General features: G+C 51.9%; 53 protein-coding genes and 12 pseudogenes (1 of these 65 cut by a window edge). 40 read left to right on the plus strand and 25 right to left on the minus strand.

All coding sequences use genetic code 11. The features are described from left to right. A protein-coding gene (locus ACGS9J_RS08905; RefSeq protein ID WP_442230570.1) for a hemagglutinin repeat-containing protein crosses the window boundary here: on the plus strand, positions 1-2,660 show its final stretch. Its footprint begins 7,288 nt before the window's first position; the window shows 2,660 of its 9,948 coding nt (coding positions 7,289-9,948); its start codon lies off the left edge, out of view; its stop codon occupies positions 2,658-2,660. Further along, positions 2,657-3,025 carry a DUF596 domain-containing protein gene (locus ACGS9J_RS08910; protein ID WP_442230571.1) on the plus strand — a complete coding sequence of 123 codons (369 nt, stop codon included), beginning with the start codon at positions 2,657-2,659 and terminating at the stop codon, positions 3,023-3,025. Before ACGS9J_RS08905 ends, ACGS9J_RS08910 begins: the two co-directional genes overlap by 4 nt. A gap of 40 nt (positions 3,026-3,065) precedes the next feature. Here ACGS9J_RS08910 and ACGS9J_RS08915 read toward each other — a convergent pair whose 3' ends face one another. Next, positions 3,066-3,266, minus strand: a complete 201-nt coding sequence (locus ACGS9J_RS08915) for a hypothetical protein (protein WP_442230572.1) — start codon at positions 3,264-3,266, stop codon at positions 3,066-3,068. Here ACGS9J_RS08915 and ACGS9J_RS08920 point away from each other — a divergent pair. The 9 genes and pseudogenes from ACGS9J_RS08920 to ACGS9J_RS08960 all read left to right on the plus strand — a co-directional run. Beyond that, positions 3,238-4,542, plus strand: a pseudogene (locus ACGS9J_RS08920) (VENN motif pre-toxin domain-containing protein); the annotation flags it as partial. The gene ACGS9J_RS08915 and the pseudogene ACGS9J_RS08920 sit on opposite strands and share 29 nt — an antisense overlap. 96 nt (positions 4,543-4,638) lie before the next feature. Next, positions 4,639-4,872 carry a hypothetical protein gene (locus ACGS9J_RS08925; protein ID WP_442230573.1) on the plus strand — a complete coding sequence of 78 codons (234 nt, stop codon included), beginning with the start codon at positions 4,639-4,641 and terminating at the stop codon, positions 4,870-4,872. A gap of 1 nt (position 4,873) precedes the next feature. Further along, entirely contained in the window at positions 4,874-5,128 is a 255-nt protein-coding gene (locus ACGS9J_RS08930; RefSeq protein ID WP_442230574.1) for a hypothetical protein, read from the plus strand. Positions 5,129-5,134: 6 nt separating this feature from the next. After that, positions 5,135-6,076: a VENN motif pre-toxin domain-containing protein gene (locus ACGS9J_RS08935; protein ID WP_442230575.1), complete on the plus strand. Its 942-nt coding sequence runs from the start codon at positions 5,135-5,137 to the stop codon at positions 6,074-6,076. A 949-nt stretch (positions 6,077-7,025) separates the two neighbouring features. Beyond that, positions 7,026-7,175, plus strand: a complete 150-nt coding sequence (locus ACGS9J_RS08940) for a DNA/RNA non-specific endonuclease (protein WP_442230576.1) — start codon at positions 7,026-7,028, stop codon at positions 7,173-7,175. After that, a complete protein-coding gene (locus ACGS9J_RS08945) occupies positions 7,172-7,504 on the plus strand; it encodes a hypothetical protein (protein ID WP_442230577.1) in 333 nt (110 codons plus the stop codon). The genes ACGS9J_RS08940 and ACGS9J_RS08945 overlap by 4 nt, the downstream gene beginning before the upstream one ends. 68 nt (positions 7,505-7,572) lie before the next feature. Beyond that, positions 7,573-7,668, plus strand: a complete 96-nt coding sequence (locus ACGS9J_RS08950; RefSeq protein WP_262033155.1) for an HNH/ENDO VII family nuclease — start codon at positions 7,573-7,575, stop codon at positions 7,666-7,668. A 139-nt stretch (positions 7,669-7,807) separates the two neighbouring features. Continuing rightward, positions 7,808-8,056 (plus strand): annotated as a pseudogene (locus tag ACGS9J_RS08955) (hypothetical protein); the annotation flags it as partial. 372 nt (positions 8,057-8,428) lie between these two features. Next, entirely contained in the window at positions 8,429-8,812 is a 384-nt protein-coding gene (locus tag ACGS9J_RS08960; protein WP_149574141.1) for a hypothetical protein, read from the plus strand. A 61-nt stretch (positions 8,813-8,873) separates the two neighbouring features. Here the strand turns inward: ACGS9J_RS08960 and ACGS9J_RS08965 are convergent, their stop codons facing one another. The 3 genes from ACGS9J_RS08965 to ACGS9J_RS08975 all read right to left on the minus strand — a co-directional run bounded on the left by ACGS9J_RS08965 (position 8,874) and on the right by ACGS9J_RS08975 (position 9,871). Beyond that, a complete protein-coding gene (locus ACGS9J_RS08965) occupies positions 8,874-9,218 on the minus strand; it encodes a hypothetical protein (RefSeq protein WP_442230578.1) in 345 nt (114 codons plus the stop codon). Then, positions 9,215-9,439 carry a SymE family type I addiction module toxin gene (locus ACGS9J_RS08970; RefSeq protein WP_442230579.1) on the minus strand — a complete coding sequence of 75 codons (225 nt, stop codon included), beginning with the start codon at positions 9,437-9,439 and terminating at the stop codon, positions 9,215-9,217. Before ACGS9J_RS08970 ends, ACGS9J_RS08965 begins: the two co-directional genes overlap by 4 nt. A gap of 75 nt (positions 9,440-9,514) precedes the next feature. After that, positions 9,515-9,871 (minus strand): helix-turn-helix domain-containing protein, encoded by a 357-nt coding sequence (locus ACGS9J_RS08975; protein WP_261110033.1) that lies wholly within the window; start codon positions 9,869-9,871, stop codon positions 9,515-9,517. A gap of 255 nt (positions 9,872-10,126) precedes the next feature. On the opposite strand from ACGS9J_RS08975, the gene ACGS9J_RS08980 reads away from it, so the two are divergent. The 4 genes from ACGS9J_RS08980 to ACGS9J_RS08995 all read left to right on the plus strand — a co-directional run bounded on the left by ACGS9J_RS08980 (position 10,127) and on the right by ACGS9J_RS08995 (position 12,827). Next, positions 10,127-11,143: a VENN motif pre-toxin domain-containing protein gene (locus ACGS9J_RS08980; protein ID WP_442230580.1), complete on the plus strand. Its 1,017-nt coding sequence runs from the start codon at positions 10,127-10,129 to the stop codon at positions 11,141-11,143. Beyond that, on the plus strand, positions 11,133-11,405 hold the full coding sequence (locus tag ACGS9J_RS08985; protein ID WP_442230581.1) for a hypothetical protein: 273 nt from the start codon (positions 11,133-11,135) through the stop codon (positions 11,403-11,405). The genes ACGS9J_RS08980 and ACGS9J_RS08985 overlap by 11 nt, the downstream gene beginning before the upstream one ends. A 100-nt stretch (positions 11,406-11,505) precedes the next feature. After that, complete coding sequence (locus tag ACGS9J_RS08990; RefSeq protein WP_442230582.1) at positions 11,506-12,072, plus strand: hypothetical protein; 567 nt, start codon at positions 11,506-11,508, stop codon at positions 12,070-12,072. A 179-nt stretch (positions 12,073-12,251) separates the two neighbouring features. Beyond that, entirely contained in the window at positions 12,252-12,827 is a 576-nt protein-coding gene (locus ACGS9J_RS08995) for an Ail/Lom family outer membrane beta-barrel protein (RefSeq protein WP_442230583.1), read from the plus strand. A gap of 45 nt (positions 12,828-12,872) precedes the next feature. Here the strand turns inward: ACGS9J_RS08995 and abgT are convergent, their stop codons facing one another. The 3 genes from abgT to ACGS9J_RS09010 all read right to left on the minus strand — a co-directional run bounded on the left by abgT (position 12,873) and on the right by ACGS9J_RS09010 (position 17,266). Further along, positions 12,873-14,399: a p-aminobenzoyl-glutamate transporter gene (gene abgT, locus ACGS9J_RS09000; RefSeq protein ID WP_442230584.1), complete on the minus strand. Its 1,527-nt coding sequence runs from the start codon at positions 14,397-14,399 to the stop codon at positions 12,873-12,875. Between the two features lie 102 nt (positions 14,400-14,501). Continuing rightward, positions 14,502-15,953 (minus strand): M20 family metallopeptidase, encoded by a 1,452-nt coding sequence (locus ACGS9J_RS09005; RefSeq protein WP_442230585.1) that lies wholly within the window; start codon positions 15,951-15,953, stop codon positions 14,502-14,504. Continuing rightward, on the minus strand, positions 15,950-17,266 hold the full coding sequence (locus ACGS9J_RS09010; RefSeq protein WP_442230586.1) for a M20 family metallo-hydrolase: 1,317 nt from the start codon (positions 17,264-17,266) through the stop codon (positions 15,950-15,952). Before ACGS9J_RS09010 ends, ACGS9J_RS09005 begins: the two co-directional genes overlap by 4 nt. A 274-nt stretch (positions 17,267-17,540) precedes the next feature. Between ACGS9J_RS09010 and ACGS9J_RS09015 the strand changes: the two genes are divergently transcribed. After that, on the plus strand, positions 17,541-18,437 hold the full coding sequence (locus ACGS9J_RS09015) for a LysR family transcriptional regulator (RefSeq protein WP_442230587.1): 897 nt from the start codon (positions 17,541-17,543) through the stop codon (positions 18,435-18,437). Positions 18,438-18,467: 30 nt separating this feature from the next. Here ACGS9J_RS09015 and ACGS9J_RS09020 read toward each other — a convergent pair whose 3' ends face one another. The 11 genes from ACGS9J_RS09020 to ACGS9J_RS09070 form a co-directional block, all read right to left on the minus strand. Then, a complete protein-coding gene (locus tag ACGS9J_RS09020) occupies positions 18,468-20,597 on the minus strand; it encodes a TonB-dependent receptor family protein (RefSeq protein WP_442230588.1) in 2,130 nt (709 codons plus the stop codon). A gap of 161 nt (positions 20,598-20,758) precedes the next feature. Beyond that, complete coding sequence (locus ACGS9J_RS09025) at positions 20,759-21,838, minus strand: ABC transporter substrate-binding protein (RefSeq protein ID WP_442230627.1); 1,080 nt, start codon at positions 21,836-21,838, stop codon at positions 20,759-20,761. A 143-nt stretch (positions 21,839-21,981) separates the two neighbouring features. After that, complete coding sequence (locus ACGS9J_RS09030; protein ID WP_442230589.1) at positions 21,982-24,129, minus strand: phosphocholine-specific phospholipase C; 2,148 nt, start codon at positions 24,127-24,129, stop codon at positions 21,982-21,984. Positions 24,130-24,446: 317 nt separating this feature from the next. Then, positions 24,447-25,289, minus strand: a complete 843-nt coding sequence (gene queF, locus ACGS9J_RS09035; protein ID WP_442230590.1) for an NADPH-dependent 7-cyano-7-deazaguanine reductase QueF — start codon at positions 25,287-25,289, stop codon at positions 24,447-24,449. Beyond that, positions 25,267-26,163, minus strand: coding sequence for a queuosine precursor transporter (locus ACGS9J_RS09040; RefSeq protein WP_442230591.1), 897 nt, complete (start codon positions 26,161-26,163; stop codon positions 25,267-25,269). Before ACGS9J_RS09040 ends, queF begins: the two co-directional genes overlap by 23 nt. Next, entirely contained in the window at positions 26,164-26,778 is a 615-nt protein-coding gene (locus tag ACGS9J_RS09045; RefSeq protein ID WP_442230592.1) for a helix-turn-helix domain-containing protein, read from the minus strand. 609 nt (positions 26,779-27,387) lie between these two features. Beyond that, complete coding sequence (locus tag ACGS9J_RS09050) at positions 27,388-28,683, minus strand: cytosine permease (RefSeq protein WP_442230593.1); 1,296 nt, start codon at positions 28,681-28,683, stop codon at positions 27,388-27,390. A gap of 20 nt (positions 28,684-28,703) precedes the next feature. Further along, positions 28,704-29,393: a helix-turn-helix transcriptional regulator gene (locus ACGS9J_RS09055; RefSeq protein ID WP_442230594.1), complete on the minus strand. Its 690-nt coding sequence runs from the start codon at positions 29,391-29,393 to the stop codon at positions 28,704-28,706. A gap of 25 nt (positions 29,394-29,418) precedes the next feature. Continuing rightward, entirely contained in the window at positions 29,419-29,829 is a 411-nt protein-coding gene (locus ACGS9J_RS09060; protein ID WP_442230595.1) for a GNAT family N-acetyltransferase, read from the minus strand. Between the two features lie 345 nt (positions 29,830-30,174). Continuing rightward, positions 30,175-31,098 (minus strand): alpha/beta hydrolase-fold protein, encoded by a 924-nt coding sequence (locus tag ACGS9J_RS09065; protein ID WP_442230596.1) that lies wholly within the window; start codon positions 31,096-31,098, stop codon positions 30,175-30,177. A 207-nt stretch (positions 31,099-31,305) separates the two neighbouring features. Then, positions 31,306-34,143, minus strand: coding sequence for an autotransporter outer membrane beta-barrel domain-containing protein (locus ACGS9J_RS09070; protein ID WP_442230597.1), 2,838 nt, complete (start codon positions 34,141-34,143; stop codon positions 31,306-31,308). A 780-nt stretch (positions 34,144-34,923) separates the two neighbouring features. Between ACGS9J_RS09070 and ACGS9J_RS09075 the strand changes: the two are divergent. Next, positions 34,924-35,094, plus strand: a pseudogene (locus ACGS9J_RS09075) (IS4 family transposase); the annotation flags it as partial. Between the two features lie 44 nt (positions 35,095-35,138). Here ACGS9J_RS09075 and ompC read toward each other — a convergent pair. Further along, positions 35,139-36,296: a porin OmpC gene (ompC, locus tag ACGS9J_RS09080; RefSeq protein ID WP_442230598.1), complete on the minus strand. Its 1,158-nt coding sequence runs from the start codon at positions 36,294-36,296 to the stop codon at positions 35,139-35,141. A gap of 460 nt (positions 36,297-36,756) precedes the next feature. Here ompC and ACGS9J_RS09085 point away from each other — a divergent pair, with 460 nt between their 5' ends. From ACGS9J_RS09085 to ACGS9J_RS09115, 7 genes and pseudogenes are all read left to right on the plus strand, one after another. After that, positions 36,757-36,906, plus strand: coding sequence for a hypothetical protein (locus ACGS9J_RS09085; protein WP_442230599.1), 150 nt, complete (start codon positions 36,757-36,759; stop codon positions 36,904-36,906). 16 nt (positions 36,907-36,922) lie between these two features. Beyond that, positions 36,923-37,174 (plus strand): hypothetical protein, encoded by a 252-nt coding sequence (locus ACGS9J_RS09090; RefSeq protein ID WP_442230600.1) that lies wholly within the window; start codon positions 36,923-36,925, stop codon positions 37,172-37,174. A 113-nt stretch (positions 37,175-37,287) separates the two neighbouring features. Next, positions 37,288-37,531, plus strand: a pseudogene (locus ACGS9J_RS09095) (TIGR03757 family integrating conjugative element protein); the annotation flags it as partial. Further along, a pseudogene (locus ACGS9J_RS09100) lies at positions 37,531-37,629 on the plus strand (site-specific integrase); the annotation flags it as partial. The pseudogenes ACGS9J_RS09095 and ACGS9J_RS09100, both read left to right, overlap by 1 nt. A gap of 116 nt (positions 37,630-37,745) precedes the next feature. Next, entirely contained in the window at positions 37,746-38,177 is a 432-nt protein-coding gene (locus ACGS9J_RS09105) for a DcrB-related protein (RefSeq protein WP_442230601.1), read from the plus strand. A gap of 32 nt (positions 38,178-38,209) precedes the next feature. Continuing rightward, entirely contained in the window at positions 38,210-42,436 is a 4,227-nt protein-coding gene (locus ACGS9J_RS09110; protein ID WP_442230602.1) for an RHS repeat-associated core domain-containing protein, read from the plus strand. Position 42,437: 1 nt separating this feature from the next. Next, positions 42,438-42,686 (plus strand): DUF7660 family protein, encoded by a 249-nt coding sequence (locus ACGS9J_RS09115; protein ID WP_442230603.1) that lies wholly within the window; start codon positions 42,438-42,440, stop codon positions 42,684-42,686. 53 nt (positions 42,687-42,739) lie between these two features. Here ACGS9J_RS09115 and ACGS9J_RS09120 read toward each other — a convergent pair whose 3' ends face one another. Continuing rightward, positions 42,740-42,952 carry a SymE family type I addiction module toxin gene (locus tag ACGS9J_RS09120; protein WP_442230604.1) on the minus strand — a complete coding sequence of 71 codons (213 nt, stop codon included), beginning with the start codon at positions 42,950-42,952 and terminating at the stop codon, positions 42,740-42,742. A gap of 20 nt (positions 42,953-42,972) precedes the next feature. On the opposite strand from ACGS9J_RS09120, the pseudogene ACGS9J_RS09125 reads away from it, so the two are divergent. Further along, a pseudogene (locus ACGS9J_RS09125) lies at positions 42,973-43,104 on the plus strand (RHS repeat-associated core domain-containing protein); the annotation flags it as partial. Between the two features lie 382 nt (positions 43,105-43,486). Next, on the plus strand, positions 43,487-43,954 hold the full coding sequence (locus ACGS9J_RS09130; RefSeq protein ID WP_442230605.1) for a hypothetical protein: 468 nt from the start codon (positions 43,487-43,489) through the stop codon (positions 43,952-43,954). A gap of 118 nt (positions 43,955-44,072) precedes the next feature. Here the strand turns inward: ACGS9J_RS09130 and ACGS9J_RS09135 are convergent, their stop codons facing one another. Further along, a complete protein-coding gene (locus tag ACGS9J_RS09135; protein WP_442230606.1) occupies positions 44,073-44,189 on the minus strand; it encodes a SymE family type I addiction module toxin in 117 nt (38 codons plus the stop codon). Between the two features lie 21 nt (positions 44,190-44,210). Here ACGS9J_RS09135 and ACGS9J_RS09140 point away from each other — a divergent pair. The 13 genes and pseudogenes from ACGS9J_RS09140 to ACGS9J_RS09200 form a co-directional block, all read left to right on the plus strand. Further along, positions 44,211-44,398, plus strand: a pseudogene (locus ACGS9J_RS09140) (RHS repeat-associated core domain-containing protein); the annotation flags it as partial. A gap of 230 nt (positions 44,399-44,628) precedes the next feature. Then, the gene (locus ACGS9J_RS09145; RefSeq protein ID WP_442230628.1) at positions 44,629-44,709 is read left to right on the plus strand and encodes a hypothetical protein; all 81 of its coding nucleotides are present in this window, start codon (positions 44,629-44,631) and stop codon (positions 44,707-44,709) included. Positions 44,710-44,799: 90 nt separating this feature from the next. Then, positions 44,800-45,207 (plus strand): SMI1/KNR4 family protein, encoded by a 408-nt coding sequence (locus tag ACGS9J_RS09150; RefSeq protein WP_442230607.1) that lies wholly within the window; start codon positions 44,800-44,802, stop codon positions 45,205-45,207. Between the two features lie 264 nt (positions 45,208-45,471). After that, a pseudogene (locus tag ACGS9J_RS09155) lies at positions 45,472-46,230 on the plus strand (RHS repeat-associated core domain-containing protein); the annotation flags it as partial. A gap of 8 nt (positions 46,231-46,238) precedes the next feature. Then, a complete protein-coding gene (locus tag ACGS9J_RS09160) occupies positions 46,239-46,628 on the plus strand; it encodes a hypothetical protein (RefSeq protein ID WP_442230608.1) in 390 nt (129 codons plus the stop codon). 92 nt (positions 46,629-46,720) lie between these two features. Beyond that, positions 46,721-47,068 carry a hypothetical protein gene (locus ACGS9J_RS09165; RefSeq protein ID WP_442230609.1) on the plus strand — a complete coding sequence of 116 codons (348 nt, stop codon included), beginning with the start codon at positions 46,721-46,723 and terminating at the stop codon, positions 47,066-47,068. A gap of 20 nt (positions 47,069-47,088) precedes the next feature. After that, complete coding sequence (locus ACGS9J_RS09170) at positions 47,089-47,466, plus strand: hypothetical protein (RefSeq protein WP_442230610.1); 378 nt, start codon at positions 47,089-47,091, stop codon at positions 47,464-47,466. A 188-nt stretch (positions 47,467-47,654) separates the two neighbouring features. Then, positions 47,655-47,960, plus strand: a complete 306-nt coding sequence (locus tag ACGS9J_RS09175; protein WP_442230611.1) for a DUF7716 domain-containing protein — start codon at positions 47,655-47,657, stop codon at positions 47,958-47,960. A gap of 100 nt (positions 47,961-48,060) precedes the next feature. Beyond that, positions 48,061-48,324, plus strand: a pseudogene (locus tag ACGS9J_RS09180) (DUF1525 domain-containing protein); the annotation flags it as partial. A gap of 20 nt (positions 48,325-48,344) precedes the next feature. Then, positions 48,345-49,265, plus strand: a pseudogene (locus ACGS9J_RS09185) (RHS repeat-associated core domain-containing protein); the annotation flags it as partial. A gap of 10 nt (positions 49,266-49,275) precedes the next feature. Then, positions 49,276-49,581: a DUF7716 domain-containing protein gene (locus tag ACGS9J_RS09190; protein ID WP_442230612.1), complete on the plus strand. Its 306-nt coding sequence runs from the start codon at positions 49,276-49,278 to the stop codon at positions 49,579-49,581. A gap of 85 nt (positions 49,582-49,666) precedes the next feature. Then, positions 49,667-49,845: pseudogene (locus ACGS9J_RS09195) on the plus strand (TIGR03757 family integrating conjugative element protein); the annotation flags it as partial. Beyond that, positions 49,841-49,959: pseudogene (locus ACGS9J_RS09200) on the plus strand (IS3 family transposase); the annotation flags it as partial. The pseudogenes ACGS9J_RS09195 and ACGS9J_RS09200, both read left to right, overlap by 5 nt. 287 nt (positions 49,960-50,246) lie before the next feature. Here ACGS9J_RS09200 and ACGS9J_RS09205 read toward each other — a convergent pair. The 4 genes from ACGS9J_RS09205 to ACGS9J_RS09220 form a co-directional block, all read right to left on the minus strand. Continuing rightward, positions 50,247-51,020, minus strand: coding sequence for an FCD domain-containing protein (locus tag ACGS9J_RS09205; RefSeq protein ID WP_442230613.1), 774 nt, complete (start codon positions 51,018-51,020; stop codon positions 50,247-50,249). A 128-nt stretch (positions 51,021-51,148) separates the two neighbouring features. Further along, positions 51,149-51,466: a PTS sugar transporter subunit IIB gene (locus tag ACGS9J_RS09210; RefSeq protein WP_442230614.1), complete on the minus strand. Its 318-nt coding sequence runs from the start codon at positions 51,464-51,466 to the stop codon at positions 51,149-51,151. A 10-nt stretch (positions 51,467-51,476) separates the two neighbouring features. Next, positions 51,477-52,904, minus strand: a complete 1,428-nt coding sequence (locus ACGS9J_RS09215) for a glycoside hydrolase family 1 protein (protein ID WP_442230615.1) — start codon at positions 52,902-52,904, stop codon at positions 51,477-51,479. Positions 52,905-52,912: 8 nt separating this feature from the next. Continuing rightward, positions 52,913-54,235 (minus strand): PTS sugar transporter subunit IIC, encoded by a 1,323-nt coding sequence (locus ACGS9J_RS09220; RefSeq protein WP_442230616.1) that lies wholly within the window; start codon positions 54,233-54,235, stop codon positions 52,913-52,915. A gap of 181 nt (positions 54,236-54,416) precedes the next feature. Between ACGS9J_RS09220 and ACGS9J_RS09225 the strand changes: the two genes are divergently transcribed. Beyond that, the gene (locus ACGS9J_RS09225) at positions 54,417-54,740 is read left to right on the plus strand and encodes a PTS lactose/cellobiose transporter subunit IIA (protein ID WP_442230617.1); all 324 of its coding nucleotides are present in this window, start codon (positions 54,417-54,419) and stop codon (positions 54,738-54,740) included. Positions 54,741-55,463: the final 723 nt, after the last annotated feature.

The raw sequence follows: 55,463 nt of genomic DNA on the forward strand, positions 1-55,463 counted from the left end.
AGAGCACGGCGCAGGGCAGCAGCCTGACGGCGGGCAACAACCTGAGCATCACCGCCAGTGGCAACGGCGTGAAGGGCCAGGACGGCGATATCCTGGTGCAGGGCAGCCAGTTGCAGGCGGGCAAGGACGTCACCCTGGATGCCAACCGTGACGTGAATCTGCTTTCCGCCGAGAACACCCAGTATCTGGACGGTAAAAACGAGAGCCAGGGCGGCACGCTGGGCGTGGGTATCGGTGTCGGTTCCGGCGGTATTGGGCTGAGCGTTTCCGCCAGCGTCAACAAAGGCAAGGGTAACGAGAAAGGCAACGGCACCAGCCACACCGAAACCACGGTTAACGCCGGTAATCAGGTCAAGATTACCAGCGGGCGCGATACCAACCTGATTGGCGCACAGGTCACCGGCGAATCGGTCAAGGCCGACGTGGGCCGCAACCTGCTGCTGGAAAGCCAGCAGGACAGCGATCGTTACGATTCCAAACAGCAGAACGCCAGCGCGGGCGGCAGCTTCACCTTCGGCTCCATGACCGGTTCTGGCAGCATCAGCCTGAGCAAAGACAAGATGCACAGCAACTACGACAGCGTGCAGGAGCAGACGGGCATCTTCGCCGGCAAGGGCGGCTTTGACCTGACGGTGGGCGAACATACCCAGCTTAACGGCGCGGTGATCGGCAGCACCGCTACGGCGGACAAAAACCAGCTCGATACCGGCACGCTGGGCTTTAAGGACATCCACAATCAGGCTGATTTCGAAGTGGAGCACCAGAGCGTAGGCATCAGCTCCGGCGGCAGCATCGGCAGCCAGTTCGGCGGCAATATGGCCAACAACCTGCTGGTGGGCGCCAACAACAGCGGACACGACAGCTCAACCACCCATGCGGCGGTGAGCGACGGCACCATCGTCATCCGCGATCAGGACAAACAGACGCAGAACGTCAACGACCTGAGCCGCGACGTGGAGCACGCCAACCAGACGTTAAGCCCGATTTTCGACAAAGAGAAAGAGCAGAAACGCCTGCAGCAGGCGCAGCTGATCGGCGAGATCGGCAATCAGGCTATGGACATTGCCCGGACGGAAGGGGATATCCGTTCCATCAATGCGGGCAAGGCAGAGCTTGAGAAGAAAGGGATCAAAGAGCCGGACAAAGGGGCTGACAAGGAGCTCTGGGCGGAATACAACGAAAAACTGAAAGCGACAGACAGCTACAAAGCGACTCAGAAGGAGTGGGGTACCGGCAGCTCGGTTCAGAAAGGTATGCAGGCAGCCACGGCAGCGATACAGGGGCTGGCAGGCAATAATCTGGCGCAGGCAATGGCAGGTGGGCTGAGCCCTTATGCGGCCGGGGTCATCAAGGCGATGACGACCAACGCGGATGGCAGCACCAACGTTGCGGCGAACGCGATGGCGCATGCTGTGTGGGGGGCGGTAGCGGCCAAAGCCAGTGGTAACAGTGCATTGGCAGGGGCAGCTGGTGCGGCCAGCGGAGAGCTGATGGCGCGTTACATAGCGGGCGAGCTTTACCCGGGTGTGAAACCAGAAAACCTGACGGAAGATCAAAAACAGACCCTGAGTGCGCTGGGAACCTTGGCAGCAGGGCTGGCCGGCGGGCTGGTGGGGGATGGCACCGGTGATGCCGTCGCAGGGGCGCAAAGCGGCAAGAATGCGGTGGAGAATAACTATCTCAGCGATGCTCAATTGATTCAAAAAGATAAAGAGTTAGCTGAGTGTGGCACCTTGGTATGCAAAGCGGGTACTCAGGCTAAATGGACTGCAATAGATGCGGGTCAGGATGGCAGCTTTGCGGCGGGGATGGTCGCGGGCGTGCCTGCTTCACTGTACGAAACGGTAGAAGGCATTGTGAAAATGGGCTTAAGCCCAGTGGACACATGGAACTCAATCTCTGCCTTATTCGACGGTGATGGTGTATTAAGTAATGTTGGCGGCGCAGTAAAACAATCTTATATCGACAGAATAGATAAGCTGACCACTGAGTATCAAAAGGCGGGAGCCAGCGGCTCATTCAATGCAGGAGTCGAGGGTGGTAAACTACTGACTGATATTGCATCTTTGGCTGCCGGTGGTGCTGGGCTGGCCAAGGGCGGTGTGGTACTGACGGAGAAGGTTGCAGCTAAGGTTGCGGGTAAGGCTGAGTCGGCAGCTATGAATGCTGGAAAATTATCAGCTGAAAAAGAAGCATTAGAAAGAATCGGGCAAAATGCGAAAAATAGTTCTGATTTAAGTGGGAAACCATCTGGGGCGATATTACAGCAGCAAGCAGTGAAAAAAATTGATGACCTTGCCACTCAATTTAATAATCCGGCAGTACATCCGAAGGACTTCCAGTTAAATATTAATGGAAAAACAATGGTTGCAGATCCACAGTTAAGTTTAGGTGCTCCTGTATTTAAAGGAGCTAATGACGCTGATGTTATGACTTACTTTAAGCAACTTTCGGGGTCAGAGAATATGCCATCAGCTAAGGTGGTTCCTGGTAAAGGCACGGTGTATTCGATAAAAGTCACAGAAGGACCTTCAGCCGGTAGCACTTTGACATTGAGAGACTTTTCAACGTCAGCACAACAAACTGGTGCTAAATGGACCATAGATTTAATGACACCATCTATAAATGGTGGAAGAAGGGTGGAGATTAAATTCAAATGATTAAAAATATCAATGATATATATACATCTGTTGCCGAAAGTTCTTATGGGTTGTCTATGGGGGCTATATGGCAACATATCAGTGTTGAATGTTCTGAGTTGCCTGATAACTATTCTTTCAGGAAAAAAGTATTTTTTGCTATTTTGGGTAACTTATTGAATGATAAAAAAATTAAATTAGCTACGAATGGCGTGTTTTTGACTGTTCCTATTGAGCAACAAATAAAAATGTTGCAAGAGGCCTGGCCTGCTTACCCATATGAAGATGAGGATGATGATTTAGATGAATATGGAATGTGGTTTTTAGTTAAAGCACCTGTTGGGGTCGTTTGGCTAACACCTGATGGTGGAGAGCTATGGACTTGAAATAATCCCGGCCACCGAGCCGGGATCCTTTTATCAGTCGTTACCAGCACCATCCGCCACGGCGCTTGAACACCGGCGCATTGCCGATATCGTTCAGCGTGTCCGGAAAATCCTTCAGCCACAGGGCCACCTTCTTGCGGTTGTCGAGAATAACTATCTGAGCAGTAGGCAGATAGATGTACGGTCTGCTGAAATGAAATCCTGTCAGGCCAGCGGCGGTGAGCGACGGCACCATCATCATCCGCGATCAGGACAAACAGACGCAGAACGTCAACGACCTGAGCCGCGATGTGGAGCACGCCAACCAGACGTTAAGCCCGATCTTCGACAAAGAGAAAGAGCAGAAACGCCTGCAGCAGGCACAGCTGATCGGCGAGATCGGCAATCAGGCTATGGACATTGCCCGGACGGAAGGGGATATCCGCTCTATCAATGCAGGCAAGGCAGAGCTGAGAAGAAAGGGATCAAAGAGCCGGAGAAAGGGGCTGACAAGGAGCTCTGGGCGGAATACAACGAAAAACTGAAAGCGACAGACAGCTACAAAGCGACTCAGAAGGAGTGGGACACCGGCAGCTCGGTTCAAAAAGGTATGCAGGCAGCCACGGCAGCGATACAGGGGCTGGCAGGCAATAATCTGGCGCAGGCAATGGCAGGTGGGTTGAGCCCTTATGCGGCCGGGGTCATCAAGGCGATGACGACCAACGCGGATGGCAGCACCAACGTTGCGGCGAACGCGATGGCGCACGTTGTGTGGGGGGCTGTAGCGGCCAAAACCATTGGCAGGGGCAGCTGGTGCGGCCAGCGGAGAGCTGATGGCGCGTTACATTGCGGGCGAGCTTTACCCGGATGTGAAACCGGAAAACTTGACGGAAGATCAAAAACAGACCCTGAGTGCGCTGGGAACATTAGCTGCAGGGCTGGCCGGCGGGCTGGTGGGGGATGGCACCGGTGATGCCGTCGCAGGGGCGCAAAGCGGCAAGAATGCGGTGGAGAATAACTACCTCAGCGATGCTCAACTGATTCAAAAAGATAAAGAGTTAGTTGAGTGTGGCACCTTGGTATGCAAAGCGGGTACTCAGGCTAAATGGACTGCAATAGATGCGGGTCAGGATGGCAGCTTTGCGGCGGGGATGGTCGCGGGCGTGCCTGTTTCACTGTACGAAACGGTAGAAGGCATTGTGAAAATGGGCTTAAGCCCAGTAGACACATGGAACTCAATCTCTGCCTTATTCGACGATGATGGTGTATTAAGTAATATTGGCGGCGCAGTAAAACAATCTTATATCGACAGAATAGATAAACTGACCACTGAGTATCAAAAGGCGGGAGCCAGCGGCTCATTCAATGCAGGGGGCGAGGGTGGTAAACTACTGACTGATATTGCATCTTTGGCTGCCAGTGGTGCTGGTCTCGTGAAAGGCGGTGTCGTAATTACCGAGAATATTGCGGCTAAGGTTATTGGGAAAGCCGAAACTTTAGTTGCGAAAGGCGCTGCGGATACTGCAAAAGGGTCAACGAATATTAGTCGTGAAGCAACAAGCTCTCTTCAAGGGGCTAAGCTCAATGATTATTACCGTCAATTAGAAAAGTAAGGTCAAGCCGGGGTAAAAGAGTTGGAAAACGGAAGTTTCCGTTTTTATAGTGAAGTAAAACCTGCACGTACCCAAGGTGAAATGGCCGGTGCTCGACTGGTTCGAGAGTGGGATCCTTCATCAGGTAAAACGCGAACCTGGTATGAAACGGTTGACCATGCCGGGAATGTACGAAGTGTTGCTCCTAAGCCCGTTGTAGAAGAAAAAAATCATCGTATTTTTGATGCTGATGGTAACTATAAAGGAAGACGATAATATGTTGCATACTATTCCATCTAGAGATGACCTGAAATGTAAATTAGAACGACTTTGCTCTGGTGAGGAAAGCCGGGAGAAAATTTCGGCATGGGCAATGTCAATTATTGATGATGATTCAATTCGGATTAGCGACCCTATTGTATGGGATGTGCTTGAGTCGTTAGGGGCTGTTGATCTCCCATCAACGGATAGAGCTTATTTGTATGACTTAGTCGATTTTGAAAGCTGGTTATCCAAACTATCTGAGTCATAAAAAGGTGTGATCTTAATTAGCAGTGCCGACGCGATCGCGGGGGCGCAGACCGGTAAGACGGTGGTTGAGAATAACTGGTTGAGTGAGACGGAATCTCGTCAGCTTGATAAAGAGTTATCAGCGTGCAAAGCTGCTGGGAGAGATTGCAAACCGGTGCTTGAAAAGTACATAGAAATCAGTAATAAAAATAGTAAAGAACTGGCTGATGCCTGTACGGGGGGCGGTATTGCTTGTGTCACTTGGGAAGAGGTTATTCAGGCGAATACCAATGTCGCCCGAGATGCCGATCCGGCACAGTTCCGTTTGAGTGAGAAATTGAAGGATCCAGATGCCGCAGCACTGGTAAATTATCTCAATGGTTCGGATCTTAAGTTCCTGAAAGATAATATTACCACTGGAGATCGTGTGCTGGCGGTTGCCATCGATCCTACCTCTTGGCCAGCACTTGTGATGGGAGGGAAAGCCATAATCACGAATGGCGTAACTAAGGGGAAAGAGCAGTTGATAGCGGTAGGAGTTGCTAGTGCCGCAAATGCTGCAATTCAGTACGGTACAACGGGTGAAGTAAAACTCTCAGATGTTATAGGTTCCGGTGTAATCAGCGCTATCACTGCTGGTAAAGGTTATAATCCGACAGTGACGTGGAATGCTGCGGGTGGTTATTACCAAGCTGAGATGAAAGGTGACGATCCGTTTATGGGGGCGTTGCTAAGTAAAGCAGGTGCTTCCTCTGGCTATATGATGGGAAATGTTATTAAAATTCCTTTCGATAAAGTATTTAATCCGGTTTCAAAACAGTACGAATGGGTACAAACAGGAGTCTGGACAATTTCTAAGCCGGTTTCTCAGAGTTCCGTACCTTCAGTCGCCGCCAACGTTGTGGACTCTGCAGTATCGGGAGCGACTAACATAACAACGGACAAGATTGTGAAGGAGAAAAGCAAATGATAAAAATTCCAATATGGAAACTTGTACTGCTACTTGTTTATTCATGTTCAGTAATATCTATATTGATGTTCGTACTAAGCTTAGCTGTCCAGTGGTTAGGTGGGGATAATGATTTCCTTGGACCTTCGCAGTTACATGTTGCGTTCAAAATGGGGGGGGTGGGGGCTATTTTGGGCGTTGTTTTGTGGCTGGCATATTATATTCCATATAGAAGAAATTTTAGATAGGGTAAATATAACCCCTTCATAACTAACAGGCGTTGAGAATAATGCGCTGAGTGATATTGTACAGGCGCAGTCTGAAGGCAAGAGGCTGGAGCAGAAAGCTGGTAAAACAGTATGAATGGGTGCCAACAGGAGTATGGACTATTACCAAGCCAGTTCCACAGCATCCTTTACCCTCTATTATTGGAAATATGGGGGGCTCGGCAGTGTCAGAGATTGTGCCGAAATCTTTAGAAAAAACAGGAAGGTGATAAATGATAAAAACCTGGGTGTTTTAATTAAGGTTTTTTGCTTATTGAGTTTGCCATAAGTTCAGTTGTTCTGGTTACCTTTGTTTTTTTGAAGGGTTAACGTATATTTCAGAAGGTGTTTTCAGCCTGGATGATTTATGGTTAGGTTTGAGAGGTGCTACTTTTGGTGCTATTCCAGTGAGTTTAATTATTTGGTTATTTTATTATGTAGTGCCTGGGTTAAAAAAATAATTTTTTTGGGAATGTATAAATCCCGGCCAGTAAGACTGGGGCAGTTATTCCTAAGTCTCCAACCCACCATCTCATGCTGTTGTAGTCGGTTAATACTGGGTGCGGTGGGGAGCTCAATCTAATAAGCATGAACTTTATTGTCAGTGCTTTTAACGGTTCTGGTGAGAAGCTCAATCTTGTTCCGATGGATGGTAATCTAAATAAGGGTGTCTGGAAAAGATTAAGAACACTTGGGCTAACGCATTGAAAGATGGTAAAAACGTTAATGTTAAAATAGAGCCTATTTATAAAGGTAATAATGTAAGGCCTGAAAGTTTTAACGTGACATACTCTATTGATGGTGGCCGACCTGTATTCAAAGATATTAGTAATGTACCTGGAGGAATAAAATGAAAGAGCTAGATATTCTCCATAATAAAATTGGACAATTGCTAGTTAATGCTGGCCCTGACAATGCTCAAAAGATAGTTGCACGGGCGAAGCTTTCTTTAGAGGGTGATGTATGTGACTATGAATTTGATTACATAGATGACAAAGGTGATGAAGATTGGTTTATTCCAGATAAGTTGGCGGGTTACGATCTGAGATTATTGTTAGTTGAGCTAAGAGATTTTTATATAAAAAATAATCTTACTAATGGGAAGCCAGCTTGGAATGAATGTGAGATTGTTATTGACCTGAAAGCATCTAAGATATTCTTCAATTTTAAATATGATGATTAACAAAAGTCCCGGACTTGCGCCGGGATCTTCACCTCTAAGCCCTAACTTCCCACCGCTGTATCCAGCTAATAGATGCGGGTAGAGCGCCAATAGGTACTGATGGAAAACCTGTGAATCTTCATCATATGTTTTTACCAAATGCAACCGGATCACACCGGGTGTGACGGTGACTTCCAGTTGTGCCGCGTCGGTGATCCTGGTGTTCGGTGAATCGGATCTTACGCATAGCGATCTCCTCCGGGGACATAATCAGTATGTCGGAAGATCTCTAAAAGTGAATGGTTCGGATTACAGGGATGCTTACACGAACAGCGGTTGATCCGCGAACAGGTGATCAACCTGACCGGCCAGCGCTATCTGGACGGTTTCAACTACGACGAAGAGCAGTTTAAGGCGCTGATGGATCAGGGGCTGGCATTCAGCCAGCAATATAACCTGAAGGTGGGCGTGGCGCTGACGGCTGAGCAGATGGGGTTGTTGACCCAAGATATCGTTTGGCTGGTGAACGCCAAAGTCACCTTGCCGGGCGTAACCTCAATCTCAATCTCAATCTGGGCGAAGGCCTGTTTAACAGCGGTCATCGATTCTATCAAAGGAACCCAGCCTGTTTATTCTGGCTCTGTTATTACGAAATCTTTTGAAATGACCTTACCGAACGGTCAAAAAGTATGGGTGCATGGAAATGCTACAGAACACATGGCAGAATATGCAGCATCTAAAGCCGTAACCAATACGCCAGAGGCCGTTAGACTTGCCAGCCAGACAGAACTTAGAAGCTTTCAAGCGGCGCTAGATACAGCAACAAAGAACGGTATGTCATATGGGCGTATAACAGTTGATGGTTGGCAACTGGAAATTAAACCTCCGCGTGCTGTCGGTGAGTTGCCTACAGTCATTCATGCTCGTTATTTGGGGGGGAATTAAGTGGATATAGAAATTACAAGCCCTATCAATATCACATTGGACGTAATAGAACTTGATGAACATATTCCATCATTGAAGTTTAATTTGGTGATTCAAGTGAATAAATTTAGTTATAGCTTGAACGTAACTTCTCAGCAATGGCTTGAATGTCAATGTTTTGATGAGTTTATCGACAATATACGAAATGATGATATAGCTCATCTTAAAGATATGAATGGGTGTTTTGAATTGATTTTAAATCCAGTTTTAGGCTGGTTTGAATGGTCATGTGCCAAAGAAGATCTGGATGGGTATGTCACAATATCAAAAGGCAGAGAAAAATTAACAGACGAGACAAAATCTGCAATATATGCAGCGTTTAATAATTATCCAAAATGGTGGTGACTGTTAGATCTAAGCTACTAAAAATGAAAATAACCCCAGTCACTGGCCGGGGTTGCTACATTTAAGCTCTAAATCCTTCCCCCTCCCTCCGCCGTAGCCGGATCACACCGGGTGCGGCGGCGATCTCCAGTTGTTCGGCATCGGTGATGCCGGATCCGGTCAGCCACTCCCCACCGATCACCAGCTCGCCATTCTGCCGTACCCAGTCCGCGCCTAGATCCGGGCGATGTTGGCTGGCTTCACACAGCTCATTCAAGGTGGTGTCATCGGTGATGATGGTGATCCACAGCCCATCGGGCCGCAGGGTGAGTTGCAACGGCTCACCGATGCCAAAGCCCAGTTCAGCCAGCATACAGCCTGTGATCGTCAGTTCGGGGATCGGCTCTGGGGTAAAGGTGATGTTCATGCGATACCCTCTATGGCGGGTGCGATGCGGATGATCAACTGACCCGGTTCGGTGATCACCTCGATCCTCTGGCCGGTGGTAAAGCCCAACGGCTCCAGCCATTTACCGGTAAGGGTCAGCTGTGGCGGCGGGTTGGGCCTACCGCCGTTGGGGCGATAACCAACAATGCACTTGCGTGCTTGGGGTGTGGCGGGTTCTGACGTAGAATCTGCTCTAGCCATAGTAACTACTCCAATTAGTTGCTTGTGGTGAGCAGTAGCAGCAGGTTGCACCCTGCTGTTACTGCGTTATTTTCACTACCCTTCTTTTGTAACTTTTCTTGCTGAATCCCAACGTCGGGTTTGATAACGGATAATCAAACTTTCCAATACTTCGCGGATCACCGCCTGTTCGCTTTCATTTAACTGGCTGACAGCTTCGAATTGTAATGCTAGTGCATAAGTATGCCCACGTTCATATTCATCAAAAAGTAAGTAATCAGTACTGACCTGCAATGCTATCGCTATTTTTTTGAGAGCATCCAGAGAGGGAAATGCTTGCGAATTTTCATATTTCTTCCAACTGTTTACATGAATGCCAATGGTATCGGCCATATCTTGTTGGGAAAGCCCTAATCTTTGACGTAATTCATTTAATCGGGCAGCTAATGGCATAGAAAACAGAGTCCTGTTAAAGGGAGTTACCCAAATAGTATTTCATTGTTATCCCGTGGAATGGGTTTATGTTTAAAGGGTATCATTATGTTTAAAAAATACATCCTGATGTTTTTAAGTTTGCGAGATACTTCGCAAACCGTTAGTGGTAGGGGAACTTCATATTGGTAGTACGGAAAGGTGCAGGCAAGGATGCCACGGTAGGGCGGTAAGGTACAGCAAGGTATGCAGGCAGCGGTCGCAGCGGTGCAAGGGTTGGCCGGTGGCGATCTGCAGGCGGCAATTGCCGGTGGGGCTGCGCCTTATCTGGCAGAACAGATACACCGTCTGGCGCCAAATGAGGAAAGTCGTATTATCGCGCATGCGGTGGTGGCTGGTGCACTGGCAGAATTACAAGGTCAGTCGGCTGTTGCCGGTGCTGCGGGCGCGGCGACGGCGGCATTGGGTACCAAAGCGATTGCCGAGGCGATGTTCGGTACCAGCGATTTCAGCAAGATGCGCGAAGAGCAGCGCCAGACTGTTTCCGCGTTGGCTACGCTTGCTGGTGGTTTGGCCGGTGGCCTGGCAAGTGGTGATGCGGCGGGGGCGGTTGTTGGTGGACAATCCGGTAAGAATACTTCTGAGAATAATGACCAGAATATTACTTTACCACCAGGGTTGATAAGTTATGGTCAAGGAGCGACTACTCTACAAGCAAGTATGATGAACGAAGGAAAATCGTTCGATGAAATTCAAGCTGCAATGAGTCATTACGCCAAGGGAGATATGCCTGAGGGAGCTGATATCGCTAAAGTGATAGTAAATGGTTACGCTGATGGCGCAATGATTGCGGGGGCGATTTACCTTGGGCCAGCAGCATCGATCGGTAAGGTTGCCGTCAGCTCCGTCTTAAGTGGTGGAGCAAATGCTGCATATCAATGGTACGACATGAATAAGCCAGGGAATGAAGCCAAAACTTATGATTATTGGAGTACCACGGCGGCGGCAGTCACGGGGGGATTAGCGCCTGGAAGAGGTATCCCAGCGAATATCGGTATTGCCATTGGTGGAACTATCTTTACTGATGGAGCTGATCCTGGTGCTCTATCGGGCAGTGTCGCTGGCTCAGCGTTCGGTGGTGCCATCGGAACTTATGGTCCGACGGTGCTTAAACCTGTATTAGGACCATCAGCCGGTATGGTTAGCGATATCTTCGGCACCATGGGTGGCGAAGTTATTAGTAATGAATTGAAAAACACGATAAATGGGGTGGGGGATAAAAATGGAAAATAAACCTAAAGTGAAATTGAAAATATTGTTTATTAGCGTTATTTACTGCTTTGTGTGTTTTCTTGTGTTCATTTTGATAGTGAAGGTTGGTATTAATTTGTTAAAGTTTGGTGAGCTGCGCTTTACTCAGCAATCTTTTAAAGACTCTTTGGTGGTTAGTTGTATCGTTGGTGTTGCAGCCGGTGTTGGTTCATGTATTTTTGCAAAGATAGATGAGTATAACGCTAATAAAAAATCATCCTCTAATGAACCACCAAAGGATTGATAAATAAATAGACGTAATGAAAGAGGCTGAGCATGCCCCTTGATGGGGGCTTAAGATATTTTTTAATCCATATTCTTACATACAATGGAGTGTGATTTTTATGGCAATAAAATCAGGTGCAATTTTTGCCGTTTTTTTATCAGTCACTGCTGTTTCTGGCTGTTCCGTGAACTTAACAAAATCTGTCGATGACTACACTGGAACGGATTTTTCCAGGATCAGAGTGAAAAACTACCTGCCACCGTTAACCTTTGAGGTTTATGAGAAATCAGGGCAGTGCTACAAGCTTGTAGATGCCAAGAGCTTAACTGCTGGTGTTAATATCATCGGCATCAAGTCGACCTACAACAAAAAACTGCCGGGCATGCTGCCGCCATCTTCAGAGATGCAGGGGAGGGATGCCATAGAGTATAAGATTAAAGCTAATCAGCATATTATGATTACTTATAAAGAAGAAACCTTTAGATCGCAATATAATCAAAGAATAGAGACGCGCTCATCCAGTTTCATTCCTGAAGTCGGTCACGATTATGACATTTACCCGGTTAATTCTGGTGTAAGGATTGTTGACCTGACCAGTAGCACTCATGCGCCAAAATCCTGGAGCAATGAAGATAAAGAGTGCAGCTATAAAACAGGCTTGTTGGGTGGGCGAAATTACTATTGACGCGAAGCGGCTCGCAAGTTACCGGTGCAACTAATTAATTATGATACTGGATTTGCTACGCTGTCATTTTATCTATCAATTGGGTTAGATAATGCAAAATTAATCATTTATGCCGTCAATACGGTATGGATAGCTATTTTTGTACCAAAGTTGTTCTACTTACTATTAAGGAAGATTGCATGAAAAAGTTAGTCATCACCACACTGGTTCTCTCCACTCTGGGCTTCGGTGTTGCGGCCCATGCTGGGCAAAGCACTATCACTGCCGGTTATGCGCAGAGCAAGGTGCAGGACTTCAAGAATATCAACGGCGTGAACATTAAGTACCGTTACGAGTGGGATTCGCCAATCAGCGTTATCAGCTCATTTACCTATATGAGCGGTGACAAGGACGAGTCTTACAATGTCTATCGCGACAAGGTTAATAATCATGCCGAAGTTAAATATTACTCACTGTCCGTTGGTCCGGCATACCGTTTTAATCAATTTGTCAGCGTTTACGGGCTGCTGGGTTTGAATTATAACAAGGTAGATTACAAGTCATCCTGGAGTAATTACGCATACAACACTTACGAATATATGGGCGAAGAGAGCGGCAACCAGAAGAAAACCTCCTTTATGTACGGCATGGGCTTCCAGGTTAACCCAATGGAAAATCTGGCGGTGGATATCGGTTATGAAGGCTCCAGCCTGGATGCCGGCGGTAAAAATCGCTCTATCAACGGTTTCAATATCGGCGTTGGCTATCGTTTCTGATAGTTGAACGCTTCCGGCCTCCCGATATCAAGAGGCCGGTAATCGTTACCCCATCTTCGGATAGACCCCCGGCCCGATCGGCAGGCCGAGTGCGTACCACGCCAGCAACAGCAAAATCCACACGGCAAAGAACACCAGCGGATACGGCAGGATCAGCACGTAGTAGGTGCCGAGCTGGGCATCTTTGCGGTAGCGCTGCAGGAAACCGAGGAACAGCGGCAGGAACGGCGACATCGGCGCCAGCGGCAGCACCGAGGAGTCGGCAATGCGGAAGATCATCTGCGCAAACGCCGGGTGGAAGCCGAGCAGCATAAACATCGGCACAAAGATCGGCGCCAGAATCGACCAGATGGCCGAGCCGCTGGCGATAAACATGCACAGGAAGGCAGAGAGGAACATCAGGCCAAGGAACGCCGGTGCGCCGCTCATGCCGGCGGCTTCCAGCATATCGGTCAGGCCGATGGCCATAAACTTGCCCATGTTGCTCCAGTTAAAGAACGCCACGAACTGCGACAGCGGAAACACCATCACGATAAAACCGGCCATGCTTTTCATCGGCTCTATCAGGTGGTGGGGTATATCGTCCGGCCGCCGGATCTGTTTGGTCACCACGCCATAGGTAATGCCGACGGTGAAAAAGAACAGGATGATGATCGGCACAATGCCTTTAATGAACGGCGATGGGATCACCGAGCCGGTTTTCGGATCGCGCAGCGGGGCGGCTTCCGGCACCACCAGCGCGGCGATTATCGCGATAAACACCAGTGCGGCGATGCCGCTCATCATCAGCCCACGGTTTTGCAGCGGGGTCAGCGCCTCAATTTTGTCCTCCGCGTTGCCGCGCCATTCCGGCAACCTGGGTTCAATAAATTTATCGGTCAGCAGTGCGCCGGCGATGGTCAGCACGATCACCGAGGTGGCCATAAAGTACCAGTTGTCGATCACGCTGACGTGAACGGCGGCGTCTACCGCTTTGGTGGCCTCGGTACTGATACCGGACAGCAGTACGTCGGTGGTGACAATCAACAGGTTGGCGGTAAAGCCGGAAGCGACCCCGGCGATAGCGGCCAATAGCCCGGCTATCGGGTGGCGGCCCACGGCCAGGAACATCAGCGCACCGAGCGGTGGCATCACCACCAGCGCCGCATCCGATGAAATATGGCTGAAGAAGGCGATAAACAGCACCATGTAACTGGCATAGCGTGCGCTAACGCGTGAGGCCATTTTGTACATCAGTGCCTGCAACAGCCCGACCTTCTCGGCCAGTCCGGCACCGATCACCAAGGCCAAAATGGCACCCAACGGCGCAAAGCTGCTGAAGTTATGAATGATATTCGGGAAAATCCACTGCATGCCCGCCACGCTCATCAGGTTATTGACCTTGATCAGCTCGCCGGTGGCCGGGTTCTTCACCGCTACATCCAGCCAGGAGAACAGCGCCGTGGCCAGCATTAAAACCACGATTAAATAGACGAACAGTAAAAATGGATTGGGGATTTTATTCCCGATGCGTTCTACCCAGTAAAAAACGCGCCCGGGGCTTTTATTGACTGACGTTGTGGCCTCACTCATGGTCTTACCCTCTGTGTTTGTCCTGTTGTGTTTATTTTTTATTATTTGATTTATTTATAATTATTTTCACAGACCCGTTGGCGGGCCTGTGTCGTACGGTCTTTATTTTAACGGTGAAGGTTTAACCCCTGCCGGGATCGGGCAGCTGTAGGGATGTTCGGCGCGCTGGCGTTCGAACTCGCGGCGGCAGTCCGCCAGCAGGGCGCTGTCGCTCAACAGATCGATGGCGGTGGCCGCCATCACCTTGCCCGCCAGGCACATGCCCTTATGGGCGATAGAGGTACGGCCTTGCGCCACCAGTTGCCAGGTGTGCAGCGGGGTGCCGAGCGCAAAGCACGGGCTGAAGCACTGAGCGGTCGGTGCCACCCAACTGACGTCGCCGACGTCGGTGGAGCCGTACAGCAAATCTTCCGAGGCCACATAAGGCGCGACCTCATCCATCAGTACCTTGTCGCCCAGGTTCTGCACCCATTCGCGTCCGGCTGCCCCGCCAGTCCGGGCGATATTCAGCTTGGCATTGCGCAGGTCATCCTTGTTCAGCGTTTGGCGGATCTCGCTGGCGAAGCTGCGCTCCTCTTCGCTGTACTCCGGCAGACCGAAGTCACAGACATGGCGATACATCACCTGCTCCATGCTGCGGTTCGGCACATAGTTGGAGCAGGCCTTGTCGAAACGCACCGTCATCTGAGTGTCGGTCATTAGCGCCGCGCCCTGGGCAATGTTGATCACTCGCTGGTAAATATCTTGTGCTTGATCGAACTGGGGTGCGCGGATCAGGTACAGCACTTCGGCGTCGGCTTGCACCACATTGGGCGAACTGCCACCGGTATTGGTCACCGCATAGTGCAACCGCGCCTCCTGCACGATGTGCTCGCGCAGGAAATTGGCACCGGTGTTCATCAACGTCACCGCATCCAGCGCGCTGCGGCCAAGGTGGGGGGAATTGGCGGCGTGCGCGGCGATCCCCTTGAACTGAAACGCCGCCTGAATATTGGCCAGGGTGCTGGTATTAAACATGCCGCTGAAACCTTCGGGGTGCCAGGTGAGGGCGGCGTCGACGTCATCGAACAGCCCTTCGCGCACCATAAAGGTTTTGCCGGAACCGCCTTCTTCGCCAGGGCAACCGTAGAAACGCACGGTGCCGGTCAGATGCTGTTGCTGCATCCAGGCTTTGACCGCGAACGCCCCCGCCAGCGCGGCGGTGCCCAGCAGGTTGTGACCGCAGCCGTGGCCGTTACCGTTTTCGACCAGCGGTTGCGGCGTGGCGCAGCCCGACTGTTGGCTTAGCCCGGCAAGGGCATCGTACTCGCCTAACAGGGCGATCACCGGCTGGCCGCTGCCATAGCTGGCGATAAACGCCGTTTCAATGCCGCCGACGCCGCGTTCAAGGGTAAAACCTTCCTGCTCCAGCGCATCGGCCAGCAGGGTGGCGGAGTAGGTTTCGGTAAAGCGTGTTTCCGGGTGATCCCAGATGCTGTCGCTCAGTGCGCTAAAACGCGGCTGGTGCTGGTCGATGTAGTGATTGATAAACGCCAGCAGTTGCGGATGGCTCATGCTTTGCTCCCAAAAGTCGGCAGGTTCAGCGCCAGCGACGCCAGCGTTTTCACTGCCACCGCCATGACCTGTTCGTTAAAATCAAACTTCTCGTTGTGGTGCCCGGCGCTCAGTTCGGTGCCGAAAATCACGTACGAGGCCTGTCCACCGTGCGATTTCACCCGCTCCATCATGTAGGTCGCGTCTTCTGAACCGGCGGCCTGCTCGCGGCGATCGACCACCGAACTCAGTTCGGCGATGTCCTGCGCCTGTCGGTGAATGTAGTCCACCCAGGGCTGGGTCGGTTTGCTGCTCTGCGCCGCGCCCATCAGCGCGATATCGCATTCAACACCGTGCATTTTTGCCGCGCCCTCAATCACGTTTAGTGCCTGCTGGTAGACAAACTCGTTGATGGCATTGGTGGCGCCACGGGTTTCTACCTTCATAAATGCCCGGTCGGCAATCACGTTGCGGCCGGTTCCGGCCTGCAGTACGCCGACGTTGATGCGCGAGCTGCCTTCGCTGTGGCGCGGGATGGCGTACAACCCCAGCGTGGCCTGTGCCGCCGCCAGCAGGGCATTGCGGCCGTCTTCCGGTTTGGCCCCGGCATGGGCGGCCACGCCACGGTAGGTGACGTCGAGCTTACTCGTCGCCATAAAACTGTCGCTGCCGCACACCAGTTCGCCGGCCGGTACACCGGTGCCGATATGCACCGCAGTGAAGAAATCAACGTCGTCCACCACGCCGGCCTCCACCATGGATTTTGCCCCGCGAGTGCCTTCCTCCGCCGGTTGGAAAATCAATTTGATGGTGCCGTTGAGCTGAGGCTCCAGGCTTTTGAAGACGTGCGCCAGCCCCAGGCCAATGGTGGTGTGGCCATCGTGACCGCATGCATGCATCATGCCGTTGTTACAGGAGGCAAAACCTTCGCGGAACGGCAGGTGATCCGGCTGCAGCTTTTCGTTGAGATCGAGCGCGTCCATGTCAACGCGATAGGCGATCACCGGGCCGGGGCGGCCGGTATCCAACGTGGCGACAATACCGGCGAAACCGCCGGAAAAGTGTGGCAGCCATTTCTCCAGCGCGCCTTGTTCACGGGCGCGCTGCTCCTGGGCCAGCAGATCCTCGGCCGAGGGCAGCCCCATGCGGGCGTCGGCGTTAATCACTTCACGGCCGAGTTGCAGGCGGTAGCCCAGCTTATCCAGCTCTTCCGCCACCAGAGTTGCGGTGCGGAATTCAAACCAGCCGGACTCGGCGTAGCGGTGAAAGTCGCGGCGCCAGGCCTGCAACTGCGGGTATAAATCGGTCACCAACATCGAAAGCGGATTATTCATCGGGATATCTCATAAGTTATCGCGCCCAGGCAAATGCCGGGCAGCAGTGGTGCGCTGAACTGAAATCAGACGGTGAAGCCATTTAATGAAAAAAAAGACGTATTTAGTGACTAACTGCCGTGAATAGCGCTTATCGGCGCAGAAAATGCGCTTAATTAAGCGAAATAAGGATTTGGTTATTTATTATGTTTTTTTCGAATGTACACAATGGAATCAGGCTAAATAAGATGCCAATATCTTGCTATTGATAAACAACGGTTATCGCTATTTGCCTATGCCAGCCTCAATAAAATTGCACCAATTACGTGCGTTTGTAGAAGTCAGCCGTCAGGGCAGCATCCGCGCCGCCAGCCGCACTTCACGCCTTTCCCAGCCGGCGTTAACCAAGTCGATTCAGGAGTTGGAGCAGGTGCTGGGGGCCAAGCTGTTTATCCGCCGCAGCCAGGGCGTGGTGTTGACCGACTGCGGCGATAACTTTTTCCAGCATGCCAGCCTGATCCTCGAAGAGCTGCGGGTGGCGCAGGAAGATATTCAGCAACGGCTGGGGCTGGCGGGCGGCTCGGTGAATATCGGTGTAGGCGGCAGCATTGCGCGCACCGTGATGCCGCAAGTGATCACCCAGTTTCATCGTGAATACCCGAAGGTCAAAGTGCGGATTGTGGAGGGGCAACTGGTGTCGATGATCCCGGAGCTGCGCCAGGGCGAACTGGATTTTACCGTCAATACCTATTACCCCAGCAGCCTGGACAATGAATTACAGTACGAACGGCTGATGGAAAAAGAGTACAAGGTGGTGGTGCGCAAGGGGCATCCGATGGAAGGGGCAACGTCCCTGAAACAGCTGCAGCACTGCGACTGGACCATGCCGACGCCCAAAGGCAGCTACTACCGTCTGCTGCACGATCTGTTCGGGGATTTGGGGATGGCGCCGTCGATCAGCGTGACCTGCGAAACCTTTATGGCCTGTACCAGCCTGGTGGCGCAGAGCGATTTCGTCAGTATTTTATCGGTAGATGTGATCTCTGACCCGATACTGGGCAAGCATCTGGTGCCGCTGGCGCTGGAAGAAAGCCTGCCGCAGGCGACGTTTTACCTGATTCAGCGTAAAGACACCACCTTGACCCCGATGGGCGCACACCTGGCGCGCTTGTTCCGGTTGTACTGCCGGTGAAGTCAGCGCCCCCGAAGAGGGCGCTGATGCTTAGAACGCCACGGAACCCTGCACGAAGAAGGTACGCGGTTCGCCGACGTATTTGCCGAAGTTGTTGTCGTTGGAACGGGTGAAGTAGCGCTGATCGAACAGGTTTTTCACCCCGGCACCCAGCGTCAGGTTCGACAGCTGCGGCCCGAAGTTGTACTCCCCACGCATATTCCACACCATATACCCGGCGATGTTGCCAAACTGGCCGTCGGCGCTTTCCTGCGTGACGTAATCCGGCCCGGTACCCGGTGAATGCTGCTTGGACTGGGCGTAACTGTCCAGATTCCATACCCAGTTGCCGGTGGCGTAGCGGGTGCCGAGGGTATAAACCTGACGCGAATAAAACGGCAGATCTTTACCGGCGAAGTCGCCTTTATCGGTGCTGGCCTTGGTGTAGGTGTAGCTGGTGTAGACGCTTACGCCATCCAGCGCACGGTTCAGTTCGCTGAGATCGTAGCTAAGCGCCAGCTCGATCCCCTTGTGCTTGGTGGCCCCCATGTTGGTCCAGCCGACATCGTTGCTGATGTACTGCAACTGGTTATCGAAATCGATATAGAACAGCGTGGCTTCGGCTTTGACGATGGTGTCGTCATAACGGGTACCGAACTCGTAGGTATGGGCTTTTTCCGCCGTCAGGCCCGGCGCCGGTTGGTTGCCGTCACCGCCCTTGGTCAACTGGAAGTACTGCATGCTGCCGAACGAGGTGTTGGCGTTGGCGAACAGCTTCCAGGCGTCGGACATGTGATACATGACATTCAGTGACGGCAGCGGTTCGCTGTAGCTCTTCTCGCGGCTGATGTTGTTGAACGAATCGTCCACATGGGTGCGGATGCTTTCATAGCGCAGGCCCGGCGTCACCGTCCAGTTGCCGACGTTAATCGTATCGTCAATGTACAGCGCGTGGGCCGCAGTGCCGCCGGAGGTGTGCTGGTAGTAATCCGGCGTTTCCGGCGTGGAGCCGATATCCGCTGGGTTGTACCAGGCAGAGCGCGACGCTTTCTCGTCCATGGTTTCATTCAGGTAGCGGTAACCGAGGGTGATCTCGTGCGCCATGTCCCAGAAGCGGAATACCTGCGAATAGCTGGGTTCAATCGCCCAGGTGGAGTAGTGGCGCGGGTAGGACACCATGCGCTTCAGGCCGGCGTTTTTACCGGTGCCTTCCGATTCGATGCTGCTGCCGCGATAGCTGTCGGTGAAGTAAGTCAGCACTTCGAACTGTTTGTCGTCTTCCTGATGCTTATATTTGAACGACATGTCCTTGCGGCGGCCTTCGAACTGGTCCCACGGACGGGTGGACTGGAACGGGTTTTGCGCGTACTGCTCGCTGCTCAGCCCGCCCGGCATGCCGGATTTTGCGTCGTAATAGTGGAAATTGGCCAGCAACTCATCACGATCGGTAAACGCATAGCGCGTTTTCAGCATGAAATCGTCGATGTCGGTATTGTCGTTGTTGTCGCGATAACCCTGACCGTGCAGCCCGGAATACAGCAGCTCCGCGCCGAAGCCGTTGTCGGCGGTGCCGCCGAGCGAGGTGCTGGTCAGGGTTTTCAGGCCGCCGTGGCTGGCACCCTGGGTCTGTACGCTGGCCGCGCCACCGAAGGTTTTCGGGATATCTTTGGTGACGAAGTTAATCACGCCGCCGACGTTTTGCGGCCCGTAACGCACCGCACCGCCGCCGCGCACCACGTCAACTGACTGCAGATTGCCAATCGACAGCGGTGCCATCGACAGCTGCGGTTGGCCGTAAGGCGCTACCGCCAAAGGGACGCCGTCCATCAAAATGGTGGATCGTGGAGAAAGGCGGGAAGTCAGGCCGCGCACGCCGACGTTGAGCGAAATGTCGCTGCCGCCGGTACCGTTGCTATCGCGCACCTGCACGCCAGGCACGCCGCGCAGCGTATCGGCAATGGTCTGGTCGCCTTGTTCATGCATTTGTTGTTCGGTCACGATGGAGCGCGCACCGGGGTGGTTGAGCAACACCGAACTGGTATCCGGGTTATCCAGCCAGTTGCCGACCACGGTAATGTTGTCGGCAGGTGCATCGTTTTGAGATTTATTATCAGCAGCAAGGACTGGCAGCGCCATGGCAACGGAAGCCGCCAACAGCGAAAGACGAAAAAGAATTGACATAATAATGCCTTAAAAGTTTCGAACCCGGATGTATTTTTTAGAAATGACAATCTTAATGATAATTATTGGCAAGTAAATAGCTTTGTTGCGGAATAATTCAACGGGTAACCAAAGGCGAGGAAAGGGTGTCAGGGCCCGGCCGGCGGGCCCCGAGCGGGGGATTATTTTGCGGTGACCCAAAACACGCCGCTGTAATCCAGCGCGGTGAATTTGTGGTGCACCATTTCAATATCCGCTTGCGGATCAATATCTTTAAATAAATCCGGGTGCAGGAATTTGGCGATGGCCTCGACCGCAATAAAATTCAGCGGCGTGTCATAGAACTGGTGATAGATCGCCATCACGCGTTTTTCTTTTACCGCCTTCAGCACGTTCAGGCCGGTACGGTTCATCAGTACCGCCAGCTTTTGCTGCGTGGTGGCCGCATCGGTGGCGTAACCCAGTGGCACCGCCAGCGTGCCTTTATGACCGCGGCTCCAGTCGGCACCGGTCATCAGATAGAAGTCCGGGTTGCTGGCGATCATCTGCTCCACGTTCACTTCGCCGCCCATTTCCGGGAACAGCTTGCTGCCGATATTGTTGCCGCCGGCAGTATCAATAAACTGGCCAAAGCTGCCCTTGCCGAAGGTGTTGCAGCATTGCTCGCCTTTCATGCCGGCGCTGCGTTCGATAAATACGCTGGGGCGCTGCTCCGGCTTCAGCGTCGCCACCCGCTGGCGTACCAGATCCAGGCGCTGCTGATAGAGCTGGATAAAGGCGTCGGCATTTTGCTGCTCGTCAAACACCTTGCCCAGCAGTTGCATGCTGGCGACGGTGTTGGTCAGCGGTTGCTGGCGGAAGTCGATAATCAGCACCGGGATGCCGATTTTTTCCAGTTGGGCCAGCACGCCGCTGTCCTTCAGTTTACTCAGCAGGCCAATGTCGAAAATGATCAGGTCCGGTTTGCGCACTACCGCGCTTTCTACGCTGAAATCACTGACGTAGGGGTTGTCGAAGGTGGGGATCTGCATCACCTGCGGGAATTTTTTCGCATAGGCTTCCACCAGATCCGGCGCTTTCACCTTCAGTGAGTTATCCCAGGCGATGATATTTTTCAACGGCTCCTGCGGATGCAGGATATTCAGCGCCAGCAGTGCGCGAGCATCGGCCAGGATCACCCGCTTGGCGGGTTGCGGCAGAGTCACTTCACGGCCTGCGACGTCGGTCACGACGATCGGCGCCGCCTGAACGGCACAGGCCATCAGCAGGGCGCAGGCGGCCAGCCAACGGCTGGCTTTGGCAATAAGAACGGCGGGCATGGAGATCCTTGGGCATCGGGTGTTGAATAAAGAAGCCAATGATAATCCATATCCTTTCGCTTTTTGAACACCCTCGTGCGGATATCTCAGGCTTTGCCCATCAACGGATCGCTGACGCTGTGCTCGCCGTTCTCCAGCCGCCCGGCCAACCGGCGTTGCCAGCCGTGTGGATCTTGCAGTGAAAGATCGTACCAGCCCCCACTGGCCTTGGCGTCAAAGGCCTGTTGGTGGCGGCCCCCCGCAGGCAATTCAATCGACCAGGGGCCGTTTTGCGTATAGGGGCAACGGGCGATAGTCACGGTCATCGCCTGGCTGGTGGGGTTGGTGAGCGTCAACGACAGGCGATTGCCTTGCGGAGTCAGGCGGACTTCCGGCTGCGGCCGCTGAACGTTACCGCGCAGTTCACGGTGAAAGCCGTTGGGGCCCAGCAGCCACAGGTGATACTCATCCGCCGTCTGCCAGTTATCGCTGACCGCTTTACCGGCTTCGACGGTGTAGCGCCGTGGGATTTGTTCCAGATCCAGCCGATCGTAAACGTGAAAGACCGCGCCCTGCGCCCCGGTGTTGTACAGGTTGAGCGTCAGTAACTGCTGTTCGGGGGACAGGCTGTCTTCCACATGCAGTTGGTAAGGCAGGGCGCGCGACGGGCGTGCCAGCCGTGACTGGTGCGGCAATTGCTGTTTATCCGGTGCAGGCAGAGGCACCTGCGGTAATTGCTCCTGCCGTTGGCGCAGGTTGTCTGCGGCATGGCGGTTGGTGGCCGGCAGGCTGGGCAAGGTTTCCCCGTTGGGATCGACAAAGTTGAACGCCGAAGTCAGATCGCCGCACACCGCCCGTCGCCAGGCGCTGATATTGGGCTCATGCACCTGAAAGCGCTTCTCCAAAAATTGCAGCACCGAGGTGTGATCGAACACCTGGGAATTGACCCAACCGCCGCGGCTCCAGGGGGACAGCACCAGCATCGGTACCCGTGGCCCAGGGCCATAGATGCGGCCGTCCGGCGGCGGTTGCTCCTGTGAACCGGGCGGGGCGACATGCTGGAAGATTTCACTGTCGAACGGCACCGTCGATTTACCGGCGAAACTGCCGTCTTCGCGCAGCGACGGCGCGGAGGGGGAAGGCATATGATCGAAAAAACCGTCGTTTTCATCGTAATTGACCAGCAGCACGGTTTTGCTCCACACCTCGGGGTTCTCCGTCAGCGCATCGAGGATCTCCTGGGTAAACCAGCCCCCCTGCACCGGGCTGGAAGGCCCTGGGTGTTCCGAGTAGGCCGCCGGGGCGATGATCCAGCTCACCTGCGGTAATTTGCCCTGCTGCACGTCGGCGCGGAATCCGGCCAACATCGCCTCCAAATCGTTGCCGTCCGCGGCCGGCAAGGTGTTGCCATTGCCTTTGTACAATGGCGCTTCGGCGTTCAGTTCGTCGCGGTAGGGCACAAAGGCGGTGAAGTCTTTCGGCGGCTGCGCCGGGTTGCCCACTTTAACGCTGGCGGCGCGGTACTGACGGAACCCCACCAAAGGGTTGTCGGTGAAGTTATCCGGCAAAAACTGATAGACCTTCCAACTGACACCGCTGGCCTCCAGCCGTTCCGGGTAGGTTTGCCATTGGTAGCCTATCTCGACCGGGCCTGGGCTGTCCCATTCGTTGACCACCACCGCGACCTTGGCCGCCGTCGGGCCGTTGGTGCCGGTCCAGTGGAACAAACGGTTGGTATTGGTACCGGCGTGGATCGAGCAGTGGTAGGCATCGCACAGGGTGAAGGTTTCGGCCAGCGCAAACTGGAAGGGCAGCTCGTGTCGACGGTAATAGCCCATCGAGGTCGGTGTTTTGTAGGTCGGCCAGGCGCTCATGCGGCCGTTGTCCCAGGCCGATTGTTCATCCACCCACGAATGCGGCGTGCCGCTGACCCGCTGGGCGTTACCGCGCTTGCTGTCCAGATGGTAAGGCAGTATCAGCCGATCCTCCCCTTGCTGTTGCCAGACATGGCGGCCACCGGGCAAGGGAATGGTGATGCGATCGCTAAAGCCGCGTACGCCGGGCAGGGTGCCGAAATAATGGTCGAAGGCGCGGTTTTCCTGCATCAGGATCACCACGTGTTCGACATCGTTAATCGTGCCAGTACGGTTATTGGCCGGGATCGCCAGGGCTTTGCGGATCGAGACGGGTAACAGTGAAAAAGCCGATCCGATGGCGGCAGCCCGCAGTATTTCTCTGCGCGAAAAGTCAGGCATGCGTCGTTAAACTCCCCAGGGTTTGTTTTGAAGATAGTGCTTAACGACGGTAATGGCGAAAAATAACAAGGAGATGAATCGGGGAAAAATAATGTCCCGCATGGGGTAATGCCGGTCAGTTAAGCAAAGTTCTGAATAAGAATGTACGACGTTGTTTAAGTGGGCGTCCCCCTCTCCAGAGGGAGAGGGCCGGGGTGAGGGGGCTTTTACGTTGGTATGTATCCCCTCACCCTCACCCTAACCCTCTCCCAAAGGAGAGGGGACAATATCGCCTTAACTGACAAGCATTACCCGCATGGGGGCATTGATAGGAAGGCTTATTGTCTGATCAGGCGGCCGAGGGTCGGCGCCGTTTCGAAGTTGCTGCGGAACGGGTTGATGTCCAGACCGCCGCGACGGGTATAGCGGGCGAAAACGCTGAGTTTTTCCGGCCGGCAGCTTTGCTTGATGTCGTTGAAAATACGTTCGACACACTGCTCGTGGAACTCGTTGTGCTGACGGAAGGAGATCAGGTAGCGCAGCAGGCGCTCGCGATCGATTTTCCGGCCCTGATAGTGGATCACTACGCTGCCCCAGTCCGGCTGGTGGGTGACCAGGCAGTTGGATTTCAGCAGGTTGGACGACAGGGTTTCGGTTACGATTTCCGCCTGTTCATCTGCTGCACCGTGCAGATATTCCGGCTTGAAGTCGAAGTCGTCCACGGCGATATCCAGGTCGTCGATATTGATGCCCGGCAGGCGATCGATCTGCGCCGAATAGCCGTCCAGCCCCGGATAGAGCTTAACCCCGACCTGGCCATTGGCCGCTTGCGACAGGTCTTTTTGCATCGCGGCACTCACCTGTTCCACGCTGTCGAAACGCGTTTGGTTAAAGCTGTTGAGGTACAGTTTGAAGGATTTGGACTCGATCAGGTTGGTGGAAGAATGGGGCAGGGTGAATTCGCCAATGCCCACCACCGGCTTGCCTTTGGCGTTGAGCCAGGAAAGTTCGAAGGCGGTCCACAGGTCAAAGCCGCTGAACGGCAGGTTTTGTTCATCTACGCCGATCAGATCCCGACCGCGTGCGCGCGGCAGGGCTTCAAGCAATTCGGGAGCATACTGGTCCGGATAATCGGAGTTTGCGCCAAGATGGGTGATTTTATCTTGTTTTTTGATATGCATATTCATTGCTCCTTGCATGATCGGTATTGATATAGCGGTTAAACAGGCTGCGAGCGGCGTAAATCGGCCCGACACCCACCAGGGCGTAGACCACCTTGATCAGGAACTGTGACAGGATCATGGTTTTGATGATATCCCAGCTCAGGACGTTGTAGAACGCCAGCGTACAGAACACCACGCTGTCGATGGCCGAGGCGACCACGGTGCTGGTGATCACGCGCACGAACAGGTAGCGGGAGTTGGTCAGCTCTTTGATTTTGCACAGCAGGTAGGAATTGACGTTCTCGGAAATCAAATAGGCCGCGGATGAAGCCACCAGGACCGCCATGATGCTGTGGACGATACCGTCATAGGTCTTGCTGAATTCCCACTGCGGAATGCTCGGCACCAGCGTGGTAGCCCAGACGCCCAGCACGAAAATCAAATTGGCCATAAACGAGATGATGATGGTGCGCCTGGCCAGCCGCAACCCGTAAAACTCGTTCAGAATATCCACCAGAATAAAGGTGAGGGGATAAATAAAAATCGCCGGGGGAGTGATGAGGTTCAATGCGGGAATTTGAATCGGTTTGACGCCACAGAGGGTTGAGAAGATATAAATCACGCTGAGTGCTACGGTAATGATCAGGTAGGCGTACCAGGAGCGTTCGTGACGGTCGCTGAGCTCATAGGCGGTTTGCTGTTGATTGTTACCGTAGATTTTGCGGTACAGCGCCTGCAGCTCATGTCGACTCAAATCTTCCGATATTTCGCTGTCGGCCAGCTCATTGAGCCCCATGGTGATGGTTTTGCCGGTGGCTAATACCATGACATTGGCGGCCAGGGTGCCATGCCGGGTAAAGCCCAATAGCTTGAACTTTTGATTCGGTTCCATTTATAGCCGTTCTCCAAAGATATAACCCAGGAATTGCACGGGATCCTGATGATTTTTTTCCATGCCGTAATCTTCTTTGTCGTTAACCACAAAGAAGCCGTTTTTTCCCGAGTGATACAATAAAGGCGAATCGCAAACCAGCACCGGCGGGCGTTTTATAATAATGACCTCGCCTGGAATAAATGACCCTTTTATTTCGGTCTCTATTTTCATTGCTACCATATTTGACTCATCGCCGAAGAAATAAGTCAAAGGAAACTCCGTCACCAGTTGCCCCACCTTCCAGGTGGCCACCGATAAAAACCGCGACTGGGGGATAACGGGAACCGCGGAAGGGTTTTTATTGCCTTCGGTGGAAAGTGTCTCGTTGAGCAGTTCCAACTTTGCCAGATCATAATCTTCGATCTCTTCACAGGAAACGCCAAAGAAATCTGAAATTCGGTTGACGGTGGCCTGTTGCACGTTGTTGACCCGTCCGTCGAGAATTTTATAGATGGTGGTGCGCGTCAGACCAGTACGGTTAGAGAAGGATGCCTTGGTTTCGCCGCGGGTGCGCATCAGATATTCAATATTTTTAATGATGTTGATTTTGCGTTGGGCGTTAGTGGTCTTCATAAGCATTCCTTACAATATTCTGGCCGGCTTTACTATATCGCACGCGCCGACATTGTCCAGAACTGACGCGGGAAACGGGGCGGTAACCGGCTGATTAATCATTGGAAATGGAGTTTTATGCGTCACGCATCACGCCAAATAATGCTTTTATCATGATGAGTGAAATGTAAAACAAAGGTAATTAAATATAAATCAATTGGTTAGCTTGTGGATTAGTAAAAGTAGACACAAAAGTGAGTTTTGTGTCTACTTTTGTGTTGACCAGGGCGGTTTATGTGAGCTACTGTTCATCCACACTGAAGTGTTTCTTGACGGTCAAAACAGTTAATAAATGATTGTCTAACGACTTCTATAATAAAAAGCTCAGGGAGGGAGGCGTTTCCATTCTCTGGGTATTAAAGGATGTTTTAGCTACCAACACCAGGGATCCCCATTACGTCTTCAGTTTTACCGCCGCAGTAAAAAAACCGCTTTCGTATTGATGCCAGTCGGCTTTTTAGCCGACCGATATCAATTTGTTGCGCCTAAAAGAGGCTACGGCAATATCACCGCCCCCCCTTTCTGTTCCGATTATCCCCACTCCCCAGCGCGGGAGAGCAGGGACATCAATCAGCTTTGTGCCGGTGCCGGTTTCTGAGAACGGCTGGTGGCCAATTTAAACACCCAATATAACAGGCTGGCGGCCAGCAATGAGTTAATGGTCGGTACGCCCCACTCGGTAACCAAGCCGACGATGCTGCCGGCAATGCTGGCGATGATCGCCGCCCAGCCAATGGTTGGCGTCTGGTCCGGCAATTTCCCTTCGCGGCGGCTCTCGTCGAGAATTTTACGGTGAGTGCGCAGCAGATAATAATCCACCAGCATGACGCCGATAATCGGCGGGAACACCACGCCAAGCACCGTCAGGAAGTCGACGAACCGATCCAGGATCCCCAGCACCGACAGCGTGGTGCCCAGCACGCCGATCACCAGCGTGGTGGCGGTGTACTTCAGTCTTTTACCCGTCATGCCCTCGACGGCGTTAACGATGCCGAGTGAAGAGGAATACAGGTTGAGATCGTTAACCCTGAGGGTGGAGAACACCACCACCAGCAAGCCTGCGCCACCGGCGACCTGCGACATGATGGTAACCACATCCGCCGTGCCCAGCGTTTTGGCAATCAGTATCGCCAGGCCGTTAACCACGAACTCCCCGGCAATAATGGTGAAAATGGTGACGCCAAAAACATGCTTGCCGTTCCTGGAGTAACGCGTCAGATCGGGCGTCATCAGGCTGGCGACAATGGCGCCGCCGACCACGATGGTGATACCGGCGCTGATCGACAGCGGCTCACCCGGTGGCACCAATTGGATAATCTCCGGCAGGTTGTGGCCGGTGAGGGTGATGATGGAGATATAGGCCACCAGTAATATAAACATCGGTACCGCAATCCTGGCGGCGATGCGCAGCGCTTTGAAGCCGAACGCCACCAGGATGGTCAGCAGGGTGCCGGACAGGCCGGCCGCCAGGCCAAAGCCCAGTTTATTCCCCAGCGCAAAATCCAGCGACTTGGCGAAAATGGCGTTTTGAATGCCAAACCAGCCCAGTAGGCTGACGGCTACTACCACGCCGATCAGCACCGACCCCAGTCGGCCAAAGCCGCACCAACGGGCCAACAGGCTACCGGAGATCCCTTCGCGCATGCCCGCCAGCCCGAGGCCATAGGTCACCACGCCAAAGATCAGGCTGCCGATGAAAATGGCGGTGAAGGCATCGAACAGCGTCATGGAGTGGCCCAGTACGGCGCCAAGCATAAACTGATCCAGCGCGGTCAGCATGCCCATATGCACAATGGCTACGCTTAAAAACGAGACTCTTTTATCCTGAGGTACCCGGGTTAACGGATAGTCTTCGATTTTGATCACAGTGAGGTATTCCTTGCGAATTAAATAAACTGGATGCCTTTAGCTATCAGGCGATCGGGAATATAGCTGTCCAGACGCGCATATTTGCAAAATTCCTCAAACTGCTGTTGCGTATGAACATCAGATTTTTGATAGATGTTATATATTCTGTTTTCTATGGTTTTATTGCTGATGTTATATATTTTGGCGATTTCTTTCGCCGACAGCCGTTGCAGCATTAAAAATATAACGTCAAGTTCGGCACGGGTGAAAATAGTGTTGTTAGTTTCTGTGGTCAGGACGCTGGGTTTTTGATGGTTGATATAGTTAAGCGGGGATAAGGTGTTAAGCGGCTTGGCGTTCCACATCACCCCGAACACTTCTTTTTTATCGTTGTAGATAGGCAGTTTTTCGCTGATAAACGGCGTCAGGCTGTCTTTCCCGTACCAATAATGCGTTTCTATCACGGCGACCCGATCCCGCGAGATCTCGGTCATTTTGTCATGTTCTACAAAATCGGCCGCCGATTCGGCCCAGTCGGCGGGGAATTCGTCGTCTCGCTTACCGGCTATATCAAAATTCAATGGCGTGTTGGTATAGAGGTAGGCGGCCCGGTTCATGTAAATATGACGGGATGCCAGGTCCTTAATGCCCCAGGGTTCACTTAAGTGTTCCATCATGGCAATCAGGCCTTTCAAATAGAATTCATTACTTTTATCGGGCGAATCCATTCTGACCTCACCGACGGGAATTGGGTTAAATCTCTTTCGCCAGGTAGTGACGCGTATGCTGCTTGGCATAGTCGCCTAAGTTACCGTAAACCTGATAGCCCAATTTTTCATAAAAGCCCCGGGCCTGAAAGTCGAAAGTATCGACATAAGCCATGTGGCAACCGCGCTTCTTGGCTTCTTCTTCGGCCTGGACCATCAGTTGACGGCCATAGCCGCTTTTACGGTATGCGTCGCTAACCCAAAGATACTGCACCTCAAGCCCGCCCCACCAGGTTCTGGCAACCAGGCCGGCAACGATGTTGCCTTCGTCGTCGGTCACGGTCAGGAACAAGGGGTGGATATCTACGGGTTCGATTTTGGCGTTGTGGGCCCAAAGACTGTCAATGACAAACTCTTCGTCTTTCGGGTTCGGCTGGTCGGTAATATTGATATTCATCGTTATAATATAATTCCCTGTGATAATTATTGGTTGGTGAAATTAAGCTGATAGGCTTCCAACGGGTTTAACTATCATTTTTCATAATGTATTACAAGGGTGGTTTTCACCCGTTCCCGTGATGGGGCCAAGCGTTTATATTAGTGATGACAGGGCCAGAAAATAACGTAATACGCGGTAATAAATCGCTTTTGGTCCTGCTCAATCTCTCTATTCCTATTGTGCCTCACCAGGGCCCCATCCAGGAAATACATTAGCCATTCAGGCTCCACCGGTAGAGCAAGCTAACTTGCCAAAGGGGAGCCGCCATATTCAGCATCCCCTAAGAATCAGCCTTTCAGCACATTACTCTTTATCTACCGTCTCGCCTTTGGCCATACCCTCCAGAGCCGGGGTGATGGTTGCACCGAACATCGCCCCGTGGTCTAAGCCCGGCCATTCCCGGTAGTCAACGTCAAGCCCGTTCAGTGTCGCCAGCCGTTTGGTCAGGTCATGAGCCGCATCTGTGGGCAACGGAGTTTGCTTAATCATGGGCGGCGCTTCACGGCTTTTCTCTGCGCCACCGATCCACAGCTGCAGATGGGCGGACACAGGCGTGTGCCGCTCGATAACCTGTTGCGCTTCCTGCAGGATAAAACCTTTTCCCCACCATAGCGAAGGCTCTACCGCGATGTAATTTTGGAAGGCGGCGGGTTGAGTGAACAGGGTATGCAGAACGAAGAGGCCACCATAAGAGTGTCCCCACAGCGTTTGTTGCTGCGGATTGACGGCAACCTGCGCGGCAACCGCAGGTTTGACCTGGGTTTCAATCAACTTCAGGAAAGCGTCCGCGCCACCATTGGGCTGGGTTCCCACATTTTGTTGTGAAGCCGGTGTGTAGTCGTGGCTGCGACCTCGGGCGTCGATACGCAGATCGTTGTCATAACTGAGCAGCACCAAAACCGGCGGCTGTTTTTGCGTGGCAAGCTGGGCCAGTAAACGGGCATTCAACTCCATCAATACCGCGTTGCCGTCCAGAAAATAAATCACCGGATACCCGGCAGGCGGCGGGGCAATGCGCGGTTTCATTATGCGGATACGGTAACGGCGCTGACCGTCTGCGGAAGTGAGCCGCAGGTCGCTGAATTGATAATCAGGTGATGGGGTATCGGCAACGGTGACGCCAATTTTACGATCCAGATCGGGCCTGGCCTGCGCCAGGAAAGGGGAGCCAACGCTGATAATCAGCGTGATAACCAGGGTGAGAAAGCGACGATAAGACGATGGCATACTGGATTCGATTTATGAGGAAAACGCGATATTAGCATTATGCGGGGAAGCAAAAAAACCGTCTTTTGGTCAGGCTTTTTTGCCTGGAACGACCGGCTCTTACGATAGGCCGTAAAGTCTTTCTTTAGTAAGAAGCGTTGGCCGGAGGTGACTACCCTAATGGGAGGTTAATCTCCGGCCAACTCTGACATCAATCAGACGTCTATATTAGAAAAGGTATTTGACGCCGAGCACCGCCTGGGTGTCGCTGTAGCCATTATCCCCAATCTGTTGCCCAATATTTCCCCACAGATTCAGGTTATTACCGATCTGGCCTTCCACGCCTGTTTTGATCTCACCGATGTTACGCGTGCCGGCCATAGAGACTTTAGTGTCGTCCAGGGTCACGCCAAAGTTTTTACTGTTATAGAGCCAGTTGGCTTCCACAAAGGGTTGGAATGTCCGACCTTTACCTTCATCGATAGCGCTGTGCCCCTGGAGGTACGCCTTGGCCCCAAGACGAGTGCGGATGTTGTCTTGCCCATCCCCCTGCACGCGGGTGCCGTTGGACTCGGTATGCTCCCTGGCCTTCACGCCCATCCAGGTGACCTGAGCCTGAGGTTGCAGCCAGAAGGATCGGGTCATTCCCTGACGGCTTTGGGTTTCGCCCAGCAGGAAGCTGTAACCGCTGGTCAGGGACGCGGTAAACCCGCTGGATTTATATTTCTCGGCGCTGAGATTATCCCCATTCACCTCGTTATTAAACCAATGGTATTGCACCCAGCTGTCCAGATAAAAGCCGGATTTATTGGCCTCATTCGCATACCAGCTGCCGTAAACACCGGCGGAGTAACCATCAATGTTTCCGCGAGAGGCGTAGCCAGTAACCGATGAATGCGTATGACTCTTCTGGTTGGCATAGCCAGACATCACGCCGAGGTGGTAACGGTTGAGGCCATCGGTGGTCCACTGAGCAATATCCGCGCCCAACTGCACCACATAACGGTTGGCTTGGGTCTTGTTCTGACCATCGGCCATCTGACTGCGTTGATGTCCGCCCAGGTTGCGTAGCCACATGCTGGTCACTTTCTGCTTGCCGGTAAAGACGTCGGTGTACTGGGTTTCACCCAGACGATCGTGCAGCGAGAGGGCAAATAGCGTGTTGGCAGCCATCATGTTTGCAGCATAGCTGCCGGTTTCAGGGCGGAATATGTGCTCAGCGGGCTGGGTCGGATCCAGAGGGTTTCCAGGATCTACCGGTGTTACAGGCGGTTCCGGCGTCACGGCTTCTTCAAGGGGAACAGGGACAGGTTCAACCGGGGTTACCGGCCTGACCTGTATGCTGCTCAGATACCAGTTTTTATTTTTCTTCACCAGGTCGTAATCATAGGCACCGGCCGCGATACGGCCTGATTTGGTGAATACGCCGTCAGATTTCCCCCCGACGGAAATCAGCTCGATGCCTTCGATTGTTTGCGCACCGCTGCCGCCGGCCTTATTGACTTTAACGTTTGAGGTACCGGCAGAATCGCCGGTGATGATCAGCCTGTCGGTGGGGGATTTATCGTCACCGAGCTGGGTGTTGAAAATCAGCGTGCCATCGTTACCGGTGTAATTGTGGGTGGTCAGCATCTTAAACTGCCCGCTGGCAGGGGATGAGAAGGCAAGGGTGCCGGCATTGCTGATGGACTGCGACACCGTCGAATTATCGGTCACCGTCCACACTCCCCCATCACCGACGGTCATATTCGTGGCATTTTTGGCCGCCCCGGTCAGCGTGGTCTGCTCCAGGTTGACCGATATCAGGCTGTCAGGGCTGGCAATAATATCACCGCCGATTATCGAGTTTTTTGCACTGAAATTGATAACGGCATGCTTTCCTGGCGCGCTATCTACGGCGTTAATCAGAATGCCGCTGCCAGAGCGTGGAGCTGTCACATTGTCGAAAGTCACGCCCAGGCTGGCCCCGCTGGAACGAAGGGTATCACCCAGAGAAGAAATCAACGTGCTGTCAGTTATGCTGAGCGTGCTGCTCTCATCGGCACCTGACAGGCTGTCCCGGTTGGCAAAAATAACGGCGGCATTTTTCCCCTCCGTCTGGATCCGGGTACCGGTGACTCCCACCTGTCCGCCGTTATATATCCCCAGACCGTGAGCGATCTCTCCAGTGGTTTTTATACTCCCGCCAGTCAGAGTGATTTTCCCTTTGTTACCGGCTACGGCACCTGCCGAGTTGAACCCCTGTGTTTCTATGCTCAAATTAGTCGCAGATGCCGATGAATTCTCGTCTGCGGCACCCACTCCGTAACCCCGGTCACCAAGGGTTTTTATTGTGCCGTCGTTGATGACGACTTTACCGCTTTTATAGGCCACCGCGCCGTAGGAGTCTTTGCCGGTGGTTTCGGTATTGATATTAAAGGTCTCGATAGAGGCATTATTATCCTTGGCCAGGATCCCGACGCCTTCCGCCCCGGCCGTTTTTATGCTGCTATCACGAACGGTAACTTTGGCATTATTCAGCGCCACCACCGCTACTGCTTTGTCCCCGCCGATCTCGATGGCGGTCTTTTCAACTTCAGCGGATGATCCTGCATCTGCCGCACTAATACCGTGACTATTGGCGCCAGAAGTTTTGATGCTGCCGCCGCTGACCAGGAGTTTCCCGCTTTGGTCAACCACCGCGCCATAGGAGTCTTGTCCGGTCGTTTCTATGCCGACATCAGATGCCTTAATGAAACTGTCAGCATCCCTGACACTGATCCCATTGCTTTTCTCCCCCGCGGTTTTTATGCCGCCGCCGCTAAGGGTTATGGTCGCGGTTTTTTGAGCCGTGGCTCCATTTGAACTATTTCCCTTGGTTTCCACGGTGGTACCAATGGTGGTGATCGCCGCTTGGTCACTGAGCGCGACGAGCCCTGAGCTCATATTTCCAAGGGTAGTAATGCTGCCATCCGTCAGGGAAATGTGTGACTGGTTGGCGGCCACTGTCCCAAACTTATTATCTGCATCCTCAGTCAGTACGGTAATATTTTTCCCCATGACGCCACTGTCTTTGCCGGTGGTCATGATACCGGTGAACGTTTTGTTTTCTACGTAACTTGTTTTCCCATCATAAATAAAGAGCCTTTCTGCAAACGCATTGGTCAGGCCAAATGAAAAACACGAAGTGCCGAGTATTAAGGCCCCATTAATGGCGTAAGCCATCTTTTTAACTTTGAAGCTGCACATGGTATTAACGTCCCTTATGTTAATTTAAATATCATTCACGATTTATTTGTTTTTTGATATAAATATGCCGATGGAATGGGTAGGGTATATTAGGTTGATTGGGGGTTATGGTTTTTCTCTCGGCCTTTATCATTGCCAACATAGCTTAACTTCAAATGTGGGTAAAGCTTTTGGTCTTATTTTATAGGTAAAATATAGAGATCGTTAGTCTAATTTATGTTATTTGTTTTTTGAATTGGTTGCTTTGTAATGTGGTGTTTGCATTTTTTTGTTTTTCTGAGATATCGTATTTTATAAACTATTTTTATTTAAAACAATAAGTTGTGTTTTGTTGTCCTGATTGGGTCATGGATGGTGTGATTAACCGGGTGCGGTAAAATCACTTCCGTACTTTGTAGTGGAATAGATAAATGGCTTGGTGATAAATAGCCAGGGTAGCTTATGATATATTTTAACTGAATAATCCCAGGGTGTGTGGAAGAATATATAATATTATAGTGTGGGGTGTATGATAGACAGTAGCTCGCATTTTAGAGAGGGAGATGGGGCGGGAACCGAGCTAACTGCGCCGCGGATAATGACACCGATTTTTTCATGACCAGCCAGCGTACTCCTTCAGTACTGGGTAATGAGATATCTCAGAGGGCGATACCGAAAAGGTTGATGTACCTGTGGGGAAGTCTGGAGGAGAGGCACATAACTTAACGCCCCCGACCATCAAGACCGAGGGCGGTTAAGATCTCAAAGGCCCGTTATCCGGTTAATCGCTACACTTTACCGCTTCGATGAACGGCATTGCGACCTATGCCGGGCCTCAGTATTTCCCTGGTGTGCTAGAACTGATAGACGATGCCGAGTGCTACCACATTATCAGTATTAATGTTCGCGCTTCTCGTAAAGTCGTTTTCATCCATCAGGTTAATTTTGTAATCGACATAGGTAGACATATTTTTATTAAAGAAATAGGTCGCACCCAAATCGATAAAGTTGGTTAGCTTCTGATTGCCGTAATCTTTCTTGGCACCATTAGCTATACCGTTTCCCAGATCCTTGCCTTCGGTATAGTTCCACGCGATGAAAGGTTGAAGGCCAAAATCAAAGGTATAACCCGTGTACATTTCTACGCCTATCGCCTTGTTAGCATAACCGTAGGTATCGTTATTATCACTTGAGTTACCGAAACGAATCGCGTTGTAGGACTGCGTATAGTTTGCTGCAGCATAGTAACCATCGTTTTCATATTTAAGGCCGAAAGTATAGGCTTCTGCCTTGTCACCATTGCCCATAATATCGTTGTAGCGCCCCCCTTTTCCGCCACTGTTCTGATCATTGGTACGATCAGATTGGAAATAAGCACCGCCGACGCTAAAACCATAACCGACATCATAAGACAAAGACATACCATAACCATCGCCGTTCTGGCCTAGTACATCACGGCCACCTTTATTCTCGGTCGGATCGTCATTTTTACCCTGGTACTGAATGCCAAAATCCAGACCCTCTACCAAACCGAAAAAGTCTCTATTATGATAGGTTAAAACGCCGCTCGCACGTTGGAACATGAAGTTATCGGCACCAACAGTGCTACCGTCGAACTCGGGCTGCAAGTCAGTCCATGCCATAATGTCATAGATGATCCCCGAGTTACGTCCGTAATCTAACGAACCATAATCCCCGAATTTTAAACCGGCAAAGCCATAGCGAGTAAAGTTTTTGTTATCTTCGCTCTCGGTATGGTTTAGGTTGGCCTGATACTCCCATGTCCCATAACCGGTTAGCTGATCGGTAATCTGTGTTTCGCCTCTAAAGCCGCCTCGCACATATGATTTATCGCCATCAGCCCCATTATCATCAGAAAAATAATGTAAGCCATCCAATTTAAAGAATAAATCCAGTTTATTCCCATCCTGGTTGTAGATTTCGGCCGCGTTGGCTGAACCGGCTACAATCAGTAATGTGGGGATTACCACTGCCAATAACTTGCGTTTCATATGATATCCTTTGCATTAAACATGTTGTTTCCATTGCATTTTTTATGATTGGTGTATATTCCTACGAATATTAGTGAAACTTAATTCGTTAAATGCCGCTAAAGTCTCTCTAGATTAATTAGTGAGTAAAAGGGCAAAAGGTGCTTATTATGAAAAATCTTATAAATATTGACTTACATCACTGTTTTAATTCAAACAGGTAAACGTAACGGAATTGAACTATATACCAAGGGGAAAGTTAGCTATTGAAATTTAACCAGCACAAATTGTTAATTTATTTTCTATAGGCTTGTTCATTATAAATTCGCCACTGTTTGTTGTTATACTGTGTTAATTAAATGTGCAATTAGAAATGTTATTTGTGAAGTGTTTTTTAATGACCCTTGCCGGATTAGTAGTCCGGCTTTTTCTAATGCTTGTTTTCTTTCGCAGGAAGTTTGTTTTTATAAGGATTGATTATATGACGCGAATAATAATAGGTACCTTTGCACTTTGTTTGGTTAGTCCATGGTTAGGTGTTGCAGGGGGTTTGGTTGCTTGTGTTATTGCTATTATTCAAGATGAGATGGCGAAAAAAATAAATTTAAAAAATGAATTTTTAGAGAGATAACGTTCAATTTAATACTATGGAAAAGGATCTACCTAAAGTCGGTGGCCTCTTTGTCGATGAAGACTTTGTTAATAGAGCTGAGCACATCGAGACTGCACGTTATTATCTTGCTGAAACGCCTGACGAAGATGATGACATGGAAAATGAGTACAAAACATGGCTCGAATACCCTACATTAGGGCGATTATTGAGAATAAAAACGACCATAACCCAGCAGTTGGGGAAAATAGCTGTTGCAAGCGGTCGTATATTACCTCGAAAACGATGATTTTCAGGACTGAAAACCGAAAAACTTTTATAAACCAATAAAGACTTCTTTGCTGCCTTTCTGAACTCCCCGTAGCACCCTATGTGGATTATATCCATGCAGGAGTGCACGCCATGAAAATCAGCACATTGCTGACGTTGTTCCCTCTGCTGATGCCGGCATCGGTGCTTGCCGGCGCGGTTCTCTATACCGATTCCCCCCGAACAACAATGATGCCTCGGTATCTGTTATTTACCTCGATGGTCCAGAGCAGCAGCAGGCGCAGACGTTTGGTGAGCTGTCGTCGACCGAACGCCAGGCCAGGGCTGTACTGCAGTCACCACAATGACAGGCCATGAACAGGAGCTGATCACGGTCTAACGAAAGAGTGGGGTTTTAAGGTAAGCCCACATCGATTCCGACATACGCTGACGACCGAAATGATGAAGTCACCAGACCGTCATTTGATTATGGTGATTTTCCCGAGGTTTTATCGTGTTCACATTGCCGGATTACGGGTTTTCTTTTACGCTTTTCTTTTGCACTTTTCTTATGCGATGCTTAAGCCTTCGTTAAGCAAAGAGACCCTGCGATGCCTGATTTATCTCGTTGTGCCTTTACCGAAGGCAGCGTTGCCTTGCCGGAAGGCTATGCCGATCGCACCGTCAACGTGCTGTTGGCCGGCGATGACGTTTCCCCTTCGATCAATATTTCCCGCGATGCGTTGCAACCGGCGGAAGCCCTCGACGGCTACGTCAGCCGTCAGTTGGCAGCGCTGGGTCAAAGCCTGAAGGGCTGGGTGTTCAAAAGCCGCGAACCGGCGATGCTGGGCGGCGACCTGCTGGCCGGAGAATGGGTGCGCGCCAGCTATCTGCGTGACGGCAAACGCATCTGGCAAATCCAGGCGGTATTTGCGCTGGCGGATGGCCGGGTTCTGGTGTTTACCCTGGCGATGGCGCGCAAACTGACACCACAGGACGACGCACTGCTGCAGCACGTGCTGAACAGCTATCGGGCGGCCTGAATCATGATGACACTGCCTAAAAGGCACTTACGATGACCGAAGCGGCGCGCGTCGGCGATACCATCGGGCATTCGCACGCCTTGGCCGGGATGATCGCCGGCACCATCGTCGGCGGCCTGATCGCCGCCGCAGGCGCGGTGGCAGCTGGCGCGCTGTTCGTCGCCGGCCTGGCGGCATCCTGCGTAGGCGTGGGGGTGCTGTTGATCGGCGCCAGTCTGGCGGTGGGCTATCTCACCGGGGAGGTGGCCACTGCAGCGCGTGACGGCATTGCTGATGCCGGGGCCGGCAGCCTGACGCCGAAGGGCAAAATTGTCACCGGCTCACCCAACGTATTTATCAACGGTAAACCGGCGGCCATCGCCACCGTCAGCCAGGTGGCGTGCAGCGACGACGGCCCGAGCATGCAGATGGCGCAGGGCTCCGACAAGGTCAGCATCAACGCCCAGCCGGCTTCGCGGGTGGGGGATAAAACCAACTGCGACGCGCAGGTGATGGAAGGCTCGCCCAACGTATTCATCGGCGGTGGCACGGTGACCACGCTGCCGATTAAACCCGAAGTGCCGGACTGGTTGTACAAGGCTTCCGACCTGACGCTGCTGTTCGCCGGCCTGGTGGGCGGCGTGGGCGGTGCCGTCGGCAAGCTGGGCGCATTGGGCAAGATGCTCGGCAAGCTGCCCGGCATCAATAAGCTGGGGCGCATCGCCTGCCGCGCCGGCACGTTGATGACCGCCACCGCCGCGGCCGGCATCATAGCCCGGCCGGTGGATATCGTCAGCGGCCAAAAATTCCTCGACGGTGAGGACGAACTCGATTTCGAGCTGCCGTCTCGCCTGCCGGTGGCCTGGCAACGTTACTGGCGCAGCGGCAATCCTGGCGACAGCGTCCTGGGGCGTGGTTGGAGCCTGTTCTGGGAGAGCAGCCTGCAGACCTACCAGGACGGCCTGGTGTGGCGCGCGCCGTCCGGTGACTACATCTCATTCCCGATGGTACCCAAAGGCCATAAAACCTACTGCGAAGCCGAAAAGTGCTGGCTGATGCACAACGCCGACGGCAGTTGGCAGGTGTTCGATGTCAGCGAGCAGGCCTGGCACTACCCGGTGTTGAGTGATGAGCCGAGCCGGCTGCAGATGATGACTGACCTCACCGGCAACGCGATTTCCCTGTTCCACGACGACCACGGCCGGCTGAGCGAGTTGGTCGACAGCGCTGGCCAGCGACTGGCGTGCCGCTATCTGACCACCACCAATGGGCTGTCCCGCCTGAGTACGGTGCTGCTGTATACCCCGGACGGCGAGGTGCCGCTGGTCAGCTACGATTATGACGATGAAGGACAGCTGATCGCCGTGACCAATCGCGCCGGCGAAATCAGCCGACGCTTTACCTGGCGTGATGGACTCATGGCGAGCCATCAGGATCGTCAGGGTTTACTGAATGAATATTTGTGGCAAGAGATTGATGGATTACCCCGGGTGATTGCCTGGCGCCACAGTGCCGGTGAAGAACTGTCATTGCACTATGACTTTGCCGGCGGCGTGCGCCGGGTTGTGCGTGATGACGGCAAACAGGCACTGTGGCAGTTGGACGACAGCGACAACGTGGCACAGTTTACGGATTTTGACGGGCGCAAATCGGTGTTTATCTATGAGCGCGATGAGCTGTGCGGCGTGGTGCTCCCGGGCGGCGCGCAGCGCCAGAGCGAATGGGACCGTTACGGCCGCTTGCTGAACGAGACTGACCCGTTGGGGCGTACCACCACCTACCAGTATTCCCGCAACAGCGGCCGCCTGTTCTCAGTCACCGACCCGGACGGCAGCCAGGTGTTCCAGCACTGGGATACCCTGGGACGTCCGACGCAGCAGATTGATGCGCTGGGCAACACCACGCGTTACCAGTATTCCGACGGCGAAGAGAGCCTGCCGGAGACCATTATTGATGCGCAGGGCGGTGAGGTGAAGCTGGCATGGAACGCGCAAGGGTTATTGACGCGCTACACTGACTGCTCTGGCAGCGTGACCGCCTACGCCTATGACGCATTGGGTCAGTTGACGCACCGTACCGACGCGGAAGGAAACCTGACCCGTTATCGCTGGGATCGCGCCGGCCGGCTGGACAGGCTTCTCCATCCGGATGGTAGTGAAGAGCAGTTCGCCTGGAACACGCACGGACAGCTGATCCGGCACCAGGATCCGCTCGGCAGCGAGACGCACTGGCAGTACAACCTGCTGGGACAACCGGTCAGCGTGACGGACCGGATCAACCGCACGCGCCGATATCACTACAATTGCCGCGGCTGGCTGACTAACATCGAAAATGGCAACGGCGGGGAATATCACTTCAGTCATGATGCCGTTGGTCGGTTGACGGCCGAGCGCCGCCCGGACAATACCGATCATTTTTATCGTTATGGCCCCGATGGCCAACTGGCCGAACACCGGGAAACCGGCCCGTTGGACGCTTCGGCGCCGCCGGCTCAGCGCCTGCACCAATTCCGTTATGACGAAGCCGGTCAATTAGCCTGGCGCAGCAACGACAGCGCGGAATGGCAGTACCATTATGATGCCGTGGGCCGTATGAGTCGCCTTACGCGCACGCCGACCGTTGCCGGCACCGAGCTGGGCATCGAGCCGGACAGTGTGCAACTGCGCTACGACAAAGCCGGCAATCTGCTGGCCGAACAAGGGGTCAACGGCGAACTGCAGTACCAATGGGATGCGCTGGCCAACCTGCAAGCGCTGACGCTACCGCAGGGCGACCGGCTGCAGTGGCTGTACTATGGCTCCGGGCATGCCAGCGCCATCAAGTTCAATCAGCAACTGGTGAGCGAGTTCACCCGCGACCGCCTGCACCGGGAAACCGGCCGCACGCAGGGCGCGCTGCAGCAACATCGTCAGTACGATGCGCTGGGGCGCCGTAGTTGGCAAAGCAGTGCTTTCGGCCACGGGCAGATAACCAAACCGGAAGATGGCGTGTTGTGGCGGGTGTTCCGTTATACCGGCCGTGGTGAACTGGAGGGCGTCAGTGATGCGCTGCGCGGCGAGGCGCACTACGGGTATGACGCTGAAGGGCGCCTGCTGCAGCATCGGGAAAACCGCCTGGGCAAGGCCGGTAACCGTCTGGTGTATGACGGTGCCGATAACCTGCTGGGTTGGCGAAGCCCAAATGACGATGTCGACAGGCATTTACCACTGGCGCCGATCGCCGGCAATCGCCTGACGCACTGGCAACAGCTATTCTACCGTTACGACGCCTGGGGCAACCTGGTCAGCCGGCGGAACGGGATGTATGAACAGCATTACCGTTATGATGCCGATAACCGCCTGATACAGGCGCGCGGCCGTGGCCCAGAGGGCGAGTTCGACGCGCAGTATCACTACGATGCGCTGGGGCGCCGCACGCGCAAGATGGTCAGCTACAAAGGTAAAACAGCGGAAACGACGCGTTTTCTGTGGGAAGGCTACCGGCTGCTGCAGGAGCAGCGGGGCAACGGCACGCGCAGAACCTGGAGCTACGACCCTGCCAGTGCCTGGACGCCGCTGGCGACGCTCGAACAGGCGGGTGATGGCAAACAGGCAGATATCTACTGGCTGCATACCGACCTCAACAGCGCGCCGCTGGAAGTCACCGACATCGAAGGCAACCTGCGCTGGTCCGGCAACTACGACACCTTTGGCAAACTGCAGGGACAGACGGTCGCCGGCGTCGAACGTCGCAAAGGCGTGGTCTATGACCAGCCGCTGAGGTATGCCGGCCAGTACCAGGACGACGAAAGCGGGCTGCATTATAACCTGTTCCGTTACTATGAGCCGGAAGTAGGGCGCTTTACCACGCAGGACCCGATAGGGTTGGCGGGGGGGATGAACCTGTATGCTTATGTCAAAAATCCGCTGGGATGGATCGACCCGCTAGGGTTAGCCGGATGTAATGCCAATCCTAAAGATATTCACTACATGCAAAGCTCAATTAAAAACCAAACAGGAGCTCATACTGTTCTGGATAACGCTGCTGCATTAGCAAATGGAACACTTAAAGCTGCGGATCTCCCTGCTATTAAGATTTGGCGGGATGCTACAGGGAAAATATGGACTCTAGACCATCGAAGATTGGCCGCATTTAAAATAGCAGGTCTTGAAAGCGTACCAGTACAATGGGCTACAGCCAAAGAAGTTGCAGGCCAAATGTGGAAAATGACAACAAGAACTGAAGGTAAGAGCATCATTTTAAAATTAGGTGATGGAATTAAACAGATAATAGGTGGGTGAAATGAAAAGTGATTTATATCCTGTTGAAACTAGAGATGAGTTAATTAAATTGATTTTATCTTTGGCTTCGGAAGTGAAAAATAATCCTGGTGAGTGGGAGAATAATGATCTTCCATCCTTTTTAGAGGCGATGGCTTCATGGATGGAAGATATGGATGGTTTTTATGAGAATATGAATAAGCCATGCCCAGATAATGCTAGTTGGAGTGTTCTTGCTGACATATTAATGGCTGCTAGGATCTATGAATAACTAGAACAAGCCGGAATGATCATAAAAGATCTTCCGGCTTGTTTTACCTGTCATTATGCCAATATATCATTCTGCTGCACCCGAATGACCACCTTGCCAGGCATTACGCTGATCGCCAGCGGTTGTCTGGTCAGGCCGCACTGTGTCAACCAGTCTCCTGCCAGATACAGCTCACCGTTATCCCGTATCCAGTCCACGCCGATATGGGGGTGAGTCTCCACCTCCAATAATAACCGCTCAATCTCTCCCTCATTAGAAACTAACACTATTACCAGCCAATCCTGATTACGAACCGGAGGTAGGGTGCTTCACCACGCAGGATCCGATAGGGTTGAGTGGTGGATTGAACCTGTATCAATATGCGCCGAATCCACTGGGATGGATTGACCCGTTGGGGCTGGCTGCATGTAGTGTTTCTAAAGGTTTTTCTAGAAAAGATAAAATTACATAAAGGTGGGTTGATAAATTATCAGGTAAAAAACCTGCGGATGTTGATGCGTTCCTGACTAGCCGTGGTTGGACTAAACATTATCCTCAAGCAGGAAGACCCGATGCGATTCAACATACTCAATATGTACGTACTACTAAATCCGGGGCAACATATAAACTAGACTATCATCCAGGAGGAAATGCAAGTCAGCCGAATATTCATGGCAATGACTACTGGAAGGTTTATAGAGTCAAGAATGGTGAGGGTGTTGTCTTTGGAAGGATCGGTCATGGTGAATTTAAAAACTACGATCTAATAAAAGACTCTCCAGTATATATTGATGGCGCGTTAAGAAATGGTGGGTTTTAATATGATGGATTTTAATGCTGAAATAATATCTGGTTGTTCATTAGGCAATGTTAGCCTGAATGAAAACATATCTTCATATATAGATGAAATGTATTCTTTTTTTAATGTTGAGGTTAAGCAGTACTCTCTGCCTGATGGGAGTAAAAAGAATGCATATATACTAAATAAAACTATAACGATCGCAACTGATCATGACGGTTTAATTTTCTCAATTGGTTGCAATCAAGAATATAAAGGGAAATATAAAAATATATTACATACAGGGCAATCGATGAAAGAGGTTATTGCTCTAACTGAAAAACAACGTATATTTAATGGCTCAGTGATTATTGACGATGATTTTGGCTTCTCGCTTATATTGCCATCACCTTATGATGAAATCGGGGATAGCATCGAAAATATACCTAGCGATATGATATTTAAAGAAATATATGTTTCTGATTTTTCTTTATGGCGGTCAGGTCATTGAATGAGGCCGGATGTTAATCTCTTGGAGACAGCTAGCCATTAAGACGCGCTGAAGCAGTCGCCATAGATAAAATCCGGGAAGATCCCAAGAAGATCTTCCCGGTTATTTTTATCTATTATTACGCTAATATATTATCCTGCCTAATCTGAATCAACACCTTGCCGGGCATCACGCTGAACGCCAGCGGTTGCCCGGTCAGACCACACTGCGTTAGCCAATCCCCCGCCAGATACAACTCGCCGTTATCCCGTATGTCTACGAACAGCCGCTGAGGTATGCCGGCCAGTACCAGGATGACGAAAGCGGGCTACATTATAACCTGTTCCGTTACTATGAGCCGGAAGTAGGGCGCTTTACCACGCAGGACCCAATAGGGTGCGTGGTGGGTTGAACCTGTATCAGTATGCGCCGAATCCACTGGGATGGATTGACCCGCTAGGATTGGCTGTAGATCCTATAGCAAAATTGGAGGATCGGGGATTTAGTGGTGTTGCTAAGACACCTGCCGGAGGACTCGATTATTCAGGGAGTAATGCTCTGTATAATCTAAGGGAAGGAGTTAACCCCATTGTGAAAATTGAATATACAGGGGACTACCTTCAGGATTTCACTGCGGCTAATTTGGAAGCTGGGCTTAGCCAGAAAAAATACCGAGTGGTTATGTCTGGCATCATCTGGATGATTATAATCATGAGACAAATATAGGTACTATGCAGTTAGTAAAACAAAAAGCACACCAAGGTATCCCTATGTAGGGGGGTAAGTCAGTATAAGGCGGCAACTGGAAAAGCATACACCTTCCCTGCGAGAAATCGCGTCCGTAAACCTGTTGGAGGAAACTGTTAATGTATCTCTCAGACTCGGAGAAAGCGCTGTCAGTAGAGGAGATGGATTCCTTTAATGCGCTTTTTAATAATGATTTGCCTGATTCTTTTAAAGATTTTTTTCTCAAGGATAATGGTGGTTATCCCATTGATAACGAAGAGGGAAATATCTTCATGTTAGGTGGTTTTAACCCAATAAAGTATGGTGACTTGCCGATTGAGGTAATTTATCAAGATCTTACGGAGTCCTTTGCTGAACTAAAGGATATGGTGCCGTTTGCTTATGATGAGGGTGGGAACAGTTTTCTCTTGTCGCTTAAGAAAGAAGATGATTCATTTGGCAGGGTTTTTGTATTTTTAATGGATGAAAAGGAACTAGAGGAAGTGGCTGATTCCTTTTCTGATTTTATTGGTGAGTTGTTTACGTAGAAACCACGGATGCTGGTAAATACTAATTGAATGAGCGTAAGTGTGGGGGGAAGGACGGTGTACAAAAAGAATGGGGAAAAGCGTTCCAAAGAACTGAGCGATTGGGTTTGAGTATCCGGTCAAATTTGTTGAAATGGAAGGGAGAGGGTTTCTGAATGATAAAAGGTTGCGACAAATGAATAAAGTCCTGCAACCTGCCCTTGACGGTTTTACAAGTTATGAACAACTCGTTGATCGGTGTCTCCTGGTTCATCTGGCAGCCCAAGCCGGTGGACTCCGCTGGCGGTGCTCGAACAGGCGGGTGATGGCAAACAGGCAGATATCTACTGGCTGCATACCGACCTCAACAGCGCACCACTGGAAGTCACCGACATCGAGGGTAACCTGCGCTGGTCCGGCAACTACGACACCTTCGGTAAGCTAATCGGCCAGACGGTGGCGGGCGCCGAACGTCGCAAAGGCGCGCTCTACGCTCAGCCGCTGCGTTATGCTGGGCAGTACCAGGATGACGAAAGCGGGCTGCATTATAACCAGTTCCGTTACTATGAGCCGGAAGTAGGGCGCTTTACCACGCAGGATCCGATTGGGCTGCGTGGTGGGTTGAATCTTTATCAGTATGCGCCGAATCCGTTGTGATGGACTGACCCGTTGGGCCTTTCAAGATATCCGGGTGTTGATTTCTCCGGTAGTGATGCCCTATATCCAGATGGCGTCAGCATAGTCAAAATTAAGCTAACAGGGGGACGGTATGGAGACTTCAAAGCAGCAAATCAAATCGCTGGTTTTGAGAATGCCTCCGGGAATATTACGGGAAGGTCTCACCCAACGGATTATACTTGGCACCATCTTGATGATTATGATCCCAAAACGAATACATCTACGATGCAACTGGTGAAGACGGCAGCGCATGAAGAGTCTTTCCCTCACTCAGGGTCTGTTAGTCAGTTTGAGAAGCATCATGGTGTGAAATACGAAACACCTGAGGCAAAGAAAGTTGCAAAATCATTTACTTGTGAAAAGTAGGAAAAGTGATGAGTAAAGATACATTGGACTTTTATGAAGATGATGAAGGAATGGTGGCACAGGCCGTTCTGGAGGGGTTTGGTTCTAACGAGGTTGACATCATATATCTCGAATCTGACGAGGTAGATCAACAGTTAGAGGACTCCGTTGATTTTTTACGGGGGCATCAAAATGAGATGAGCAAGTCCGTAAAAACGGCAATTAAAGCGTATATCAAGGATATCTATCATTCAGACTCTACAGGTTTGGAATTAATGAAAGTTTATGTATTCCCCGGGGAGCATGAAGAATTTGGGTTGCTGTTCAGGTGGGAGGGAGATACTGAGCATGGAGTGGGCGCTCGCTTGACTGGTCTTAACGTCGTTAAGGTTGGTTCTGCAGAGGTTGCTTTTGTTTAGATAAGCCTTTGAGGTCTCTCTACCAGAATATGAGGATTTTTCCGGAGTTTTACGGTTTTGTCGTTTTCTCTGAACAGGCGTTGCTGTCCTTCATGAAAGTGAACGGTATAGGAAAGGATTTGCTCACCTTTATGACGACTAATGATGCGGCAGACAAGTTGACCGAAGCGGGGGTCATTGTCCCTATTTTTGACGTGCCTGAGGGCTTGTATGAGGTGTCTCTGAAGTGCTCAAAACCTGCAGAGAACATCTCCAAACTTGGGGTGTTCAAGTCAGACGGCAAATTGAGCATCTGTGGTATGGGATACTTGGCGGATTTTGACGTAGAAGCCTTGCGTAACAGAGAAAAAATCCAAGACTTTACGGTCACTCAGGGAGTATTTGTGTTGTACTGTGACATTGATGAATCCAATGAGAAAGTTTCATTAATTTTGGATTAGTTAAGGTACTAATGAGCCCGATGAAATTCAATGTACTGGTATGTTACGAAGAGGACGATGTGCTCACTGTTGCTCTGGGCGATAATGAGCAGTCACCTGAGAATTATCTAATCATTACTCGGTTGGATGATGAAGATAATGACTCAATTGATGAGGGGATCGGCCTGCAGACATCACAGTCCGTTTATGAAGCATCAGCAGTGATCGAGAAAGTGATTTTGCATTCTGACCGTTTAGAGGTGGTTATCACGCCTGATTCACACGAGCATTTCGGTTGCTCGAGGCTCGAAGGTGTGTTCTCTGAAACGGTGCGTAATACGCCTGAAAAAATTGCTCTGTTGCGAAAGTATCTTGAAGCAATTTTCAACGGTAGTAAGACGACCCTCATTCTTTCATGATATTAAAATTTTCATAATCCAATAAAGACTTCTTTGCTGCCTTTCTAAGCTCGTCGCACACCATGAAAACCCCCATCGTACTTACGTTGGGCAGATTTTAATGATCATAAAATTTACCATCCGGATGGGACTGGTGGCCGTAATAAATGGGGCGGCGGGACATCCTGCAGAAAATGGCGGAGGTTTAAATGATTGTTATTAATGGGTTTAATGAGTTGCTTCAAATGAAGGATGGCTTGCCTGATGTAGGTTGGCTGTATGTCGCTCCATCGTTCAGCCTTTCTTCTGAAGAGGATATAGTCAACGGTAGTTATTATATTGCTGAAAACGAAGACGAAGAAATGGATTTTGAAGATAACTACGGCACTTTCCTTGAAGCGCCGATCTTTAAGGCGATTATTGACAATAAATTAGAGCACAGTCCTGCTTCTGGAAGTGTAGAACTTCTTGAAGCGGTCCGTTATTACATCGAAAACGATGATTTCCAGGACTGAACATCGAAAAACTTTCATAATCGAATAAAGACTTCTTTGCTGCCTTTCTGACCACGTCATAGCACCCTGTGTGGATCCTATCCATGCAGGAGTGCACGCCATGAAAATCAGCACGTTGCTGACGTTGTTCCCTCTGCTGATGCCGGCATCGGTGCTTGCCGGTACGGTTCTCTATACCGATTCTCACCATCCCCCGAGTAACGTCGATGCATCGGTATCCGTTATTTATCTCGATGGCCCGGAGCAGCTGCAGGCGCAGACGTTTGGTGAGCTGTCGTCGAACCCGGATGAAGCCGAACGCCAGGCCAGGGCCGTACTGCAGTCACCGCAGTGGCAGGCTCATGAACAGGAGCTGGCCACGGTCTAACGAAAGAGTGCGGTTAGTACGATGCGCTGGGGCGCCACACGCGCAAGACGGTCAGCTACAAAGGTAAAACAGCGGAAACGACGCGTTTTCTGTGGGAAGGCTACCGGCTGCTGCAGGAGCAGCGGGACAACGGCACGCGCAGAACCTGGAGCTACGACCCTGCCAGTGCGTGGACGCCGCTGGCGGCGCTCGAACAGGCGGGTGATGGCAAATAGGCAGATATCTACTGGCTGCATACCGACCTCAACAGCGCACCGCTGGAAGTCACCGACATCGAAGGTAACCTGCGCTGGTCCGGCAACTACGACACCTTCGGTAAGCTAATCGGCCAGACGGTCGCCGGCGTCGAACGTCGCAATGGCGTGGTCTATGACCAGCCGCTGAGGTATGCCGGCCAGTATCAGGACGACGAAAGCGGTCTGCACTATAATCTGTTCCGTTACTATGAGCCGGAAGTAGGGCGCTTTACCACGCAGGATCCGATTGGGCTGCGTGGTGGGTTGAATCTTTATCTGTATGCGCCGAATCCGTTGGGATGGACTGACCCGTTGGGGCTATACCGCGGGGAGGGTGAACGTGGTTTAGGGAAGTACCATGTGTTCCATGAACATACTTTGGACTCTTCAGAGTATACTATGACAGATAAAGAGCACTTTAGCCGTGCAAACGAGTCGGTTTATCATCGCTTGCAAACGGATCCTGAGTTTAAGAGAACGATGCAAACTAAGTATCCTGGTGTAGTGACGCATGTACAGCCAAGTAGTAAGGGGAACTTCCGGGGATCATCACCTCCTGAAATGACTTGGCATCACGGTGATGTTCCAGGTTCTCTGCAACTGGTTGATCGCCCTGACCATCGTGATTATCACAAGATTTATCACCCAGATGGTTTAGGTGGACGTAACAAATGGGGTGGCGGCACGAGCTGTAGACGATGAGGAGAATAATATGAAGGTAATTAAAGGTTTTTCTGGGCTTTTAAAAGAATATGACGCTTTACCTGAGACAGGATGGATCTTTATTGATGATGATGTTGATACGAATTTAAAGTCAGATTTGCAAAAACAGAATTACTATTTGCCCGAAAATGATGACGAAGAATTTGAGATGGAAGAGGAAAGGTCCACATTCCTTGAGGCCCCTACCTTCAAAGATATTGTCATCAACAAAAGAAACCACAATCAGCAAGCAACAGAGGATGAGATGCTTGATGCCGTCATCTATTACCTCGAAAACGATGATTTTCAAGACTGAAAACCGAAAAACTTTTATAAACCAATAAAGACTTCTTTGCTGCCTTTCACCCTGTGTGGATCCTATCCATGCAGGAGTGCACGCCATGAAAATCAGCACGTTGCTGACGTTGTTCCCTCTGCTGATGCCGGCATCGGTGCTTGCCGGCGCGGTTCTCTATACCGATTCCCCCCGAACAACAATGATGCCTCGGTGGCTGTTATTTACCTCGATGACCCAGAGCAGCTGCAGGCGCAGACGTTTGGAGTGCTGTCGTCGAACCCGGGCTCTGGCCCAAGCCGATATCTTCGATTACATTGAAGTGTTCTACAACCGGGCCAGCGCCACAGTCATCTTGGCGGCGTCAGCCCGGAGGCCTTTGAACAGGCCTCGTCGTGAGGACAGAAAATGTCTACTGTCGTGGGGGCACTTCAAATTTAATAGAAAAAGCTCATTGCTGTGGGTGGCGCAGAAGGCGGGAAGGGAGGTTTATCGCGAACCTCAAACGCGGCTTATCCGGCAACTCAGCATGCTTAATTACCTAGGCGACCATGATCTCGAAAGCAATCAGCTCACCTACGCCGTATATTGTTTCATGCTGCTCGTCTGTTTCACCGCTGTTTCTTCATCTGTTCATGAGAACGCGATAGCGATCTGCAACACCCTGTGTTGGTCTGCTTGACTTATCACACCAATTTTCCCTGGAAGATCGGTATCGACTCAAATAGGTAGCCGTCGAACTCCGGCGCATCGACGTCGGACAGCTCCATCAGCGTTCCCTTGATGTTTTCCATGTGTTGCCACATGGCCTGATACGATCCCATCACGTCGCGACGGCGCAGCGCCGCCAGAATGCTCTGGTGATCGGCCAGCCATTTCAGCCGATAGCCTTTAGTGGCAATGCGGCTGTGTAACTGCTGCCAAAGCGGGCTGGCATCCCGCCGCTGCCAGATGCTTTTTACCGTATCCAGTAGCATCTGATTCTGCGTCGCGCCGGCGATCAGTAAATGGAACATTTTGTCATTATCGCCGCTTTCGTCATTGGCAATGATGGCGCGTTGCTCCTGTTCCAGCGTGCGCCGCAAATTTTCGATATCGGCCTTGGTGGCCATTTTGGCGGCAAACGCCGCAATATTGCTTTCCAGCAGTTGTCGCGCCTGGAGCATTTCGAACGGCCCGACTTCGCTTTGCAGCAGCGGATCGTCATCTTCCGCCGCTTCGCTCGGAATACGCATCACGTAGACCCCCGAACTTTGCCGAATATCCACCGTTCCTTCCAATTCAAGCATCAGCAGCGCTTCGCGAACGATAGTGCGGCTGACGCCGTAGGTTTCGGCAATGTTGCGCTCGGGCGGCAGCCGCGTGCCGATAGCAAAATGGCCCTGCTGAATTTTCTGCCGAAGGTCCCGTCCAATCTCCTGATACTGCTTTTTTTCCTGCGGAATCACGACTTTGTCCACCGTTTCACTCTGAAAGACGCTTGGCCCATGCCATACTTTGTCTGCAACAGGCTTTTAGCCCTGAAAAGTTCGTTCCAACGGCTGGCGGGTGATGGAGTCATCCGCCAGCCGTTGGAACGACAGCGACGCTAGTCTATCAAATCCAACGCCTGATCGAGTACTTTTGCGCCGTTTAACGTGCCATAAGCCACAGAATCAATCACCGCGATAGGGATCCTGTGTTCGTCGGTGAGCTTTTTGTTTTCCGTCAGCTTGAAGCGCACTTGCGGCCCCAGCAGCACCGCGATGATGTCGTTGCCGTAACTTTGCAGCTCATCGCGCAGATTCTGTTCAGGGATGGCGTAGATCTGCAACGCCAGCCCGCGCGCTGTTGCTTCTTTTTCCATTTTGGTGACCACCAGCGAGGTGGACATGCCCGCCGAGCAGGCCAGAACGATTCGTTTCATCAGCAAGTCCTTATTTGTTTTCGTCGTCAAGCGTCAGAAGCAGCTGCCGGCTGTCGCTCAGAGCGCGGAACCAGCGCGCTGATTTTTTTTGCCGCCGGTTGCGCCGGTTGTCCAGATCGATCTCAATCAGGCCGTAACGGTTCTTGAAGGCGTTCATCGGCGACAGATTGTCGGTAAATGCCCACAGCATATAACCTCGGCAGTTCACCCCGGCTTCCACCGCTTTCAACGCCCAATAGAGATGCTCGCGGATGAACTCGATGCGGTAGTCATCCTGAATTTCCCCCGTAGCGTTTTTAAACTGCGCCTCGTCCTCAACGCCCATGCCGTTCTCGGCAATGAACCATGGAATGTTGCCGTACTCGTCGCGCATGCGCAGGCCCATGTCATAAACGATTTTCGGCAAGATTTCCCAGCCGCGCGATTTATTCATCCGCCGCCCCGGAAGTTCAAAATGCTCGTAGTACATCGCAGGATGGAACGGCGTTGCGCTATGCCATGCGCGGCTCGGCGCCTTGACCCGGTGCGGGTAATAGAGGTTGATGCCCACTTCGTCGACGGTGTTGTCGCGGATCAACGCCATTTCTTCCGGTGTCCAGGCGAAATTCACCTCATGCTTTTTCAGCAGCGCCAGCAGTTCCACCGGATATTCTCCTTTGATCGCCGGGTCGAGAAAAACCCGGTTGTAGAACAAATCATACAGCTCGGCGGCACGCCGATCGTGCGGTGCGCTGGAGCGGGGATAAGTCACCTCCGGGTTAAGTATCACTCCGATGCTGCCGGCGCATTTCATCTGGCGAAACAGCTGCACCACCGAGGCGGTCGCCAGATTTTTATGGTGATTCCACTGCATCCATTTGGTGGTATTTTGCTCGTACGGCCAGCGGATAGCGTCAAGATAAACCCGCGTCTGCACCACCACCGGTTCATTGAAGGTGAACCAGCGCGTCACCTTGGCACCGAAGCGCTCGAACACCCGGCGGGCATACAGCACGAACAGTTCAACGACGCGCTTGGCGTTCCAGCCGCCGTATTTTTCCAGCAGGCAGCCCGGCAGCTCATAGTGTTCCAGGCACAGCATAGGCTCGATGCCCTGGCGTTTCATTTCGTCCAGCAAGGCGTCGATATAAGCGGCGTAATCTTCATCCACCACGCCCAGCTCATAATCGGTAAGAAAGCGCGCCCAGTTGATCGACGTGCGGTAGTGGCTGACGCCGCTTTGCTTCATCAAAGCCACGTCTTCAGGGTAGCGGTTGATAAAATCGGTGGCGACCGATGGGCCATAGCCGTTATGCCAAACGTGGCGATCGTGCCGATACCATAAATCAAGGTAAGAATCTTGCCCCTGCTTTTTACCGCTCCAACCCTCGGTCTGCCAGGCGGAAGCCGCCGCGCCGAGAATGAAATCCCTGGGTATCTCGATTGAAACCTGACTCATTACTGACCTCATGCATTCTGTATAACGGATTGTTCAGCCTGTGCGGCACGGCGTGCGGCGACTTTGACGAACGGCAGGTAAATCAGCGTGGCAACCACGATGCAAATTAATTGGGTGACCACCGCGCCCATCGAACCGGCGGTCGACAGCCAGGCGTTGATGATCGGCGGCGTCGTCCACGGCACCATCACCACCGCTTTACCGGCAAAGCCGATGCTGGTGGCGAAATAACCGATGGTACCGGTAATCAGCGGCGTGATGATGAACGGGATCGCCAAGATAGGGTTGAGCATGATGGGCATGCCGAAGATCACCGGTTCGTTGATGTTGAAGAAGCTCGGCCCGAGCGACAGCTTGCCGATTTCTCGCATCTCCTTGCGCTTGGTGGCGATCATCACCGCAAACAGCAGCCCCAGCGTGATGCCGGATCCGCCGATGCTCATATAAACATCCCAGAACGGCATGGTGATGATGTTGGGGATGTCCTTGCCCTGCTCAAAGGCGGTCATATTGACCATAATGGCCCCCAGCAGCAGTGGCTCGCGGATCGGTTTTACCATCTGATTGCCGTGAATGCCGATGACCCAGAACAACTGCGCCACGAACATCAGGATCAGGATGCCCGGCAGACTTTGCACCACCGTTTCCAGTGGCTGCTGCACCACCTGGTATACCGCGTCATACAGATAAATGCCGGTGAGGCGATGGAAGACAAAGCCAAAAATTGCGATTGCCACCACGGTGATGATCGCCGGGATCAGTGCTGAAAAAGATGCAGACACGTTAGGCGGAACGCTTTCCGGCATTTTGATTTTTAGCCGGTCGAGTGTTTCCAGTTTGGAATATATCTCCACCGACAAAATGGCGATAAACATGCCGAGGAACAGGCTGCGGGTATCCGAAAACTGTTTTGCCAGTACGTCTTTCACCAGCTGCATCTGGTTGTTGACCATCAGTTCGACGGTGGTCGGCGTGACCGAGATAAAACAGATCACCGCCAGCAGGCCGGGGAACAATGATCGCGACCCGTTAATCTTGCCCAATTCGATGCCGATCAGGAATACCGCGCCAATGTTGAGAAAGCTCAGCGTGGCGTAGTTGATGCTGCTCATGATCGGCTTGAGATCCGCAAGGAACGAAAACATGGCGAAGCTCGCCAGGCCATTCTTGGGATCCATCACCATATTGGAAATCAGCACCGAAAACGCGCCGACGATGATCACCGGCATCAACGTGATGAACGACGCCTTGATGGCCATAATATATCTGTAACTGTTGAACGTATTGGCGAAGGCTCCCAGAGAGTCTATTAGCCGGTCCCGAAATGACATGACACCACCTCTTGTTGTGTTGTGCTTGCTTAGTCGACCAATTCGCGTACCGCCGCTTCGTGATTTGGCATACCAAAAAATAGGCTAATTAGAGTATTTTTCTGTGATCTTTCTCTCACAAGAGAGTATTGGAATTCCAATATGATAAAAAAACCAATATTGGCATACCAATGAGGCAATAATGTCATTCGATCTGGAACAAACGTTAATGGAGCTGCTGATTAATGCCGGTGAAGCGCGATCCCACTCGATGTCTGCCATTCAGGCGGCCCGACAAGGGCAATGGCAGCAGGCGCACGCAGCATTGGAAGCGTCACAGGTTGCCGCACGTGAAGCGCATAAAGTGCAAACACTGTTGATTGGCTTGGATGAAGGGGTGGGCAAGATCCCGGTAAACCTGATCATGGTGCATGCACAGGATCATCTGATGACAGCCATGCTATGTCACGATCTGGCTAAGGAAATCGTACTGCTGCGGCAGGAGATTTTCTCCAACGGCATATAACTATCTCGTAGGCCGTGTACTGGTGACTGTGGTGGGCTGGCCCCCCAGCTTAAAGGCATCAGTACGGCGGCTACCGCACTAATTATTGAAAAGGCTAATGCGGGCATTGAGCTCCTTACTTCATTTTGTGCCCCTTGCCCCACAAACATTAGGAAAAACAATGGCCAAGACAGCCAGCATCAATGTTGGTGACCGAGATGATTGAAAGTATCCTGAATGCACTTTTTCACTGACTAGCAAACGAATTGATGATCTCAGTATGTGAAGAAAATGCCAGTCATGCTTTGACATAGCGGTGTACTAATCAACGGGGAGCAGGTCAGGCTAGTATAGTGTCATTTAAAGAGGAGCCTGATTATAAATATCGAGTGTGAAAATGCGGAATACACTGCGATATCAACCTGCTGGTTCCTTTGTTCCGCCCGTTAAAGGGTGTACCTCTAACCAGCGTGATTTCATGCAGAATTAGTGGTGCCCGGACTCGGGCAACTGGCGCTTGCGCCGGGTTGAACAACGCTTCAGCGTTGGCCCGCAGGGTGAGGCCTTTAGGCCGAATAATCGAACTTGTTCGATGGAGAGTCCTATCCCCGAAAAGCAAAAAACCCGCCATAGGCGGGTTCTTCTAAATATGGTGCCCGGACTCGGACAACTGGCGCTTGCGCCGGGTTGAACAACGCTTCAGCGTTGGCCCGCAGGGTGAGGCCTTTAGGCCGAATAATCGAA

This window comes from Serratia quinivorans, assembly GCF_052113645.1.
Lineage (GTDB): Bacteria > Pseudomonadota > Gammaproteobacteria > Enterobacterales > Enterobacteriaceae > Serratia > Serratia quinivorans_B.

Excerpts from the sequence above, each read along its gene's own strand:
- ACGS9J_RS08910 (WP_442230571.1), top strand. The coding sequence starts at position 2,657 with ATGATTAAAAATATCAATGATATATATACATCTGTTGCCGAAAGTTCT.
- ACGS9J_RS08915 (WP_442230572.1), bottom strand. The coding sequence starts at position 3,266 with ATGATGATGGTGCCGTCGCTCACCGCCGCTGGCCTGACAGGATTTCAT.
- ACGS9J_RS08930 (WP_442230574.1), top strand. The coding sequence starts at position 4,874 with ATGTTGCATACTATTCCATCTAGAGATGACCTGAAATGTAAATTAGAA.
- ACGS9J_RS08945 (WP_442230577.1), top strand. The coding sequence starts at position 7,172 with ATGAAAGAGCTAGATATTCTCCATAATAAAATTGGACAATTGCTAGTT.
- ACGS9J_RS08965 (WP_442230578.1), bottom strand. The coding sequence starts at position 9,218 with ATGAACATCACCTTTACCCCAGAGCCGATCCCCGAACTGACGATCACA.
- ACGS9J_RS08970 (WP_442230579.1), bottom strand. The coding sequence starts at position 9,439 with ATGGCTAGAGCAGATTCTACGTCAGAACCCGCCACACCCCAAGCACGC.
- ACGS9J_RS08975 (WP_261110033.1), bottom strand. The coding sequence starts at position 9,871 with ATGCCATTAGCTGCCCGATTAAATGAATTACGTCAAAGATTAGGGCTT.
- ACGS9J_RS08985 (WP_442230581.1), top strand. The coding sequence starts at position 11,133 with ATGGAAAATAAACCTAAAGTGAAATTGAAAATATTGTTTATTAGCGTT.
- ACGS9J_RS08990 (WP_442230582.1), top strand. The coding sequence starts at position 11,506 with ATGGCAATAAAATCAGGTGCAATTTTTGCCGTTTTTTTATCAGTCACT.
- ACGS9J_RS08995 (WP_442230583.1), top strand. The coding sequence starts at position 12,252 with ATGAAAAAGTTAGTCATCACCACACTGGTTCTCTCCACTCTGGGCTTC.
- abgT (WP_442230584.1), bottom strand. The coding sequence starts at position 14,399 with ATGAGTGAGGCCACAACGTCAGTCAATAAAAGCCCCGGGCGCGTTTTT.
- ACGS9J_RS09005 (WP_442230585.1), bottom strand. The coding sequence starts at position 15,953 with ATGAGCCATCCGCAACTGCTGGCGTTTATCAATCACTACATCGACCAG.
- ACGS9J_RS09010 (WP_442230586.1), bottom strand. The coding sequence starts at position 17,266 with ATGAATAATCCGCTTTCGATGTTGGTGACCGATTTATACCCGCAGTTG.
- ACGS9J_RS09015 (WP_442230587.1), top strand. The coding sequence starts at position 17,541 with ATGCCAGCCTCAATAAAATTGCACCAATTACGTGCGTTTGTAGAAGTC.
- ACGS9J_RS09020 (WP_442230588.1), bottom strand. The coding sequence starts at position 20,597 with ATGTCAATTCTTTTTCGTCTTTCGCTGTTGGCGGCTTCCGTTGCCATG.
- ACGS9J_RS09025 (WP_442230627.1), bottom strand. The coding sequence starts at position 21,838 with ATGGCCTGTGCCGTTCAGGCGGCGCCGATCGTCGTGACCGACGTCGCA.
- ACGS9J_RS09030 (WP_442230589.1), bottom strand. The coding sequence starts at position 24,129 with ATGCCTGACTTTTCGCGCAGAGAAATACTGCGGGCTGCCGCCATCGGA.
- queF (WP_442230590.1), bottom strand. The coding sequence starts at position 25,289 with ATGCATATCAAAAAACAAGATAAAATCACCCATCTTGGCGCAAACTCC.
- ACGS9J_RS09040 (WP_442230591.1), bottom strand. The coding sequence starts at position 26,163 with ATGGAACCGAATCAAAAGTTCAAGCTATTGGGCTTTACCCGGCATGGC.
- ACGS9J_RS09045 (WP_442230592.1), bottom strand. The coding sequence starts at position 26,778 with ATGAAGACCACTAACGCCCAACGCAAAATCAACATCATTAAAAATATT.
- ACGS9J_RS09055 (WP_442230594.1), bottom strand. The coding sequence starts at position 29,393 with ATGGATTCGCCCGATAAAAGTAATGAATTCTATTTGAAAGGCCTGATT.
- ACGS9J_RS09060 (WP_442230595.1), bottom strand. The coding sequence starts at position 29,829 with ATGAATATCAATATTACCGACCAGCCGAACCCGAAAGACGAAGAGTTT.
- ACGS9J_RS09065 (WP_442230596.1), bottom strand. The coding sequence starts at position 31,098 with ATGCCATCGTCTTATCGTCGCTTTCTCACCCTGGTTATCACGCTGATT.
- ACGS9J_RS09070 (WP_442230597.1), bottom strand. The coding sequence starts at position 34,143 with ATGACCACCGGCAAAGACAGTGGCGTCATGGGGAAAAATATTACCGTA.
- ompC (WP_442230598.1), bottom strand. The coding sequence starts at position 36,296 with ATGAAACGCAAGTTATTGGCAGTGGTAATCCCCACATTACTGATTGTA.
- ACGS9J_RS09085 (WP_442230599.1), top strand. The coding sequence starts at position 36,757 with ATGACGCGAATAATAATAGGTACCTTTGCACTTTGTTTGGTTAGTCCA.
- ACGS9J_RS09090 (WP_442230600.1), top strand. The coding sequence starts at position 36,923 with ATGGAAAAGGATCTACCTAAAGTCGGTGGCCTCTTTGTCGATGAAGAC.
- ACGS9J_RS09105 (WP_442230601.1), top strand. The coding sequence starts at position 37,746 with ATGCCTGATTTATCTCGTTGTGCCTTTACCGAAGGCAGCGTTGCCTTG.
- ACGS9J_RS09110 (WP_442230602.1), top strand. The coding sequence starts at position 38,210 with ATGACCGAAGCGGCGCGCGTCGGCGATACCATCGGGCATTCGCACGCC.
- ACGS9J_RS09115 (WP_442230603.1), top strand. The coding sequence starts at position 42,438 with ATGAAAAGTGATTTATATCCTGTTGAAACTAGAGATGAGTTAATTAAA.
- ACGS9J_RS09130 (WP_442230605.1), top strand. The coding sequence starts at position 43,487 with ATGATGGATTTTAATGCTGAAATAATATCTGGTTGTTCATTAGGCAAT.
- ACGS9J_RS09150 (WP_442230607.1), top strand. The coding sequence starts at position 44,800 with ATGTATCTCTCAGACTCGGAGAAAGCGCTGTCAGTAGAGGAGATGGAT.
- ACGS9J_RS09160 (WP_442230608.1), top strand. The coding sequence starts at position 46,239 with ATGAGTAAAGATACATTGGACTTTTATGAAGATGATGAAGGAATGGTG.
- ACGS9J_RS09165 (WP_442230609.1), top strand. The coding sequence starts at position 46,721 with ATGAAAGTGAACGGTATAGGAAAGGATTTGCTCACCTTTATGACGACT.
- ACGS9J_RS09170 (WP_442230610.1), top strand. The coding sequence starts at position 47,089 with ATGAAATTCAATGTACTGGTATGTTACGAAGAGGACGATGTGCTCACT.
- ACGS9J_RS09175 (WP_442230611.1), top strand. The coding sequence starts at position 47,655 with ATGATTGTTATTAATGGGTTTAATGAGTTGCTTCAAATGAAGGATGGC.
- ACGS9J_RS09190 (WP_442230612.1), top strand. The coding sequence starts at position 49,276 with ATGAAGGTAATTAAAGGTTTTTCTGGGCTTTTAAAAGAATATGACGCT.
- ACGS9J_RS09210 (WP_442230614.1), bottom strand. The coding sequence starts at position 51,466 with ATGAAACGAATCGTTCTGGCCTGCTCGGCGGGCATGTCCACCTCGCTG.
- ACGS9J_RS09215 (WP_442230615.1), bottom strand. The coding sequence starts at position 52,904 with ATGAGTCAGGTTTCAATCGAGATACCCAGGGATTTCATTCTCGGCGCG.
- ACGS9J_RS09220 (WP_442230616.1), bottom strand. The coding sequence starts at position 54,235 with ATGTCATTTCGGGACCGGCTAATAGACTCTCTGGGAGCCTTCGCCAAT.
- ACGS9J_RS09225 (WP_442230617.1), top strand. The coding sequence starts at position 54,417 with ATGTCATTCGATCTGGAACAAACGTTAATGGAGCTGCTGATTAATGCC.